Raw genomic sequence first — 56,263 nt, forward strand, 5'->3', positions numbered from 1 at the left:
GCGGAGAGCATCACCGCGTCGGTGGCGTCGAGCACGGCGTTGGCCACGTCGAACACCTCGGCGCGGGTCGGCAAGGGCGAGTCGATCATCGACTCCATCATCTGGGTGGCGGTGATCACCGCGCGGTTGAGGCTGCGGGCGTGCTTGATGATGCGCTTCTGGGTACCGATCAGCGTCTCGTCGCCGATCTCCACGCCGAGATCGCCGCGAGCCACCATCACCGCCTCGCTGGCCTCGATGATGCCGTCGAGGGTGGTGTCGTCGGCCACCGCCTCGGCGCGCTCGAGCTTGGCCACCAGGCCGATGTCGCGGCCGGCCTCGCCCAGCAGGTCCCGCGCCTCCTGCATGTCCGCGGCGCTGCGCGGGAAGGACACGGCCAGGTAGTCGACGCCGATGGCCATGGCGGTCTCCAGGTCGGCCTTGTCCTTGTCGGTCAGCGCCGGGGCGGAGAGGCCGCCGCCCTGCTTGTTGATGCCCTTGTTGTTGGACAGCTCGCCGCCCACCGCCACGGTGGTGTGGATGGCGCTGCCGTCGACGCGTTCGACGTCGAGCACCACCCGGCCGTCGTCGAGCAGCAGGCGGTCGCCGGCGGTGACGTCGTCGGCCAGCTCGCGATAGTCGCAGCCGACGCGGCTGGCGTCACCGGCCTGGCCGTCGAGGGCCACGTCGATGACGAAGGGTGCGCCTTCCTCCAGCACGACCTTGCCCTCGCTGAAGCGGGCGATGCGGATCTTGGGCCCCTGCAGGTCGCCCAGGGCGGCGACGCTGCGACCCTGGCGGGCGGCGATCTCGCGCACCGCACTCAAGCGGCGGCGATGGTCGTCGGCGGCGCCGTGGGAGAAGTTGAGGCGCACCACGTCGACGCCGGCGGCGATCATCTGCTCCAGCACGCCCTCACGGTCGCTGGCGGGGCCGAGGGTGGCGACGATCTTGGTGCGGCGGATCGGCTCGTGGATCGGGGCATGGGGCGGCAGTGTCGTCATGAATTCCTCGGCAGTACCAGGATGGCACGAAAGTCGTTGACGTTGGTGCGCGTGGGCCCGGTCACGATCAGGTCGTCCAGCGCCTCGAAGAACGAGTAGGCATCGTTGCGTGACAGATAGGCGTCGGCGTCGAGACCGAGCTCGCCCATGCGCGCCCAGCAGCCCGGCCCGACGATCGCCCCGGCGTTGTCCTCGGAGCCGTCGATGCCGTCGGTGTCGATGGCCAGGGCATGAATGCCGGCGGCGCCCTCGAGGGCCGTGAACAGCCCCAGCAGGTACTCGACGTTGCGCCCGCCGCGGCCGTCGCCGGCCACCGTCACGCTGGTCTCGCCGCCGGACAGGATCAGCAGCGGCCGCTCGAGCCCGGTCTGGGCCTCGAGGGCCATGCGGGCGTGCTCGCGGCCGAGCTCGCGGGCCTCGCCCTCGAGGTCGTCGCCGAGCAGGCGCACCTCGACCGCGTCGGCCTCGGCGGCGGCTCGGCCGGCCGCCAGAGCGTCCCGGGCGCGGGCCAGGATCTCGCTCTCATCGCGGGCGAAGCCCGGATCGTCCGGCCGCGGCGCCTCGTGGTTGGCCTCCAGCTGCCGGCGCACCGCGGCGGAGACCTCGATGCCGCGCCGTTCCAGGATCGCCAGCGCCTCGTCGGGGGTGGAGGCGTCGGGCAGCGTCGGCCCGGAGGCGATCAGCGAGGCCTCGTCGCCGGGCACGTCGGAGATCAGCCAGGTCAGCACCCGGGCCGGATGGGCGGCGGCGGCCAGGCGGCCGCCCTTGATCGCCGACAGGTGGCGACGCACGGTGTTGATCTCGCCGATCGGGGCGCCGCTTCGCAGCAGCGCCTTGTTGATGGCCTGCTTCTCGGCCAGGCTCACGCCGGGCGCCGGCAGGGTCATCAGCGCCGAGCCGCCGCCGGAGATCAGCGCGATGACCAGATCGTCCTCGCCGAGGCCGTCCACGGCCTCGAGCATGCGGCGGGCGGCCTTCTCGCTCAGGTCGTCGGGCATCGGGTGCGAGGCCTCGAGGATCTCGATGCGGCGCTCGGCGTCGCCCCCTCCCGGCGCGTCCTGTTCCTTGGAATCCGACGGCTGGGGGCCATGACCGTAGCGGGTCACCACCAGGCCGGAAAGCGGCGCCTCGGGCTGATGGGCGTCCCAGGCGCGCTCCAGGGCGGCAGCCATGGCCGCCGCCGCCTTGCCGGCGCCAACCACCAGGGTGCGGCCGGCCGGCGGCTCGGGCAGCCGGTCGGGCAGCAGGGTGTCGGGGTGCACGGCCGAGACGGCGATCTCACCGAGCCGCTCGAGCCAGGCGCGCGCCGCCTCGGGGCGCTCGCCGAAGGCTTCCGGGGAAACAGTCCGCGGGGAAGGGACATTCATTCAGGGGTCTCCTTGGCAAAAGGGCCCGGTGACGAGCCAGGGGTCCATAGGGGAAGACTCGCCACCGGGCAAGGAGCCGTCAAGCGACGGCCCCGGCAGACGACGACCCGACGCCTGCCTTCAGGGAGCAGTCACCTCCCCATCCTGCATCGTGGCTCGGCGCCGTGTGACGCCGGGCCGCGCTGGCATGGCATCACTGACTGCCGATCTCGTGGTCGGCCAGCGCCTCCAGGGCGCGGGCGATGCCGGCGTGGTCCCAGTCGGCGCCGCCGTGGGCGACGCAGGCCTGGAACAGCTGCTGGGCATTGGCGGTGCCGGGCAGCGCGAGGTCGAGGCTGCGCGCGCCTTCCAGCGCCAGGTTGAGGTCCTTCTGGTGCAGCTTGATCTTGAAGCCGGGATCGAAGGTGCGGTCGATCATGCGCTGGCCGTGCACATCGAGGATCTTCGACTGGGCCAGGCCGCCGAGCAGCGATTCGCGGACCTTGGCCACGTCGGCCCCGGCCCTGGAGGCGAACAGCAGGCCCTCGGAGACCGCCTCGATGGTCAGCGCGACGACGATCTGGTTGGCCACCTTGCAGGTCTGGCCGGCGCCGTGGCCGCCGATATGGGTGATGGTCTTGCCCATCACCTCGAGCAGCGGCTCGGCGCGGGTGAAGCCTTCCGGGGTGGCGCCGACCATGATGGTCAGGGCGGCGTTGATGGCGCCGCCCTCACCGCCGGAGACCGGGGCGTCGACGTACTCGCCGCCGGCCTCATGGATGCGCCTGGCGAATTCCTGGGTGGCCAGCGGGGCGATCGAGCTCATGTCGATCACCAGGGTGCCGGGCTTCAGCCCCTCGATGACGCCGCCCTCGCCGAACAGCACCTCCTCGACGTCCGGGGTGTCCGGGACGATGGTGATGATCACCTCGGAGGCCTCGGCGACCGCTTTGGGATTCTCGAGCTCCTGCATGCCCTGGCCGGCCAGGGTCTCGTCCAGGGGGCCGCGCTTGACGGTGGTCAGCTCATGGCCGGCGTCCAGCAGGTGGCCCGCCATGGGACGGCCCATGATGCCCAGTCCGATAAAACCGATCTTGCTCATGATGCGTCTCCCGTTTGTCTCTGTTGTCGTCGTGATCTCGAAGGCAGCACCGCTGCCGGGTTTTCATTGGGCAGGCCTCGGCCACGCCACCAGATGATGAGCGCCGGGGGCAAGACAAAGCGAGGGTCCTACGCCAGGGGTGAGGAGGCTTCCTCCGAACGGGCTGGCCATGGATGGCCAGCACCGGCCCTGCAAGCGGCGCAGGATCCATGAGCCCCGCAGGGCGTCGATAGCGCCCAGGGAAGGGTTCACAGCGCCCTCGCGGCGTCTTGGCACCGGGAAAGCTCATCCCGGCATCGGCACGACGCCCTCAACCTCTAGCCGCATCCAGCCAGCCCAGCCCCTCCTGGGTCGACCCGGCCGGCTTGTACTCGGCGCCGATCCACCCCTGGTAGCCCAGTCGGTCGAGATAGGCGAACAGGAAGGGATAGTGGATCTCGCCGGTGCCCGGCTCGTGGCGGCCCGGATTGTCGGCCAGCTGCACGTGGGCGATGCGGTCGATGTTCGCCTCGATAGTCGGCGCCAGGTCCCCTTCCATGATCTGCATGTGATAGATGTCGTACTGCAGCTTCAGGTTGCCGCTGCCGACCTCGTCGAAGATCGCCAGGGCCTGCTCGGTGCGGTTGAGGAAGAAGCCCGGAATGTCGCGGGTGTTGATCGGCTCGGCGACCAGCAGGATGCCGGCGGCCTCGAGCTTCCCGGCGGCGAAGCGCAGGTTGTCGACCAGCGTCCGACGCGCCTGCTCCAGGCTCACGCCCTGCGGCTGGATGCCGGCCAGGCAGTTGACCTGGGTGTTGCCGAGCACCTTGGCATACTCGATGGCGCGGTCGACGCCTTCGCGGAACTCCTCGACGCGATCCGGGTGACAGGCGATGCCGCGCTCGCCGGCGCCCCAGTCGCCGGCTGGCAGGTTGAACAGCACCTGGGTCAGGCCGTTGTCGTCGAGGCGCTTCTTGATCTCGGCGGCCTCGAAGTCGTAGGGGAAGAGGTACTCGACGCCCTTGAAGCCCGCGTCCGCGGCGGCCTTGAAGCGGTCGAGGAAGTCAACTTCGGTGAACAGCATGCTGAGATTGGCGGCGAACTTGGCCATGTGAATCTCCCTGTGTCTTGTGGTGTGGGTCAGCGTACTTGTCCCGCCATCCGGCCACCGGTCCCCACCGATGGCCGGGCGACGACCGTGCTCAGCGAAGCGCAGCGATCGAGCTCGGGGCGTCGGCGACGTTCTCGGCCAGCGCCTCGAACTCGTTGATGCCGGTCAGGTCGGTGCCCATGGCGATGTTGGTCACCCGCTCGAGGATCACCTCGACCACCACCGGCACCCGGTACTGCTTCATCAGATCGCGGGCCTCGGCGAAGGCCTCGCCGATCCGGCCGGGCTCGGTGACGCGGATCGCCTTGCAGCCCAGGCCCTCGACCACGGAGACGTGGTCCACCCCATAGCCGTTGATCTCGGGGCAGTTGATGTTCTCGAACGACAGCTGCACCTGGTAGTCCATCTCGAAGCCGCGCTGGGCCTGGCGGATCAGCCCCAGGTAGGAGTTGTTCACCAGCACGTGGATGTAGGGCAGGTTGAACTGCGCGCCCACGGCCAGCTCCTCGACCATGAACTGGAAATCATAGTCGCCCGACAGCGCGACGATCTCGGCCTCGGGATCCGCCCGACGCACCCCGAGCGCGGCCGGAATGGTCCAGCCCAGCGGGCCCGCCTGGCCGCAGTTGATCCAGTGACGCGGCCGGTAGACGTGCAGGAACTGGGCGCCGGCGATCTGCGACAGGCCGATGGTGCTGACGTAGCGGGTGTTCTTGCCGAAGGCCTTGTTCATCTCCTCGTAGACCCGCTGCGGCTTGACCGGCACCTCGTCGAAGTGGGTCTTGCGCAGCAGGGTGCGCTTGCGTTCCTGGCAGGACTCGGCCCAGGCGCTGCGGTCCTTCAGCCGGCCCTCGGCCTGCCACTCCCGGGCCACCTCGATGAGGCGTTCGAGCGCCGATCTGGCGTCGGAGACGATGCCGTAGTCGGGGCCGAAGATACGCCCGATCTGGGTCGGCTCGATGTCCACGTGAACGAAGGTGCGGCCCTCGGTGTAGGTCTCGAGATTACCGGTGTGACGGTTGGCCCAGCGGTTGCCGATGCCCATCACGAAGTCGGACTCGAGCAGGGTCGCGTTGCCGTAGCGGTGCGAGGTCTGCAGGCCGGCCATTCCCGCCATCAGCGGATGGTCGTCGGGGATGGTGCCCCAGCCCATCAGGGTCGGGATGACCGGCACCCCGGTCAGCTCGGCGAATTCGGTCAGCAGCTCGCTGGCGTCGGCGTTGATGATCCCGCCCCCGGCGACCAGCAGCGGCCGCTCGGCCTCGTTGAGCATGGCCAGCGCCTTCTCGATCTGGGCGCGGCTGGCGGTCGGCTTGTAGGCCGGCAGCGGCTCGTAGGTGTCGGGATCGAACTCGATCTCGGTCATCTGCACGTCGATCGGCAGGTCGAGCAGCACCGGGCCGGGCCGCCCGCTGCGCATCAGCTGGAACGCCTGCTGGAAGGCGCGCGGCACCTGGGCCGCCTCGCGCACGGTGGTGGCCCACTTGGTCACCGGGCCGGCGATGGCCTGGATGTCGACGGCCTGGAAGTCTTCCTTGTGCAGCTTGCTCACCGGCGCCTGGCCGGTGATGCACAGGATCGGGATGGAATCGGCGGAAGCCGAGTAGAGGCCGGTGATCATGTCGGTGCCGGCCGGGCCGGACGTGCCGATGCACACGCCGACGTTGCCGGGCCGGGCACGGGTGTAGCCCTCGGCCATGTGCGAGGCGCCCTCGACGTGGCGGGCCAGCACGTGGTCCACGCCGCCGACCGTGCGCATGGCGGCATAGAAGGGGTTGATGGCGGCGCCAGGCAGGCCGAAGGCAACATCGATGCCTTCCTTCCTGAGCACGTGAACGGCGGCTTCCGCGGCGGTCATGCGAGCCATGACGAGATCCTCCAGTGGCGTTGTTATGTTTTCTGGAAAATATTTCTGTATACAGAGACTAGGCTCGCCGCCGGCACCCCGTCAACGACTTATGGAAATTTTTTCCAGAATTTTATATAGGCAAAAAAATACCTTTAATTTCATACATATAAAAACAAACAAGACAGAAGGATTGTTGACAACAATCGCGCCGGGTCACCGATTCGCGATAACGGTCGAAGGCCGATGAAGATGATGCCTCGTATACCGGACCGCGCCCGGCCCCAGACGACGACACCCGCCAGAAGGCGGGTGTCGTCATACCGTGGCGTGCCGGGCCGATCGTGGGGATCAGCGGCGCTTGCTGTACGGCAGCGCCATATGCCGGTTCACGTCCTTGTACAGCAGGTAGCGGAAGGGCCCCGGGCCGCCCGCGTAGCAGGCCTGCGGGCAGAAGGCGCGCAGCCACATGTAGTCGCCGGCCTCGACCTCGACCCACTGCTGATTCAGGTGATAGACCGCCTTGCCCTCGAGCACGTAGAGACCGTGCTCCATGACGTGGGTCTCGTCGAAGGGGATCACACCGCCGGGCTGGAAGCTGACGATGTTGACGTGCATGTCGTGGCGCAGGTCGTCCTGGTCGACGAAGCGGGTGGTGGCCCACACCTCGTTGCAGTCCGGCATCACCGACGGCTCGATGTCGTTCTCGTTGGTGACGAAGGGCTCCGGCACCTCGACGCCGTCGACGAATTCGTAGGCCTTGCGGATCCAGTGGAAGCGCACCGGGGCATCGGACTCGTTGCGCAGCTGCCAGTCGGCGCCCGGCGGGATGAAGGCATAGCCGCCCGGCTCCATGCGGTGCTGCTCGCCGGCCAGGGTCAGGGTCATCTCGCCTTCCACCACGAACAGCACGCCCTCGGCGCCCGGGTCGGTCTCGGGGCGCTCGCTGCCGCCGCCGGGCGAGACCTCCATGATGTACTGGGAGAAGGTCTCGGCGAAGCCGGACAGCGGACGCGACAGCACCCACAGCCGAGTGTTCTCCCAGTGCGGCAGCTTGCTGGCGACGATGTCGCGGTAGACGCCCTTGGGAATCACCGCGAAGGCCTCGGTGAACATGGCGCGGTCGGTGGTCATCACCTTCTGGCCCGGATGGCCGCCCTGGGGAGCATAGTACTGACGAGAGTGCTGGCGCTGGCTCATGAGATGTCCTCTTCTGATCTGGTGTCTTGTTCCGGGATCGGCGCGGCGGCCTTACGGCAGGGTCACGCGGATGTCGATGGGGTGCTCGTCGCAGTTGTTGCCCTCGCCGCCCCGGTCGACGACCAGGAACTCGCCCTCGCGCTCCAGCACCGACTGGATGGCGTGCCAGGTGCCGGCCGCGTAGTTGACGCCCTGGCGGCCGTCGGTGACGAAGGCGCGCACCTCGGCGGGGTCGATGGCATCGCCGGGCGGGGCGACGACCACGATAAAGCGCTCCTCATGCAGCGGCATGAAGGCCTGGCTGCCCTGGGGATGACGCTCCAGGAAGGCGAGCTCCAGCGGCACCGTGACGGGCTGGCTGACGAAGATGCTGATCAGCGTGCGCGCCTGCTCGCCCAGCGTCTCGACCTTCGCGAGGTCGTGATAGCGGCGGGTGCGGCCGGCGTTGATGGGGAAGTAGTCGGACGTCCGGGTGTCGATCACCTCGCCGAACGGGGCGAAGGCCTCGGGCGTCAGGGGACGGGCTTCGAGTTCGAGCATGCGGTTCTCTCCTGCGGGAACGCGAACCAGGGCGGGCGAGATGTCGCCGGCCCCGGCACGCCTCGGATGGCTCAGCTGGCCGGATGATGCTCGGCCCAGTGGCGGGCGATGTCCACCCGACGGGTGACCCAGACACGATCGTGGGCCTCGATGTGGTCGAGGAAGCGCTGCAGGGCGCGGAAGCGACCGGGGCGGCCGAGCAGCCGGCAGTGCATGCCCACCGACAGCATCTTCGGCGTGTCCTCGCCTTCCGCGTAGAGCACGTCGAAGGCGTCGCGCAGATAGGTGAAGAAGTGATCCGCGGTGTTGAAGCCCTGCGGCGCGGCGAAGCGCATGTCGTTGGTGTCCAGGGTGTAGGGCACCACCAGATGGCTGTGCTCGCGGCCCTGGCTGTCGGCCTCGCGGGTCCAGAACGGCAGGTCGTCGCCGTAGTAGTCGCTGTCGTAGAGGAAGCTGCCCTCGTCGAGCACCAGGCGCCGGGTGTTGGGGCTGTCGCGGCCGGTGTACCAGCCCAGCGGCTTCTCGCCGTAGAGCGACTGGAAGATCTCGATGGCACGGCGCATGTGCTCGCGCTCGACGCTTTCCGGCACGTTCTGGTAGTGGATCCAGCGATAGCCGTGGCAGGCGATCTCGTGGCCCAGCTCCTTGAACGCCTGCGCCACCTCGGGGTTGCGCTCCAGCGCCATGGCCACGCCGAACACGGTCAGCGGCAGGCCACGGCGCTCGAACTCGCGCAGGATGCGCCATACGCCGGCCCGGGAGCCGTATTCATAGATCGACTCCATGCTCAGGTGGCGGTCCGGATAGGCATCGGCGCCGATGATCTCGGAGAGGAACTGCTCGGAGCCTTCGTCGCCGTGAAGCACGCAGTTCTCGCCGCCCTCCTCGTAGTTGAGGACGAACTGCACGGCGATGCGCGCCTTGCCGGGCCATTTGGCCTCGGGCGGAGTGCGGCCGTAGCCGATCAGGTCACGGGGATAGTCGCGTGTCGCGGTCATGGCGACGCCTCCTTGTTGTTGTAGGTGGTTGTTGTAAATCGCCTTTGTCGCCGTCGTTGCCGACGGCCCTTGCGCCTCGGAGCGCCATGATGAACAACAAGTGTATACAATTAAATTCTAGGGTGTGCTCACCTTGCTTGCAAGCAGCCTGCGCCGTCCTCGGTGCGCCCCGGCGTTCTCCGGGATCCGAGGCAATACTTCCGGCCGCCATGGCGACGGCACGCGATCAGCCCTCACGGCTCGCCCTCTATTTTGTATACAAAAACATCCGGATTGCCAATCCCCACCCGACGCCGCCCTTCCAACCGATGACCGGAGCAGCTATCTCGCCCTGGTGGCACATGAAGCGATATCCGACGGGTGATGACCTCGATGGACATCCGATCACCTCAAATTCTGAAGACCAAAGAATGTATACAATAAATGACGACACAATGGTGTTCTTGGAATATTCCCAAGACACTGTTTATCAAGGGGTAATAAAGCATTCCACCGGTTCCGGAGGCACCTTGATTTCCGACGGGGATTGGGCCTATTTTGTGTACAAAGAAAATCTCCCTTGTTCACAAAGATAATCAAAGCCGGAGATCCCATGCAGATTCGCGTCATCAACCCCAATACCACCCGCGGCATGACCGACACCATCGGCCACGCCGCCCAGGCCATCGCCTCCCCCGGCACCCTCATCAGCGCCACCCAGCCGGCCCATGGCCCGGTTTCCATCGAGAGCCACTTCGACGAGGCGATCAGCGCCACGGGCGTGCTCGAGGAAGTCGCGGCGGGCGAACGCGATGGCGTGGACGCCTACATCATCGCCTGCTTCGGCGACCCCGGCCTGCTGGCCGCCCGCGAGCTGACCCGGGCCCCTGTGATCGGCATCGCCGAGGCGGCCTTCCACATGGCCACCCTGATCAGCACCCGCTTCTCGGTGGTCACCACCCTGGGCCGCACCGGCATCATCGCCGAGCACCTGCTCGAGCAGTATGGATTCCGCCACCACTGCCGTCGGGTCCGCGCCGCCGAGATCCCGGTGCTCGACCTGGAAGACGACGGCGATGCGGCACTGACACGGATCATCGAGGAAGGCCGCCGCGCCCGCGACGAGGACGGCATCGGCGCCCTGGTGCTGGGCTGCGGCGGCATGGCCGATCTCACTGACGAGATCGCCGAGGCCGTGGGCCTGCCGGTGGTCGAGGGCGTGACCGCGGCGGTCAAGCTGACCGAGGCGCTGGTCGGCCTGGGACTGGGCACCAGCAAGGTCGGCGACCTGGCCTTCCCGCGGCCCAAGCCCTTCATCGGCCGCTACGCCCACTTCTCGGACCATGAAGCATCGGGCAACGACGAGACACGCTGAGCCCCGGCGCCGACTGCCGGCGCCCACCACCGCCCCGAGCGGACAATAACCACAATCACGGCACCCTTAGCGAGGATCCCACCATGAGCCTCTCGACTTCACGCTCCAACACGGACGATTCCGCCCATCACACCAAGGGGGCCGGCCACGAGTCACTGGCCCCGCAGCAGACCCGCATCATGGGACGCACCTCCTACCTGCTGGCCTGGTTCGGCGGCTGCGTCTCGATCGGTACCTTCACCATGGGCTCCAGCGTGGTCGGCACGCTGAACCTGCTCCAGGCCACCCTGGCGATCGCCATCGGCTGTTTCGTGATCGGCATCGCCCTGGCGCTGAACGGCGCCGCCGGCTACAAGTACGGCATTCCGTTCATGGTCCAGGCGCGCAGCGCCTTCGGCTTCTCCGGCACCCGCCTGCCGGGGCTGGTGCGGGCCGTGCCGGCCATCGTCTGGTACGGCTTCCAGAGCTGGATCGGCGCCGGCGCCCTGAACATGGTCTCGGCGACCCTGTTCGGCTTCGACAACCTGATCTTCTTCTTCATCACCTTCCAGTTCCTGCAGATCGGCCTCTCGGTGCTGGGCTTCCAGGGCATCAAGTGGCTGGAGAACATCGGCAGCGCCTTCATCCTGGCCTCGCTGGTCTACATGTTCTACAGCACCGTGCAACGCTACGGCGACGAGCTCTCGGCCAGCATGCTGACCATGGAAGGCTCCTGGGGCATGCCCTTCTGGGGCGCCACCATGCTGTTCCTGGGCATCTACAGCACCATGATGCTCAACGTCAGCGACTATTCCCGCGAGCACAAGGAAGGCAGCGGCCCGGGGCTGCTGACCACCCTCTACGCCATGTCGATCCTGCCCTGCACCCTGTTCATGGGCCTGATCGGCTACATGGTCTCCGAGGCCACCGGCGTCGCCGACCCCATCAAGGTGTTCGCCAACGCCGTGGACAACACCCCGCTGCTGATGACCACGCTGCTGTTCATCGCCTTCGCCCAGGTCACCACCAACGTGCTCAACAACGTGGTGCCGCCGACCTACGTGCTGATGGACGCCTTCAAGCTGAAGTATCGCACCGCCACCGTGATCGTCGGCCTGCTGGCCTTCGCCACCTTCCCCTGGGAACTGGTCAAGGACGAATCCGCGACCGGCCTGCAGATCTTCGTGCAGACCTACTCCGCCTTCCTCGGCCCGATCTTCGCGGTGCTGGTGGTGGACTACTACCTGATCCGTCGCCGCACCCTGGACCTCGGCAAGCTCTACGACGCCGAGGGCCCCTATCGTGGCGTCAACCATGCGGCGCTGATCGCCACCGCGGTGGGCGTGATCGCGGCCTTCAGCGTCTCCACCGTGTCCTGGTACGCCAGCCTGATTCCCGCCGGACTGACCTACTTCCTGCTGATGAAGCACTGGGGCCCCTGCCAGCGCTTCCGCGACTGATCCTCGCGCCCGGGCGGCACGCCCGGGCACGCAGCCCTCTCCTTCGGGGCGGGCCGTTTTTCATCGTCGTCATTCAAAACAAGAGACCAAGGCCATCCCATGACGGACCTGACCGACAAAGAGCTGGAAATCCGGCGCATTGATCCGCGCCTCTATAACGACGACCTGGCCCCGATCAAGAAGCGCGATCGAAACTGGGGCTGGTTCGAGATCTTCAACGTCTGGTCGAACGACATCCAGAGCCTGTTCGGCTACACCCTGGCGGCCTCGCTGTTCATCTCCTACGGCCTCAATGGCTGGGCGGTGATGGCGGCGATCATCCTCGCCGGCGTGGTGGTGATGGGGCTGGTCAACCTGACCGGCAAGCCCAGCGTCAAGTACGGCGTGCCCTTTCCGGTGATGATCCGTGCCAGCATGGGCGTGCACGGCGCCAACCTGCCGGCCATGCTGCGCGCCGTGATCGGCATCTTCTGGTACGGCGTGCAGACCTACTTCGCCTCCACCGCCATGAAACTGCTGCTGACGTCGCTGTTCGGCGATCCGGGTGGCCAGTTCCTCGGCATGTCGGCGCTGGGCTGGCTGTCGTTCGTGATCGTGTGGGCCTTCCAGATGGCGATGTTCTGGGCCGGCATCGAGCGCATCAAGCACTTCCTGAACTGGGCCGGGCCGCTGGTCTACGTGGTGATGGTGGCGCTGATGATCGTCGTCTGGGTCAAGGCCGGCGACGAGCTGCTGCCCGCGGTCGGCAGCATCTTCGAGGGCCAGAGCGACTATCACGGCAGTTCGATCGGCGCCTTCCTGGCCATCACCGGCACCATGATCGCCTACTTCGCCGCGGTGGTGATCAACTTCGGTGACTTCACCCGCTTCGTGAAGAGCGAGCGCGAGATGAAGCTCGGCAACCTGGTGGGCCTGCCGCTCAACGTGGCCTTCTTCTCCTTCATCGCCCTGATCATCACCGCCGGCACCCTGGTGCTGTTCGGCGAGACGCTGACCAATCCCTCGGACATCATCGAGCGGGTCGACTCGCTGCCGCTGACCATCGTCGCCGCCCTGACCTTCTTCGCCGCCACCGTGGGCATCAACCTGGTCGCCAACTTCATTCCGCCGGCCTATGACCTGGCCAACCTCTTCCCGAGCAAGGTCAGCTTCCGCCTCGGCGGCCTGATCACCGCCATCATCGCCTTCTTCGTCGGCGCGCTGTGGGTGTCCTTGATCAGCGATATCGGCGTCGCCGGATTCGTCAACGCCCTGGGAGCCGTCGTCGCGCCCTTCTACGGCATCATCGTGGTCGACTACTACGTGGTGAAGCGCCAACGCCTGGACCTGCAGGACATGTTCTCCAGCGCTCCGGACGGCGCCTATCACTACGTGAAGGGCTGGAACAAGCGCGCCATCGCCGCCTTCGCCCTGGCCGCGCTGTTCTCGATTGCCTCGGTGTGGGTGCCGGCGCTGGAGGCCTTGGGCGGCTATGCCTGGCTGCTCGGCGCCGGGCTCGGCGGGCTCCTCTACTTCCTGCTGATGCGCGGCCAGCGCCTGCCGGCCGCTCAACCCGCCTGATCAGCGGCGACCCGGTCGCCGCCGCAACGCACGCGCCCCGGCCCCTGTGACAGACAGTGGCCGGGGCGCAGGCATTTCAGGGCGTCGGATTCGGGACGTCGAAAGGACGGTGACTCAGCCGGAGAAGATCTCGTAGAGATCCGGGGCCTCGTCCGCGGGCTCGTGGATCGACAGCGAGGCCTCGATGGCCTTGAGGTGGCGGCTCATGAAGGCACGGGCACGCTCGCCATCGCCCTGCTCCAGGTAGCGCAGCAGGGCATCGTGGTCGTGGGACTCGCAGCCCAGGTGGCCGGCGTTGCCGTAGACGGCGAGGATCAGCGAGGAGCGCGAACAAAGCTGCTCGACGAAGGTCGCCAGGGTGTCGTTGCCGGAGAGCCGCGCCAGCTCGCCATGGAAGGCCGCGGAAAGCTTGATCGCGCTGCTCTGTTCGCCGGCCTTCAGGGCCTGGCGCTCCTCGCGCTCCATGTCGCGCAGCCGCTCCAGATCGGCGGCGGTGATGCGCCGGGCGACCTCGGGCATCAGCCCGCACTCGACCATTTGCCGCGCATCGAAGACGTCCTTGGCCTCCTCGGCGGTGGGCCGGGTCACGCTGGCCCCGCGCCGCGGGGTGAGGGTGACCAGCTGCTCCAGGGCCAGGCGCTGCAGGATCTTGCGGATGCCGGTACGGCTGATGCCGAAGACCTCCGACAGGGCGTCCTCGCGCAGCCGCGCCCCCGGCTTGAGACGGTGCTCGATGATCGCATCGCTGATCGAGCGATGGATCGCCTCGTGGCGCTCGGCCCCGTCGCCGTTCTTGCCGGGACGCCCGCTCCCCGAGGCCGGCTTGCGCTCGGCATCGACCTGGCGCTGACTCATGAATGGCTCACCTCCTGACGACTCATGACGCACATTGTATACGCTTTTTCCCCAACGAGACGACCGCCGCCCGTCGGCGACGGGCGGCGGTCGATCCCGCGAGCCGGCCCGGGCTCAGGGCGTCCAGGCGGCGATGCTGGCGCGTTCCTCGTCGGTCATCTGGGTCAGGTTGCCCAGCGGCATGTAGCCGCTCGCCACCACCTGCTTGACCTGGTCGGCCTGACGCAGCAGCTGCTCCCGGGTCTCCAGGGCCACGCCGGCGGGCGGTGCCGTGAAGGCCTCATGGGTAGGATGCTGGGCGTGGCAGGACGCACAGCGCCGCTCCATGATGCCGTGGATCTCGTCCACGGGGCCGCCGGAAGCGACGGTCGCTTCCTCGGCGGCAACGGCCCGGCCATCGGTCTCGCCATTTGTCTCACCAGCGGCCATCGGCGCGGCATTGCCGGCACCGCTCGGCGCGCCGATCCACACCGCCACCAGGATCAGCGCCACCCCGGCCGCGGGATAGGCGGGCCTGGTCTGGCCGGCGTGCATCAGCACGAAGAACTGGCGGATCAGGGCGCCGGCGAAGATGAACAGCGACATGATCACCCAGGACAGCTCATGGGTGTAGGTGAAGGAGTAGTGGTTGCTGAGCATCAGCAGCACTACCGGCAGCGTGAAGTAGGTGTTGTGCACCGAGCGCTGCTTGCCGCGCTTGCCGTCGAGCGGGTTGGGCGTCTCGCCGGCCTTCATCGCCTTCACCATGCGACGCTGGCCGGGGATGATCCAGAAGAAGACGTTGGCCGACATGGCGGTGGCCATCACCGCGCCGGTGAGCAGGAAGGCCGCGCGGCCGGCGAAGATCTGGCTGCTCAGGTAGGCGACCACGACCATCAGCACCGCCACGCCGAGGCTCAAGAGGCCGTCGCGCTCCATGTTGGGGCTGATGCGCTTGCACATCTCGTTGTACACCACCCAGCCGCCGAGCAGGAACGCCAGGGCCACGATGTTGGCCTGCCAGCCGGTGAGGTTGGCGGCCCATTCCCAGCTGCTGCCCGGGTTGACCAGATAGAAGCCGGGGTTGGCCATATAGAGCAGCACGAACAGCCCGAAGCCCGACAGCCAGGTGGTGTAGGCCTTCCAGAACGACCAGTGCAGGTCCGCCGGCAGCTTGGCCGGTGCGCTGGCGTACTTCTGGTTGTGATAGAAGCCGCCGCCGTGCACGGCCCACATCTCGCCGAACACGCCCTTCTGCTTGTCTTCCGCCGCCTTGGGCGGACGCAGGCTGTTGTCGAGCATCACGAAGTAGATCGACTCGCCGATCCAGGCCACGGCGGCGATCACGTGCAGCCACCTCAGCAGGAGGTTGGCGAAGTCCAGAAAGTAGGCTTCCATCGGTCAGGCCTCGTTGGAATGGTGCGATTGTTGTTGAGGTCGGAGAGGGTGCGAGGCGGGTTTCCTAGCTACCCCTATACGTGGAGTAGCTGTACGGCGAGAGCAGCAGCGGCACGTGATAGTGCTGCGAGGCATCGGCGACGCCGAAGCGCAACGGGATCACGTCGAGGAAGCGCGGCCCGTCCGCGGCCACGCCGCGGCGGTCCAGGTACTCGCCGGCATGGAAGACCAGCTCGTACTCGCCGGCGACGAAGACCTCGCCCTCCAGCAGCGGCGCGTCGCAGCGGCCGTCGTCGTTGGTCACGACCTCGCCGAGCCGCTGGCGCTCGCCGCCCGTCAGGCGGTAGATCTCGATGCGGATGCCCTCGCCCGGCAGGCCCAGGGAGGTATCCAGCACGTGGGTGGTGAGATAGCCCATCGTCGTCTCCTCGCGTGTTGTGGTGTGCCGCCGTCGTCCTTCGGGGCCCGAATCCGGGCGCCGATCCGGCCGGCGTACATCCTGTGATGACGCCCCATGGCGCGGGCATCACGTCTATCAACAGTTCTAGCCTTGGATAGCGTACATTTCAAACACTTTATTGTATACACTTTTATCGTTACCCTGAGACGGACCACATCGACGTCCATCACGGAGACCCGAGCATGAACCACAAGACGCTTTCCCCGCGCCCCAGCCAGCTGGACCGCGCCGCCTTCGTCGAGCAGTTCGGCGACATCTACGAGCATTCGCCCTGGGTGGCCGAGCTGGCCTGGCAGCGCGGCCTGAGCACCGAGCAGGACAGCCCCGAGGGCCTCGCCGCGGCCATGGGCCGGGTGCTGAACGAGGCCGACCCTGAGCGCCAGCTCGAGGTGATCCGCGCCCACCCGGACCTGGCCGGCAAGGCCGCCATCGCCGGCGATCTCACCGATGATTCCACCCGCGAGCAGGCCGGCGCCGGCCTCGACCAGTGCACGCCGGAGGAGATGGCCCGCTTCGAGCGCCTGAACGCCGCCTACAAGCAGCGCTTCGGCTTTCCCTTCGTGATGGCGGTCAAGGGCAGCGATCGCCACGCCATCCTGGCCGCCTTCGAGACGCGCCTCGAGCACGGCCTCGACAAGGAGCGCCGCACCGCCATCGAGCAGATCAACCGCATCGCCGCCTTCCGGCTGGAGGCACGGGTCGGCTGAGCGCCCCGCCGCTGCCAACCGCCTCACCAGAAAGGCGCCGCCGGAATCCCGGCGGCGCCTTTTACGTGCCCGCGGATGAGTGAAAACGTCAGTCGCCGGCGCCGGAGGCGACTCGGCCGCCGTCCGCCCGAGGCTCGCCACGGGCGGCCTGTTCGGCGGCGGCATCCGCCTCGGCGATGGCCTCGCGCTCCCGGGCCTCGTCGGCCAGGGTGGTACGCGGCAGCACCAGGTTGAGCACGAAGGCGGTGATCGCCGCGACCACGATCGGCGCCCCGCCGATCACGTTCTGCAGGGTCTGCGGGAACTCGGAGATGGCCGAGGGCACCGCGGCGATGCCCAGGCTGAGCGCCAGGGCCAGTCCGACGATGGTCATGTTGCGCGCCGACATCTCGTCCTTGGTCAGCAGTTGGATGCCGGTCATGGTGATCATCCCGAACACCGTGATGGTGGCGCCGCCCAGCACCGGATAGGGAATGGTGGTCATCAGGGCGCCGAACTTGGGGCTGAAGCCGGCCAGCAGCATGAAGACGCCGGCGATGGCCAGCACGGCGCGGCTGATCACCTTGGTCATGGCCACGATGCCCACGTTCTGGCTGAAGGTGGAGGTCGGCAGGGCGCCGAAGAAGGCGCTGACGGCGGTGGTCAGGCCGTTGCCGAGCAGGCCGCCGGTCAGCTCTCGGGTCCGCAGTTCGCGGTTCATGCCGGCCACGCTGGTCGCCGACAGGTCGCCGATGGTCTGCACCGAGTTGATCACGCAGATCACCACCAGCGAGACGATGGCGGCGGAGTGGAACTCCATCTCGAACGGCATCGGCGTCGGCACGGCGACCCAGGCGGCACTGGCCACCGGGCCGAAGTCGACCATGCCCAGCGGCAGCGCGACCAGGTAGCCGACCAGGATGCCGACGATGATCGCCGACAGCTTGACCACCCCGCGGCCGAACTGGGAGGCCAGCAGCACCGTCACCAGGGTCAGAGCGCCCACGCCCCAGTTCTTCAGCTCGCCGAACTGCGGCGCGTCGACGTTGCCGCTGCCGGCGATGTAGCGGATGGCGATGTCGTACAGCGACAGCCCGATCACCAGCACCACGGTGCCCGCCACCACCGGCGGAAAGAGGTGGCGGATGTACTGGATGAAGTAGCCCACCACCATCATGGTGATGCCGCCGATCAGCTGGGCGCCGAGGATGCCCTCGATGCCGAACTGGCCGCCCACGGCGATCAGCGTCGGCACGTAGGCGAAGCCCACGCCGAAGATCGCCGGCAGCCGGGCGCCGAACTTCCACACCCCGTAGAGATGGAACAGCGTGCAGACCCCGGAGGCCAGCACCGCGATCTGGATCAGCTGCAGCTTCTCCGCCGGCGTGGCGCCGACCACGCCGGCGATGATGATCGGTGGGGTGATGACGCCGGCGATCATCGCCAGCACGTGCTGCAGGGAGATCGGCAGCGCCTTGAGCAGGCGCGGCCTGCCGTGGAAGTCGAATAGCGAGGTGTTGTTGGTATTGCTCTGCATGGTCTCGGCCTTCGGTGTGGTGTTGTTGTGCGTTCAGCCGTCAGCGTCGCACCGGCAGGTTGATGCCGGCACTTGGATACACAATTATCGGTATCAAGAGATACCATAGCTACTAAAACTGTATACAATCAACCAGACCTTGGCCGCGAATGCCCGTCGACTGAACTAGACTCGAAGCCATGCAGGCGATAGCGGAGGCCGCCATGTTTCGTGACCGTCGGGATGCCGCCGAACAGCTGGCCCATCGGCTGGCGCCCTTGAAGGAACAACGCCCCCTGATCCTCGCGATCCCCCGGGGCGGCGTGCCCATGGGGCGGCTGATCGCCGATGCGCTGGAGGGCGAGCTGGACGTGGTGCTGGTGCGCAAGCTCGGCGCGCCGGGCAATCCGGAGTACGCCATCGGCGCGGTGGGTGAAGAGGAACGCGTGCAGCTCGAGCCTGCGGCCGCCCACTATGACGAGCGGCAGATCGCCAGCGAGATCGAGACCCAGCAGGCGCTGCTGGCCGAACGCCGGCGCCGCTACACGCCGGTACGCGCGCCCATCGATCCGGCGGGGCGCGTGGTGGTGGTGGTGGACGACGGCAGCGCCACCGGCGCCACCATGGCCATGGCGCTGGAGACCCTGAAGCACCGCCACCCGGCGTGGCTGATCGCTGCCCTGGGCGCCGCCCCGCCCGAGACCGTGGTCCGCCTGGAGGCCCTCGCCGACGAGGTGGTCTGCCTGGAGGCCCCGGCCAGCTTCGGCGCCGTCGGCCAGTTCTTCGCCGATTTCGGCCAGGTCAGCGACGACGAGGTCGTGCGCCTGCTCGGCACCGAACACGGCTGATCGTCTCGGCCACAAAAAAGGGCCATCGCATGGCGATGGCCCCAAAGGCCCGGCAGGGCCCCCTTGCTCGGTCGGCGTCCGGCAGCCCCAAGGCCAGCCGGACGCCGAGGATGGTCGGTTAGTTCGCGCCGAGTGCCTTGAACTGCTGCTCGGCCAGGGTCTGGCATTTCTGGGCGTAGTCCTGGCCGAGGCTCAGCAGGGTCTCGGCGTCGGACTTGAGCCGGTCGCCGAGCGACTGCATGGCCTGCTGCTGCCCGTCCAAGGCCTTCTGGACGTCCTCGGCGCTCCTCACCGACAGCCAGCCGCGGGCCTGGGCCAGGGTCGCCTCGGACACCGATTCGGCGGCGCCGAACTGGGTCGCCATCAGTTTCTCGGCGGTCTCGAGATTGAGGGCGCCATAGGCGCGCATCGGGGTCACGAAGAGGGATTCGAACTGCTCACCGGTCTTGGCGTTCGCTGCCTGGGTCATGCTCCACCTCCGATTAGGGACGCACAGCGGGCGACGGCCCGTGTTGCATTGCAACATAGCAGGCGATTTTGTGCGCCGCAACATGGCTTTTTTCATCCCGCTGATGCTCTCCCTCCCTCGGCGTGTCACCGCGTGTAGCCAGGCCTGCCCTAGCGATAGGCGCCCTCGATATCGGTCACCCGCGTCGCCTCGCGACCCAGCCCGTCGTGCAGGTCGAGCATGCGCTCGCGCCAGGCGTAGACCGGATCGGCATTGGAGATCAGGTCGGCGCTGGACACGCAGTGCGCCCACATGAAGAAGCCGAACACCAGGTAGTCGGCGCCGCCCGGGGCGTCGCCGTCGAGGAAATCCGCCTCCTCGAGACGGCCGCGCAGCGGCGCCAGAGCGGCGTCGAGCTGCGACAGCCCCTTCGCCGGCGAGTGGAATTCCTCGAGGCTGCGCCCTAGGCGCGCCTCCCGGCTTTCGCGGAAGTAGTCACGATCGTCGGGATGGATGACGTTGAACAGGTCCATGACGATGGTGCGAAGGATGGCCGGCGCCAGGGCGCGCTCGGCGTAGTGCTTGAAGAAGCGCGCACGGGCCTCGGCCGGCCCCTCGCCGAGCAGCGGCGAATCGGGATAGGCGCGATCCAGATACTGCAGGATGGCGTAGCTGTCGGTCACCGTCTCGTCGCCGTCGACCAGCACCGGCACCTTGTCGGTGTCGGCGAAGGCGAGCACGTCCTTGTCGGTGAAGCGCCAGGGCCGGGCCTCGACGTCCAGCCCCTTGTGGGCCAGGGCGTAGCGAACGCGCCAGCAGTAGGGCGAGAACCGCAGCCGTTCATCGATGCCGCACAGGTCGTAGAGCACGCGTGTCATACCGACTCCTCATCGCTTGGGTAAACCCCGATGGTGACAGGCCGGCGCCTTTCCCGCACGCCGCGGACGGCGCGCCCGATCTTGTCTATTGGTCGAAGCACCGTGCCGGCCAAAAGGTCGCTCGTTTTCATTCCAGTGGCGTTAACTCTTTGATCCAGCATGGCTTTCGTAAATGTAAGACAAACTTTTCGAGCCAGAAATAGTGGTCATACCAATTTACCCTGGATGGTCAATCCACGCGGCCGGCCGTAAGGTTCCCGCGGATCGTCGCCCGCACGCGACCCACAACAACACCACCATCGATGAGGGACCTCATCCATGCACGACTCTCTACTGGCGCTACTGGCGTTCACTCCTCTGCTGCTGGCGGGGATCCTGCTGATCGGCCTGCGCATGGCGGCGCGGGTCGCCATGCCGATCGTCTTCGCCGTGACCGCCGTCATCGCCCTGTTCGCCTGGGACATGACCACCACCCGGGTGCTGGCCTCGACCCTGCAGGGCCTGATGCTGACGGTGGCGATCCTGTGGATCATCTTCGGCGCCATCCTGCTGCTCAACACGCTCAAGCATTCCGGCGGCATCACCGCCATCCGCAACGGCTTTTCCGGCATCAGTCCGGACCGCCGCGTCCAGGCCATCATCGTCGCCTGGCTGTTCGGCTGCTTCATCGAGGGCGCCTCGGGCTTCGGCACCCCGGCCGCGGTGGCCGCCCCGCTGATGGTCGCGCTCGGTTTCCCGGCACTGGCCGCCGTGGTCGTCGGCATGATGATCCAGTCCACCCCGGTATCCTTCGGCGCCGTGGGCACCCCGATCGTGGTCGGCGTCTCGGGCGGTCTCGACAGGAACGGGATCACCGCCGCCCTGGAGGCCGGTGGCAGCAGCTGGCTCGACTACTTCCACCTGGTGGCCGGTGAGGTCGCGGTCGTCCACGCCCTGGTCGGCGTGTTCATGCCGCTGCTGATGGTTACCGTGATGGTGCGCTTCTTCGGCGCCAACCGCTCCTGGAAGGAAGGCCTGGCCATCGCGCCGTTCGCGCTGTTCGCCGGCGTGTGCTTCGTGGTGCCCTATGCGCTGGCCGGCGTGCTGCTGGGGCCGGAGTTCCCGTCGATGATCGGCGCCATGGTCGGCCTGGCCATCGTCGTGCCGGCCGCCCGCCGCGGCTTCCTGATCCCCAAGGAAAGCTGGGACTTCCCGGCATCGACCTCCTGGCCGGACCACTGGATCGGCAAGCTGGTCATCAAGACCGACGAGGTGGTCGGCAAGACACCCATCTCCACCGCCATGGGCTGGCTGCCCTACGTGCTGCTGGCCGTGCTGCTGGTCGCCTCGCGCACCATCGACCCGCTGAAGCAGGCGCTGACCTCGGTGAGCCTGAGCTGGAGCAACATCCTCGGCGAGGCCGGCATCTCCGGCAGCATCCAGCCGCTCTACCTGCCCGGCGGCATCCTGGTGGCGGTGGTGCTGCTCACCGCGCTGCTGCATCGCATGCGCCTCGGCGAGCTGCGTGCCGCCTTCGGCGAATCCACCCGCACCCTGGCCGGTGCCGGCTTCGTGCTGGTCTTCACCATCCCCATGGTGCGTATCCTGATCAACTCCGGCGTCAATACCGCCGACCTGGTGTCGATGCCGGTGGCCATGGCGAGCCTGGTGGCCGACGGCGTCGGTGACATCTACCCGCTGTTCGCGCCCGCCGTGGGTGCCCTCGGCGCCTTCATCGCCGGCTCCAACACCGTGTCCAACCTGATGCTGTCGGACTTCCAGTTCAACGTGGCCCAGCAGCTCGGCGTCTCCACGGCCCTGATGGTGGCCCTGCAGGCCGTCGGCGCCGCCGCGGGCAACATGATCGCCATCCACAACGTGGTCGCGGCCTCGGCCACCGTGGGCCTGCTCGGCCGCGAGGGGATCACCATCCGCAAGACGATCCTGCCGACGCTCTACTACGTGCTGGCGGCGGGGCTGATCGGCCTGGTGGCCATTCAGGTCTTCGGCATCGGCGACCCGCTGCTGGCCCTCGGCTGAGCCGGCGCCCGCCCACGGTCAAGGCCGCGGGCGGGCTCGGGCCGACTCGTTCATTAGTCTAACGAGCGCCGGGCGATGGCTCGGTCATCCTCGGCGCTCCGATGCCTAACCCCTTGATTGTCCATGAAGATCATCGCCCGTCGACGCAAGAAGCGCGGCATACAATTGGTCTTACCATTGACCCAGCGTAGCCATCGGCGCCCTGCGGGTCGTATCGTTTCCTTATCGGACCTTCCCTGGCAACGCGGCGACGATTCGCTCTCGCGGCACACGATCGTGGACAGGGAGGCAACTGGAAAATATTTCTGCAAACGCAAGAGGCGTGTTCTGATCGCGGTCATGCCATCGCCGCCTCACCAGCCGGAGCCGTCATGAACATTCACTTCGACGCACGACTCGACGGCGAGCTGCCCCGCCGTGACAAGGCGGAGGTGCTCGCCAGCCTGCAGCAGGCCGCCCCCGGCCTGACGCTGCTCCATCGCGAGGAGGACCTGCATCCCTTCGAATGCGACGGCCTGGCCGCCTATCGCGTCATGCCCATGCTGGTGGCTCTGCCGGAGACCCTCGACCAGGTCGAGGCGCTGCTCAAGGGCTGCCGGGCACTGGGCGTGCCGGTGGTCACCCGCGGCGCCGGCACCGGCCTCTCCGGCGGCGCCCTCCCGCTGGAGCAGGGCGTGCTGCTGGTGATGTCGCGCTTCAGCAGGATCCTCGAGGTCGACCCCGATGCCCGCATCGCCCGCGTCCAGCCCGGCGTGCGCAACCTCGCCATCTCCGAGGCCGCCGCGCCCTTTGGTCTCTACTACGCGCCGGACCCCTCCTCCCAGATCGCCTGCTCCATCGGCGGCAACGTGGCGGAAAACGCCGGCGGCGTGCACTGCCTCAAGTACGGCCTGACCGTGCACAACGTGATGAAGGTCGAGATCCTCACCATCGAGGGCGAGCGCATGACCCTCGGCAGCGAGGCGCTGGACGCCCCGGGCTTCGACCTGCTGGCGCTGTTCAACGGCTCGGAGGGCATGCTCGGCGTGGTCACCGAGATCACCGTCAAGCTGCTGCCCAAGCCCGAGACCACCAAGGTGCTGATGGCCAGCTTCGACGACGTGGGCAAGGCCGGTCGCGCCGTGGGCGACATCATCGCCGCCGGCATCATTCCCGGCGGGCTCGAGATGATGGACAACCTGGCGATCCGCGCCGCCGAGGACTTCATCCACGCCGGCTATCCGGTCGAGGCCGAGGCCATCCTGCTGTGCGAGCTGGACGGCGTGGAAGCCGACGTCGACGACGACGCCGACCGGGTCCGCGAGGTGCTCGAGAGGGCCGGCGCCATCGACATCCAGCAGGCCCGCGACGAGGCCGAGCGCGCCCGCTTCTGGGCCGGACGCAAGAACGCCTTCCCCGCGGTGGGCCGCATGTCGCCGGACTACTACTGCATGGACGGCACCATCCCCCGCCGCGAGCTGCCCCGCGTGCTGCAGGGCATCGCCGACCTGTCCGAGGCCTACGGGCTGAAGGTAGCCAACGTCTTCCACGCCGGCGACGGCAACATGCATCCGCTGATCCTGTTCGATGCCAACCGCGAGGGCGAGCTCGAGCAGGCCGAGGCACTGGGCGGCAAGATCCTTGAGCTATGCGTGGAGGCCGGTGGCTCGATCACCGGCGAGCACGGCGTGGGCCGCGAGAAGATCAACCAGATGTGCGCCCAGTTCGGCAGCGACGAGCTGACCACCTTCCACGCGGTGAAGGCGGCCTTCGACCCCGAGGGCCTGCTCAACCCGGGCAAGAACATCCCGACCCTGGCGCGCTGCGCCGAGTTCGGCGCCATGCACGTGCACGGCGGCGAGCTGCCGCACCCCGAGCTGCCCCGTTTTTGAGGAATGATCATGGCCACATCCACATCCCCGCAGGACCGGGACATCAGCGCCGAGCTGGGCGAGCGCGTCCGCCAGGCCAACGCCGCGGGCACGGCGCTGCGCATCGTCGGCGGTGACACCAAGGCCTTCTATGGTCGCCCCGTGGAGGGCGAGACACTCGCCACCCGCGAGCATCGCGGCATCACCGGCTACGACCCGGTGGAGCTGATCGTCTCGGTGCGCGCCGGCACGCCGCTGGCCGAGCTGGAAGCGGCGCTGGCCGAGAACGACCAGATGCTGCCCTTCGAGCCGCCGCACTTCGGCGACGCCGCCACCGTCGGCGGCACGGTCGCCGCCGGACTCTCCGGCCCGCGCCGCCCCTGGGCCGGCGCCGTGCGCGACTTCGTGCTCGGCGCCCGAGTGATCACCCACACCGGCGACGAGCAGCGCTTCGGCGGCGAGGTGATGAAGAACGTCGCCGGCTACGACCTGTCGCGGCTGATGGTCGGCGCCCAGGGCGGCCTGGGGCTGCTCACCGAGGTCACCCTCAAGGTGCTGCCGCGCCCCTCGGCCTGCCACGGCCTGCGCCTCGAGATGCCGCTGGACGAGGCCCGCGAGCGCCTCGCCGAATGGGGCCGTCATCCACTGCCGCTGACCGCCGCCGCCTGGCAGGACGGCGCCCTCCACCTGCGCCTCGAGGGCGGCCCCGGCTCGGTGGCCACCACCCGCGAGCGCCTCGGCGGCGAGGACCTCGATCCCGGCTTCTGGGACGACCTGCGCGAGCAGCGCCTGCCCTTCTTCGGCGGCGATGACGACCGCCCGCTGTGGCGCATCTCGCTGCCCCAGCGCGCCCGCCTCGAGGCCGACGGCCTCGACGAGCAGGCCATGCTCCACGACTGGGCCGGCGCCCAGCGCTGGCTGAGAAGCGACCTGCCCGCCGAGACCCTGCGCGAGGCCTGCGCCGCCGCCGGCGGACACGCCACCTGCCTCACGCCCGGCGCCGCCGAGCCCTTCACCCCGCTGCCCGAGGTGATGCTCAGGTACCACCGCCGGCTCAAGGCCGAGCTGGACCCGAAGGGCATCTTCAATCCGGGCCGACTCTACGCGGAGCTCTGACATGCAGACGCACTTCACCGAACAGGATCTCGAACAGCCGCACATCCGCGAGGCGGAGCGGGTGCTGCGCACCTGCGTGCACTGTGGCTTCTGCAACGCCACCTGCCCCACCTACCAGCTGCTGGGCGACGAGCGCGACGGCCCCCGCGGGCGCATCTACCTGATGAAGCAGATGCTGGAGAACCCCGAGGACGACGTCGTCACCGAGGAGACCCGGCTGCACCTGGACCGCTGCCTGACCTGCCGCAACTGCGAGACCACCTGCCCGTCCGGGGTGGAATACCACAAGCTGCTCGACATCGGCCGCGCCGAGATCGAGCGCCGGGCACCGCGGCCCGCCGCCGAGCGCGCGCTGCGCTTCGGCCTGCGCAAGGCGCTGGTCGAGCCGGCCCGCTTCCAGGCGCTGCTCAAGCTCGGCCAGACCTTCCGCCCGCTGGTCCCCGGCACGCTGCGCGACAAGATGCCGCCGGCACCGGTGGACGCCGGCAGCCGCCCCGAGGGTGCCCGCCATGAGCGCCAGATGCTGATTCTCGAGGGCTGCGTGCAGCCGGGGCTCTCGCCCAACACCAACGCCGCCACCGCCCGGGTGCTCGACCGCCTCGGCATCGGCCTGACCCCGGCGCCGGAGGCCGGCTGCTGCGGCGCCATCGACTATCACCTCAACGCCCAGGACGCCGGCCGCGCGCGGATGCGCGCCAACATCGACGCCTGGTGGCCCCACGTCGAAGCCGGCTGCGAGGCCATCGTGCAGACCGCCAGCGGCTGCGGCGCCATGGTCAAGGAATACGGCGAGGTGCTGGCCGACGACCCGGACTACGCCGACAAGGCCGCGCGCATCAGCGCCCTGGCCAAGGACCTGGTGGAGATCCTGCGCGCCGAGGACCTGGAGCCGCTGACGCTGCGCGAGCACAAGCGCCTGGCCTTCCACTGCCCCTGCACCCTGCAGCACGCCCAGAAGCTCGGCGGCAGCGTCGATGCCGTGCTGGCCAAGCTCGGTTTCTCGCTGACCCCGGTGCAGGACGCGCACCTGTGCTGCGGCTCGGCCGGCACCTACTCGGTGACCCAGCCCGAACTCGCCACCGAACTGCGCGACAACAAGCTCGACGCCCTGGAGGCCGGCGAGCCGGAAGTGATCGTGACCGCCAACATCGGTTGCCAGACCCACCTGAACGGCGCCGGCCGCACTCCGGTCAGGCACTGGATCGAGATCGTGGACGAGGCACTGATGTGATCGTGACGCGCGCTCATTCCTTCAGCTGCCAGACGCACCCGAACGGCGCCGGCCGCACTCCAGTCAGGCACTGGATCGAGATCGTGGACGAGGCGCTGGCATGATCGTCCACGGCGCTTTTCAATGACAGACTGATACCCCCAGACATCCCAAGAAGGAGCTAACCAGATGCAGACCAAAGCTGTACTGACCCTGGACGACGTCAACGTCCTGCTCGACGCGGCACAGAAGGAAGCCGAGGCCAACGGCTGGTCCGTGACCATCGCCGTGGCCGACGATGGCGGTCACCTGCTCGGCCTGCGCCGGCTGGACGGCGCCGCGCCCTTCAGCGCCGGCGTCGCCACCGAGAAGGCGCGCAACGCCGCCATCGGCCGCAAGGAGACCCAGGTGTTCGAGGAGATGATCAACAACGGCCGCACCGCCTTCGCCACCGCACCGCTGCAGGCCCTGCTGTCCGGCGGCGTACCGGTGATCGTCGACGGCCAGGTGGCCGGCAGCATCGGCATCTCCGGCGTCAAGCCCGACCAGGACGTGCAGATCGCCAAGGCCGCCGTGGCCAGCCTGACCTGACGCTTGCAGCACCTCTCTCGTCCCGACGACAGGAGCCCGGCCATGGCCGGGCTCCTGTCGTTTCGGGCATCCCCCTTGCGTATCCGGGAATTTTTGCATAGGTTTTGTATAGCATTCGACGAAATGCACGGATGCCTATCACACCCAAACGGATGAGAGGTGCACCATGAAACGTATTGCGACCGCTGCCGTCACCCTCAGCGCTCTGATGATGCTGTCCGGCGCCGCTCTGGCGTCACATCACGAGGAAGACGAACTGGCCCCCAACCAGGGCGTCGACAGTGCCAACGAGGTCGAGCAGGGCACCATGGAAGGTCATGACGGTGCGATGGGCGACGATCCGATCGTCGAGGAAGGCGGTACGGACAGCGCCAACGATCCCGCCGAAGATGCCGCTACCCACGCCGAGGGCAGCGTCGACGACGAGGTGGCCCCCGCAAGCGGTGTGGATTCCGCCAACGACCCCGAGGACTGAGGGACAGGCCCTCAGGCAGTCAACGGCAACGCAAGCCCCGGCCCAGACCGGGGCTTTTTCGTGCCGGGAACGCTCAGCCGGCCAGTATCCAGGCCATGAAGGCCCGCTTGGCGTCGCGCCGATCCTCGGGGTGGACGTCGATCACCCCGTAGCCGTTGGAGGTGCTCAGCGAGAGGCCGTCCAGCCCCGTCAGCATGCCGCGCTCGATCAGGTCATCGACCAGCCCCCGCCAGCCCAGCGCCACCCCCTGCCCGGCGATCGCCGCCTGCACCAGCAGCGGGTAGTTGTTGAAGATCAGTTCCGACGGCGCCGGCTGCGCCCGGCCGCCCAGGCGCACGAAGTAGCCGGGCCAGTCCAGCCACTGCTGCCCCTGGTCGGCGCTCAGCGTCAGCAGCGGCACCTCGCCGAGGCGCGCCAGCCCGTCGATCGGGCCGTGCTGGCCAAGGAAACCGGGGCTGCAGACCGGAAACACCTCCTCGTCCAGCAGCCGCGTCGCGCCTTCCAGGCCGCGGCGGTCGCCGAACACGATGGCGATGTCGACCTCCTGGCCCTGCCAGTCGAACACGCCCTGGTTGGTCTGGATGCGCACGTCGATGTCGGGATGCCGGCGGCGGAAGTCGGGCAGCCGCGGCAGCAGCCAGTAGGAGGCCAGCGAGAAGTCGGTGAGGATGTTCAGGCGGGGGTTGCGATGGCGCCGCTGTAGCCGGTCGATGGTGTTCTCGATGGTCGCGAAGCCTTCCTGCACGGCCTCGAACAGCGCCTGGCCCGGCTCGGTGAGGCGTACGCCGCGGTGCACGCGATCGAACAGCTTAAGGCCGAGTTGCTCCTCCAGGGCACGGACCTGCTGGCTGACCGCCGACTGGGTGGAGCGCAGCTCCCTGGCGGCGGCGGTGAAGCTCAGGTGGCGAGCCGCCGCCTCGAACACCCGCAGGCCGTTGGGCGATACCCGTTTATCCATCAAAGACATTAGTTAATCTAATTCCAGACATAAAAAATCAGCGAGTTTACAGGGTTTGAGATTAGCAGGGAGACTGTCGCCTCGACACACACCGACGCGGCGACCACGACGATGCGCGTGGCCACAATGAACAAGAGGAGCTCCCATGGCGCGCAAGCAACCCCATATCCTGTTTCTGATGGCGGACCAGATGGCGGCGCCGTCGCTGCCGTTCTACGGCCACAGGGTGGTCAAGACGCCGAACCTGTCGCGCCTGGCGGAAGAAGGCGTGGTGTTCGACTCGGCCTACTGCAACAGCCCGCTGTGCGCGCCGTCGCGCTTCACCCTGATGGCCGGCCAGCTGCCCTCGCGCATCGGCGGCTTCGACAACGCCGCCGAGCTGGCCGCCGACACCCCGACCTACGCCCACTACCTGCGCGACGCCGGCTACCTGACGGCGCTGACCGGCAAGATGCACTTCTGCGGCCCGGACCAGCTGCACGGCTTCGAGGAGCGCCTGACCTCCGACATCTATCCGGCCGACTTCGGCTGGTACGTCGACTGGGAGGACGTCGAGTCGCGCCCCAGCTACTACCACAACATGTCCTCGGTCACCCAGGCCGGGCCTTGCGTGCGCTCCAACCAGCTCGACTTCGACGACGAGGTGACCTTCCGCGCCCAGCGCTTCCTCTATGACTACGCACGCAGCGACCAGGACCGTCCCTTCTGCCTGACGGTCTCGCTGACCCACCCGCACGATCCCTACACCATTCCGCAGGAATACTGGGACCGCTACGCGCACGACGAGATCGACATGCCGCGGGTGCCCTACTGCCGCGAGCTGATGGATCCGCACTCCAAGCGCCTGCGCCACGTCTACCAGTGCGACGAGGACACCGTCACCGACGAGCAGATCCGCAACGCGCGCCGGGCCTACTACGGCGCCATCAGCTACGTCGACGACCAGCTGGGCAAGGTGCTGAAGGCCCTCGAGGAGAGCGGACTCGCCGAGGACACCATCATCGTGTTCTCCGGCGACCACGGCGACATGCTCGGCGAGCGCGGCCTGTGGTACAAGATGAGCTGGTTCGAGGGCTCCGCCCGGGTGCCGATGATCGTCCACGCGCCGGGCCGCTACGCCGCCGGCCGGGTCAAGCAGTCCGTCTCCACCATGGATCTGCTGCCGACCTTCGCCGAATGGGGCAACGACGGCCAGGCGCCGGAATACGCCGTGCCCGTCGACGGCCGCAGCCTGATTCCCCACCTCACCGGCCAGGGCGGCCACGACGAGGTGATCGGCGAGTACTGCGGCGAGGGCGCCATCGCGCCGCTGCTGATGATCCGACGCGGCCGCTACAAGTTCGTCCACTCCACCCCGGATCCGGACCAGCTGTTCGACCTCGAGGCCGACCCGCTGGAGCTGACCAATCTGGCCGAGGATCCCGCCCACCGGGAAGTGTGCCGGCAGTTCCGCGACGAGGTGGCCGGCCGCTGGGACATCGAGCGGCTGCACCAGCAGGTGCTCGACAGCCAGCGCCGTCGCAAGCTGGTGGCCCGGGCTAACATGAAGGGCAGGGTCACGCCCTGGGATCATCAGCCGCACTTCGACGCCAGCGTCCAGTACATGCGCAACACCATCGACCTGGACGATCTCGAGGCACGCTCGCGCTTTCCGAGAGTCGACGCCGAGCAGGCCTGACCCTGCGCCGCCGCCGGGCTTCCGGCGGCAGCGCCCGATCCGGCCAGGCGCCGGGTCCGCTTCACTTCCCCGCAGGAGGCCGTGCCGAAGTCGGCTTTGATACGCGGCCGGGCCGCTACCGAACATACGGTCCGGCCGACGTATGAGAGACTCCGTCGGCCATTTCGCCTCCCCCATGCAGGAGCAGTCTTTCATGAATCATCCAAGCGAGCCGACACCCGCCGCGGTGTCGAGCGACATGCAGACGGACTACACCGTCGGCCAGGACAACATCGAGGGCAGCCTGGGCCCCATCGGTTTCGATATCCATAACCGGGTCTTCGCCATCTCGGCGCTGGCCTCGATCGCCTTCATCGTCCTCACCCTGCTGTTCCCCGAACGGGCCGGCAGCCTCTTCCAGTCCATCGTCAGCTTCTCCACCGGCACCCTCGACAGCTACTTCATGATCGTGGTGGATGGCTTCATCCTGTTCTGCCTGGCACTGGTCGTGCTGCCCTACGGCAAGGTCCGCCTGGGCGGGCCCGAAGCCACGCCGGAGTACGGCTATCTCTCCTGGTTTGCGATGCTGTTCGCCGCCGGCATCGGCATCGGCCTGCTGTTCTTCGGCGTGCTGGAACCGGTCTACCACGCCAACGTCTCCTCGCCACTGGGCACGCCCTCGCCCTTCGACGCCGACGGGGGGCTGAACCCGGAGGCCGTCACCAACGCCACCGCCATGGGCCTGGCCGGCACCTATCTGCACTGGGGCATCCACGGCTGGGCCGTCTACGTGGTCATGGCACTGGCGCTGTCCATCTTCACCTACAACAAGGGCCTGCCCTTCTCCATCCGCTCGGCCTTCTTCCCGCTGCTGGGCGACCGTGTCTGGGGCTGGTGGGGCCATGCCATCGACATCCTGGCGGTGTTCTCGACCCTGTTCGGCCTGGCCACCTCGCTGGGCCTCGGCGCCCAGCAGGCCAACGCCGGCATGAACTTCGTCTTCGGCCTGGACGTCAGCATCACCACCCAGGTGATCGTGATCGTGGCCGTCACCGCGGTGGCGCTGGTCTCGGTGTGGCGCGGCCTGGACGGCGGCGTGAAGCGGCTCTCCGAGATCAACATGGGCATGGCCGTGCTGTTCTTCTTCTTCGTGCTGTTCGCCGGCCCGACCCTGGCCGCGCTCACCGGCTTCTGGAGCGGCCTCGAGACCTACGTGACGGAGTTCATCCCGCTGTCGGCGCCCTTCGGCCGCGAGGACGACGCCTATCGCCAGTCCTGGACCATCTTCTACTGGGCCTGGTGGGTCAGCTGGGCGCCCTTCGTCGGCATGTTCATCGCCCGCGTCTCCCGGGGCCGCACGGTGCGCGAATTCGTGATCTGCGTGCTGCTGATCCCGAGCCTGTTCATCTTCATCTGGATGGGAGTGTTCGGCGCCACCGCCCTCGACCAGCTCTATGCCAATCCGGCAAGTAGCCTGGTCAAGGAATACGTGATCGACAACTACAGCCCCGAGCTGTCGCTGTTCGGCATGCTCAACGAACTGCCGCTGTCGGGCCTGATGTCGACCCTGGGCATCATCCTGGCGCTGATCTTCTTCGTCACCTCGTCGGACTCCGGTTCGCTGGTGATCGACACCATCACGGCCGGCGGCAAGATCGACGCGCCGCGCCCCCAGCGCATGTTCTGGGCCACGGTGGAAGGCCTGATCGCCATCGTGCTGCTGATCGGCGGCGGGCTCTCGGCGCTCCAGGCCGGCGTCACGGCCACCGCGATCCCCTTCTCGGTGGTGATGATTCTGATGTGCTACACCATCATCAAGGCGCTGAACGGCGAGCTGCGCGCCCTGCGCTGAGGCCGCGAACTCACTGACGCCGCCCCCTGGGCCCATGCCGCATCGCGGTGGCCGACCCAGGGGGCGGCTCGCGTCTGGTCCCCTGCCGTCGACGGCCTTATTATCGAAGGCTCATCTTCAGGCCGCTCACGACCGCCCTTTCATCGACGCGAGGATGCCATGTCACCGTTCGTCTTCCTGCTGCCGCTCGGCGCCGTGCTGATCTGGTCGGGCAACATGACCATCAACCAGCTGACCGTCGGCGCCATCGCCCCCAGCAGCATCGCCTTCCTGCGCTGGCTGCTGGCGCTGGCGGTGATGACGCCCTTCGTCGCCTCCGCCGCCTGGCGCCATCGCGCCATCATCCGCCGCGAATGGCCGAAACTGGCGACGCTGGGCCTGCTGGGCATGGGGCTGTGGCAGGGCCTGGCCTACGTGGCCGCCGAGACCACCTCGGCCACCAACATGGGCATCCTGGCCGCCATGGTGCCGCTGATCACGGTGCTGCTCAGTGCGCTGATCCTGCGCGAGCCGCCCAGCCTCGGCGGCGTGGCCGGCGGGGTGCTGGCGCTGGTCGGCGTCAGCGTGCTGCTGGGCCAGGGCGACCCGCTGTCGCTGCTCGACCTCGAGGTCGCCGTGGGCGACGCCCTGATGGTGGTGGCCGCGACCTGCTATGCGCTCTACGGCGTGATGCTCAAACGCTGGACGATCGACCTGCCGCCCTGGGTGCTGCTCTACGCCCAGGTGGTCTTCGCCGTGCTCCTGCTGCTGCCACCCTACCTGGCGGGACCGATGACGCCGGTCAGCGCCGACAACCTCGGCCTGATCGTCTACGCCGGGATCCCCGCCTCCATCGTCACCACCTACCTGTGGATGCACGCCATCCGCCGCATCGGCGCCAACCGTTCGAGCATCTTCATCAACCTGATGCCGCTGTTCAGCGCCATCATCGCCATGCTCGCACTGGGCGAGACCGTCTCCAGCTTCCACTTCCTGGGCGGCGCCCTGATACTGGCCGGCGTGGTGATGGCCCAGACCCTGACCCGGCCGCTGGCGCGCCGCGAGCTGCCCACGGCGAGCCGCGAGACGCACTAGGAGGCCGCACGACAACACGCACTGCGAACGAGGAACACGAGATGGCCGGAGGCTGGTCGAAGGACGGCGACGTCCAGCAGCAGATCGACGACAGCGTGCAGGACGAGCTGGAGCGCGCCCGGCGCGCGATCCCCCGCGGCGAGAGCGCCCATGAATGCGACGAGTGCGGCGAGCCGATCCCCGAGGCACGGCGCCAGGCCGTGCCCGGCGTGCGGCTGTGCCTCGCCTGCCAGGCCGAGCGCGACAGGCGTCAGGGCCCGGGCGGCGGCTTCAATCGCAGAGGCAGCAAGGACAGCCAGCTGCGCTAGGACACCGGAGCGCGAGCCCTGAAGCCGTGGACGCCGCCTCGTCACAACGCCTGTCGGCCCGAGGGCAAGAGGCTGCTAAACTGCGGCTTTCGTTCCCCGACCGGAGAGTCCGCGGCATGTCCCTCGATGATCTGCATCTCAATCTGCGCAACCTGACGCAGGACGACTACCCGCAGCTCAAGACGCTGATGGACGCCGTCTACCACGACATCGGCGGCGCCTGGCCCGAGCACACCATCGACAAGCTGATCGAGGAATTCCCGGACGGCCAGATCGCCATCGAGGACGACGGCCGGCTGGTCGGCGTGGCCCTGACCGTGCAGGTCGACTACGACGAGTTCTCCAACCCTCACCAGTACGACGACCTGATCGGCCAGCGCGAGATCATCCTCAACGACGCCGAGGGCGACGCCATGTACGGCCTCGACGTGCTGATCCATCCGGACTATCGCGGCTATCGCCTGGGCCGGCGGCTCTACGAGGCGCGCAAGGACCTGTGTCGCTCGATGAACATGCGGGCGATCCTCGCCGGCGGCCGCATCCCCCAGTACCACCAGTACGCCGACGAGCTCTCGCCGGCGGAGTACATCGACAAGGTGGCGCGCAAGGAGATCCACGACCCCATCCTGTCGTTCCAGCTGGCCAACGACTTCCAGGTCAAGCGCCTGCTGCGCAAGTACCTGCCCGAGGACGAGAAGTCCCAGGGCTACGCGACTCTGCTCGAGTGGAACAACATCCTGTTCGAACCCGCCGAGCGGGTGCTCGAGAGCCGCCGCACCCAGGTGCGGGTCGGCGCCGTGCAGTGGCAGATGCGCGAGTTCGACTCGGTGGAGGCGGTGCTGCAGCAGGTCGAGTACTTCGTCGACGCCCTGGCCGACTACCAGAGCGACTTCGCGGTCTTCCCGGAGCTGTTCAACGCCCCGCTGATGGGCCTGCAGGACCGCGCCGCCCAGCAGGACCAGATCGCCGCCATCCGCTTCCTGGCCGGCTTCACCGAGCGCTTCAAGACCGAGCTGTCGCGCATGGCCGTGGCCTACAACATCAACATCGTGGCCGGCTCGATGATCGAGTTCGGCGAGGAGGACCGACTCTACAACGTCGCCTACCTCTGCCACCGCGACGGCTCCGTCGAGCGCCAGGCCAAGCTGCACATCACCCCCCAGGAGCGCCGCGACTGGGTGATCGAGGGCGGCGACGAACTGCAGGTGTTCGAGACCGACGCCGGTCGGGTCGGTATCCAGATCTGCTACGACGTCGAATTCCCCGAGCTCTCGCGGCTGCTGGCCGAACAGGACATGGACATCCTGTTCGTTCCCTTCTGGACCGACACCAAGAACGGTTACCTGCGGGTGCGCCACTGCGCCCAGGCCCGGGCCATCGAGAACGAATGCTACGTGGTGCTGTGCGGCAGCGTCGGCAACGTGCCCTCGATCGAGAACCTCGACATCCAGTACGCCCAGTCCTCGGTGTTCTCGCCCTCGGACTTCTCCTTCCCCCACGACGCCGTGCTGGCCGAGACCACGCCCAACACCGAGATGATCATGTTCTCGGACCTGGACCTGACCCGGCTCACCGTGGTGCGCAACGAGGGCTCGGTGACCAACCTCAAGGATCGCCGCCAGGACCTGTTCGACCTGCGCCTGCGCGACTGGTCGTGGAAGTCCGGGGGCCGGCCATCCGCGGGCCGCGACGTGGACGAGAGCTGAGGCCGTGCTGGAGCGCCTGAGGCGCTGGCGGGCGGCCCGCTTCGAGGCCCGCCACCCCTTCCCCGAGGCCGAGTGGCAAGAGGCCCGGGCACGGCTGCCGCTGCTCGCCGCCCTGCCCGACGCCGCCGCCGAGCGCCTCGGCCATCGCGCCTGGCGCTTCGCCCATGCCAAGCGGCTGAGCCGCCATCCCGAGCTCGACCCGGCGATCGACTTCGACGTGCCGGCGCGGCTGGCCATCGCCGCCCAGGGCTGCCTGCTGACCCTGGGCTGGGACGACGCCACCCACCGCGAGGCCTTCGCCGGCCTGCACGAGATCCTGATCGTGCCCGACGCCTTTCATCGCCGGGTGGAGGAGATGGACGAATTCGGGGTGATGCACGAATACGACGACGAGCGCGCCGGCGAGACCTCCCACCAGGGGCCGGTGGTGGTCGCCTACCCGGACCTGATGGAAAGCGGCCGGCTCGACGGCTTCAACGTGGTGATCCACGAGCTGGCCCACAAGCTCGACATGGCCAACTCGCTGGACGCCGACGGCTTCCCGCCGCTGCCTGCCGACATGGCCGCGCAGGACTGGCATCGCGTGTTCACCACCGTGTGGGACGACCTCCAGGCGCATCTCGCCCGCGGCGAGGCCACGCCCATCGACGACTACGCCGCCAGCCACCCGGGCGAGTGCTTCGCGGTGAGCTGCGAGACCTTCTTCGCCGCCCCCGCGGCGCTGGACGCCGCCTATCCCGAGCTCTACGGCCTGCTCGGCCGCTACTTCCGCCTCGATCCGCTGTCCTGGCACTCGCCGTCCTCCGACTGACCTCTACGCTCTGCCGCGTCCGTTCTCACCGCCCCCGGGCGGGCAAGCGCCGGCGGCCGGGCCGGCCAGCGCAGCGCGGCCTCGAGGCCGTGCGGATGGCAGTTGCGCAGCGTCAGTCCGGCCTGCTGGCGCTCGGCCAGCTGCTGCACGATCGCGAGCCCCAGGCCGCTGCCGGTGGTGCGCTGGTCCGCGGCGCGCCGGAAGCGTTCGGTGATGGTGGCCAGCGCCTCCTCGGGAATGCCCGGGCCGCTGTCGCGCACCGCCAGCACGGCGCTGTCGGCGGTCTCGGAGAGCGTGATCGCCACCTCGCCGTGCTCCGGCGTGTAGCGCAGGGCGTTGTCCAGCAGGTTGCGGATCAGGATGCCCGCCTCCACCGGATCGGCACGCACCCACAGCGCCTGAACGCCGTGCAGGGTCATCTCCTGATGCCGGGCCTGGGCCCAGGGCCACAGCTCGGCGACCAGCTCGAGCACCAGCGGATAGAGATCGATGTCGCGGGTCTCGCGGGCCTCGCGGCGGTCCAGCCGCGCCAGCACCAGCAGCTGCTCGACCACCCGCTGCAGCCGTTCCACGCCGCGACAGGCCTTGTCCAGCGAGTCCCGCTCGCCGGCCCGGGCGTTGTCGAGGTGGATCTTCAGCCCGGCCAGGGGCGTGCGCAGCTCATGGGCGGCATCGGCGGTGAAGCGCCGTTCGCGCTCGAGGGTCTCGCGCAAGCGAGCGATGAAGTCGTTGAGGGCCTCGCGCAGCCCCGACAGCTCGCGGGGCACGCCGACGTCGATGAAGGCCAGGTCGCGGTCGTCGCGGCCGGCCACTTCCCGCGACAGGGTGCCGATCGGGATCAGCCCCCGGCGCACGATCCAGCCCGTGGCGACCAGCAGCAGCGGCAGTGCCAGCAGCATCGGCACCAGGTTGCCGAGCGCCACCTTGCGCTCGAGCTCGTGCATGAACTCGATGCTGACCCCGGAGCGGATCCACAGCCCGCTGTCCTCGTCGAACATCGAGAACACCCGCCAGCGGCCGCCGTCGTACTCGGCCCAGGCGTAACCCTGCTCCTCGGGCGGCGGGAAGGGCCCGGCCCCGCTCCAGGGCGCGCCCGTCAGGTACGGGCGGCCGTCGCGGTGCCAGAAGCCCAGCGACAGCTCGCGTTCCTCGTGATGATAGAGCGCCGCCCCCCGGCCGGCGGCCTCGAGCGGCGCCTCGCCATCCGGATAGAAGCTCGCGAGGCGCTTCGGATGGCTCATGCGCTCGGCGATCCGACGATAGGTCGCCTCGGAGGCATCCGGACCGATCAGGCTGGCCACCACCCGGTTCTGCAGGCTGAGCTGGGCGTCGAGGATCTCCTCGGTCTCGTGGGCGGTGATCAGGTAGGCGGCGGTGACGACCAGCAGCGTCACCCCGGCGAGGACCAGCGCCAGGGTGCGGCTCAGGTAGCGGCGAATCGACCTCATGCATCACCGGCGTTCAGCCGATAGCCGACGCCCCGGATGGTGGTGATCAGGCCCTTGTGGAACTTCTTGCGCAGATGATGAACATGCACTTCCACGGCGTTGGAGGCCACTTCCTCCTCCCAGCCGTAGAGCAGGTTCTCCAGCCGCGGCCGGGTCATCACCCGGTCGGCGTGGCGCGCCAGCTCCAGCAGCAGCGCGTACTCGCGGCGCGTCAGGGGCATCTCCTCGCCCTGCCAGACCACCCGATGGCGGGCCTCGTCGATGCGCAGCTCGCCCACGTCGAGGAACTGCGAGGCCCGGCCCTCGGCGCGTCGCATCACCACCCGCAGGCGGGCCAGCAGCTCGGCGAGGTCGAAGGGCTTGAGCACGTAGTCGTCGGCGCCGCCGTCGAGCCCGGCCAGGCGCGAGTCGATGTCGTCACGGGCGGTGAGGATCAGCACCGGCAGCGAGCCGCGGCCACGCACCGCCTCGAGCACCTTCATGCCGTCGACGTCGGGCAGGCCCAGGTCGAGCACCACCACCGAGAAATCGTCGTAGCGGGCCGCCGCCATCGCCTCGCGGCCGTTCTCCAGCCAGTCGACGGCGTAGCCCTCGCGCTGCAGCGCGGTCTTGATGCCATCGCCCAGCAGCGGGTCGTCCTCCACCAGCAGCACGCGCATGCGCCTCTCCTTTGCCTGTCCCGGTCGCGACTCGTACGGCCATTGTCCGGGCGATGTCTTAAGCCTTGCTTAAGCTCCCCGTTCAAGACTAGCGTACCTCTCGGCCTGCCGAGTCAGTCGGCAATACGGTGCTTAATCGTCCAGCCCCTGCGCCAGCCAGCCCCACAGTCGCTCGGCCTCCGGGCGCGGCTGGCGTCGGGCCGGGCGCACCAGCCAGAAGCCCTCATCGCTCTCCACCGGGAGCTCGAGGGCCACCACCAGGTCGTCGCGCTCCTCGATCAGCCGCCGATGGGTCAGCGCGATGCCCGCGCCGCGGGCCGCCAGCGCCAGGGTCATCATCTGGTTGTCGCAGGACAGCGCGGCACAGCGCGATCCCAGCCCCGCGGCGCCCACCGCCTCCAGCCAGGCCGGCCAGCCCACCGCGAAGCCCACCGCATGCAGCAGGGTATGGCCGGCCAGGTCCGCCGGCGTGGCGAAACGCTCGGCCAGCGCCGGCGCGCATACCGGCACCATCACCGCCTGACCCAGCGACAGCGCCTCCACACCCGGCCAGTCGCCGCGGCCGTAGCGGATCTCCAGATCGGCACCCTCGGGGCCGAAGTCGTCCGGCCAGATGGCGCTGACCAGGCGCAGCGCGATCTCGGAATGCGCCTCGCGAAAGGCCGCCACCCGCGGGGCCAGCCAGTTCTGCTGCACCACCGGCGTGGTGCGCAGGGTCACCGGCGACTCGCCGGGCTCGCCGAACACCTCCCGGGTGCCCTCGGCCAGCCGCGTGAAGGCGTCCTGCAGGCTTGGCAGCCAGGCCTGGCCCGCCGGGGTCAGGCTCAGGCTGCGCGGATGACGCACGAACAGTCGCTGGCCCAGGCGATCCTCGAGCAGGCGAATGCGCTGGCTGATCGCGGCCTGGGTGACACCGAGCTCGTGGCCGGCAGCGGTGAAGCTCAGGGTGCGGGCGGCGGCCTCGAAGGCCTGCAGCCACAGCAGGGGAGGAAGGGGCTTCATGGAAAAGTCTGACATAAATTTTTTGGGGTCATAGGCGCCAGATTAATCGTTTGTCGCGCCTCCGCCCAGCCGTCACCATTAGCGCATTAACGATGAAGGAGCCGATCATGACCGATACGCCGACCGCCGAGGCGCGCCCCAGCGTGCCCATGGCCGAACTCGACGACCACGCCGGCGGCCCCGGCCTGGTCGAGGCCAGTGCCGCCGGCGCCCGCCTGACCCTGTCCTGGGAAGACGGCGAACGCGCCGCCTTCCCGCTGACCTGGCTGCGCGACCACTGCGCCTGCGCCGAGTGCCGCCATCCGATGACCCGCGAGCGCCTCTACATGGGCCTCGAGGTGCCGGACACGCCCGAGGTGCGCCTCGAGGACGGCAACCTGACGCTGACCTGGGCCGACGGCCACGTCAGCCGCTTCGACGCCGGCTGGCTGCAACAGCGCCGCCCCGGCCAGACACGCCCGGATGCCGTGCCGACCCGCCGGCCCTGGCGCGAGGACTTCCGCCCCGTGCGCGTCGCCCACGCCGACTTCGTGGCCGGCGCCGAGGGCGAGCGCGCCTGGCTGACCGCCCTGCTGCGCGACGGCCTGGTGCTGCTCGAGGACGGCCCGCTGGCCGACGAGGAGGTCAGCCGCCTGGCCGGTCGCATCGGCCCGCTGCGCGCCACCAACTTCGGCGCCCGCTTCGACGTGCGTTCCAAGCCCAACCCCAACAACGCTGCCTACACCGCCATCGGCCTGGCGCTGCACACCGACCTGCCGAACTGGCGCCATCCGCCGGACATCCAGCTGCTCTACTGCCTGGAGAACGACGCCGAGGGCGGCGAGTCGACCTTCGTCGACGGCTTCGCCGCGGCCGAGAAGCTGCGCCGCCAGGATCCCGAGGCGTTTCGCCGCCTCGCCGAGACGCCGATCGACTTCCGCTTCCAGGACGAGGAGCACGACATCGTGCTGACCGCCCCGCTGCTGTCGCTCGATACGGCCGGGAACGTCACCGAGGTGCGCCTCAACAACTGGATCCGCGACACCCTGCGCCTGCCGCTGGAGCAGATCGACGCCTGGTACGACGCCTACCGCGCCTTCTGGCAGCTGACCCAGGACCCGGACAACCGGCTCGAATTCGCCCTGGCCCCGGGCCAGATGGTCGCCTTCGACAACCGCCGGGTGCTGCACGGGCGCCTCGCCTTCAATCCGGAGAGCGGCCGTCGCCATCTCCAGGGCACCTACCTGGACCTCGACCTGTGCGAGTCCCGCCTGCGGGTGCTGGCGCGCCAGGGCTGAGGCGTCGATGCGCCGCCCCGCCGACGCTCACGAGCCGCGGCGGGGCGGCACGAGGCTTTGGGCCATGGCGTCACTGCCGTATGCTGTGGCCTGAGCTGACCAGGAACCCCTGCCCCATGTCCCGATCCCTCGGCGTCGTCGCCCTGACCCTTACCCTTCTCGTCGTCCTGGGCCTGCTGTGGCAGTGGCTGGCCATGCAGGACCTGCTCACCGTCGACAGCCTGATGGCGCTGGCCAAGGGCTCGGTGGCCTGGCGCGACGCGCCCTGGGCGGTGCTGGTGGTGATGGCGGTCTACGCCGGTGCCTCGCTGGTGATGTTCCCGCTGAGCCTGCTGGTGGCGCTGACCGGGCTGCTGTTCGGCCCCTGGTGGGGCTTCGGCTACGCGCTGGCCGGCACCCTCGCCGCCTCGGTGCTGACCTGGTGGGTGGGTCGCAAGCTCGGCCGCGACGCCCTGCTGCGCCACGGCGGCCAGCGCCTCAAGGGCCTGTCGCGCTACCTCTCGGGGCGCGGCATCCGCACCATGACGCTGGTGAACCTGCTGCCGCTGGCGCCCTTCACCCTGACCAACATGATGGCCGGGGCCTTCCACCTGCGCTTTCGCGACTACATGATCGGCTCGACCCTGGGCATCCTGCCGGGGCTCGCCGGCGTGACGCTGCTCGGCAGCCAGCTCGGCGAGCTGGCCGCCGCCGACAGCCGCAAGGACGTGGTCATGGCCCTCGGCGGGCTGGTGCTGGGCGTGGCGCTGCTCTACGGGCTCAAGCGCTGGGCCGAACGCCGCCGGCGGCGCTGAGGCCTGGGCCGGGCGGCCCGAGTCGAGGCCGCCAGTCTGGAAGGCAATTCACTTGGAGGGCAGCTCATTTCGAGGGCAGTTCGGGCTCGTCGGAGCGGTTGCCGGGCCACCAGGAGGGCCGTTCCTGCTCCCACTCCTCCTGCACCAGGTGGCGCAGGATCCGCCCGCGATAGCGCAGCATCTGCCATTCCGCGCCCAGCCGGCCGCGCACGCGATCCCAGCCGCCGTCGTCGGCGTGGGTGAAGGGCCCGCCGCTGGCGATCGCCCGCCGGTAGACGGCCAGGCAGCGCTCGGCGCACAGGCGCTCGTCGTAGTCCGCGGCGGTGGCCAGGGCACCGTGATGCAGCGGCAGGCGCCGCGCCGGGTCACCGAGCTCGTCGAGGGCCGCCGCCATGGCCTCGGCGTCGTCCTCGGCCAGCAGCCGCCCGTTCTCTTCGTCCGCCACCACCTCCACCACGCCCGGCGCTTCGACCGCCACCACCGGCAGGCCCGCGGCCATGGCCTCGGCCACCACCATGCCCTGGGTCTCGCTGTGGGAGGCGAAAGCGAAGACGTCCATGGCGTGATAGGCGTCGATCAGCGCCTGGCCCTGCAGGCGGCCGGTGAAGTGGACGCGCTCGTCCACGCCCCATTCCTCGGCGACCATGGCCATACCCTCGGCCGCATCGCCGTCCCCGACCACCAGGAAGTGGGCCTCCGGCCGGGCGCCCAGCGCCCGGCACACGGCCTCGGCCAGGAACGTGAGATTCTTCTCGTGGGCCAGCCGTCCCAGATGGCCGATCACGTAGGCGCCCTCGGGAATGCCCTGCGCTTCCCGGCAGCCGGCTCCATTGCCGTCTGTGAAACGCGCCGTGTCCACGCCGCTCGGCACCACGCGGATCTCGGGATTGCCGTCGCGCGCCAGCAGCAGGTCGCGGATGCTCTCGCTGGGCGCGATCACGGCGTCGCACAGCCAGGTGTACTGGGTCGCCAGCGCCACGGCGAAGCGCTGCATGCGCGGCGAGTCGCCCGGCACGTAGTGGGTGTAGTGCTCGTAGAGGGTGTGGTGGGTGAACACCAGCGGCAGGCCGTAGGTCTCGGCGGCCCGGGCGGCGGTGTCGCCGAGCAGGAAGGGGTGATGGGTGTGCACCAGATCCGGCTCGAAGGCCTCGATGGCGTCATACAGCTGACCGGGAATCGGCACCGGCAGGGAGAAGTCGCTGCCGTTGAAGTGCTGGACCGCCGCCACCCGTACCACGTCGGCCTCGAAGTCCGGCTGTCCCTCCAGGCGCGGGGCCACCACCAGCACCTTGTGGCCGGTGGCCTGGAGCTGGCGCTTGAGCCGCTGCACGGACTCGCTGACGCCGCCGACGATGGGCAGATAGGTGTTGGTGAACATCAACACATTCACGGTGGCGACACTCCTTGCCGGGTTTCCAAAAGCCCCTCCCGAGCCGGGACGCGTCCCGGCATCTCCTGCTCAAGATAGGCGATGAAGGCGCGAATCCGCAGCGGGACGTGGCGGCGCCGATCATACACGGCATGAAAGTCGGCGCGCACGCCCTGCCAGTCGGGCAGCAGTTCCACCAGTCGCCCCGCCACCAGATCCTCGTGCACGTCCCACCAGGAGCGCAGGGCGATGCCATGGCCGTCCCGGGCCAGGCCGCGGATCACCTCGCCGTCGTTGCTGGCCATGGGGCCGGTGACCTTCACCGCACGCTCCTCGTTCGGCGCGTCGCGGCGCTCGAAGCGCCACACCGCGTAGTCGCTGGCGATCTCTCGCAGCACCAGGCAGGAGTGGCATACCAGGTCGGCCGGCTCGTTGAGCGGCGGCATCGTCGCCACGTAGCGCGGCGCCGCACACAGCACGCGCCGGCTGGCCAGGATGCGCCGGGCCACCAGCCGCGAGTCCGGCGGCTCGCCGACCCGGATGCCGATGTCGATGCCCTGGTCGGCCAGGCCGAGCGGAAAATTGGTCAGCTCCAGGCTCGCCTCGAGGCGCGGATGCCGGGCGCGGAAGGCCGACAGCAGCGGCGCCACGTGGCGGCGCCCGAAGCCGAAGGTGGCGTTGATGCGCAGCGGCCCGGAGAGCTCGGCGCGATGATCGCCGAGAGTCTCCTCGAGCTCGGTCAGATCGTCGAGGATGGCCCCGCCGCGGGCCAGATAGCGCTCGCCCTCGGCGGTCAGCGTCAGGCGCCGGGTGGTGCGTGCCGCCAGCGACACGCCCAGGCGCGCCTCGAGCCGCTGCAGGCGCTTGCTCACCGCCGACAGCGACAGCCCGAGCTCGCGGGCGGTGGCGGTCAGGCTGCCGGCCCGGGCGAGGCATTGGAAGAAGGCCAGATCGTCGAGGGGCGTCACCGCATTCTCCACCTGAACTCAATAATGGCTTGAATATTACCCCGATTATCTCCGCCCTGTCCGCCGCTAGACTGGGTGAACGCTCATTCCCCGACAGGAGTTCCCATGACCCAGCGTATCGCCGTGCTCGCCGGTGACGGCATCGGCAAGGAAGTCATGCCGGAGGGCCTGCGCGCCCTCGAGGCCGCCGCCCGCCGCTTCGACCTCGACCTGACCTTCGAGGCCTTCGACTTCGCCAGCTGCGACTACTACCTCGAGCACGGCCAGATGCTGCCCGACGACTGGCACTCGACCCTGGTCGGCTTCGACGCCCTCTACTACGGCGCCATCGGCTGGCCCGAGACGGTGCCGGACCACGTCTCGCTGTGGGGCTCGCTGCTCAAGTTCCGCCGCGAGTTCGACCAGTACGTCAACCTGCGCCCCTGCCGCTTGCTGCCGGGCATCGAGAGTCCGCTGGCCGGTCGCAAACCGGGCGACATCGACTTCTACGTGGTGCGCGAGAACACCGAGGGCGAGTACTCCAGCGTCGGCGGCACCATGTTCGAGGGCACCGAGCGCGAGGTGGTGATCCAGGAGACGGTGATGACCCGCACCGGCGTCGACCGGGTGCTGAAGTACGCCTTCGACCTGGCCCAGACCCGCCCACGGAAGAAGCTGACCTCGGCCACCAAGTCCAACGGCATCGCCATCACCATGCCCTGGTGGGACACACGCGTGGCCGCCATGGGCGAGCGTTACCCGGAGGTCGAGGTCGACCAGTTCCACATCGACATCCTCACCGCCAACTTCGTGCTGCACCCGGACTGGTTCGACGTGGTGGTGGCCAGCAACCTGTTCGGCGACATCCTCTCCGACCTGGGCCCGGCCTGCACCGGTACCATCGGCGTCGCCCCCTCGGCCAATATCAACCCCGAGGGCACCTTCCCGAGCCTGTTCGAGCCGGTCCACGGCAGCGCCCCGGACATCGCCGGACGTGGCATCGCCAACCCCATCGGCCAGATCTGGTCCGGCGCCATGATGCTCGAGCACCTGGGCCAACCGGAGGCCGGTGCGGCCATCCTTGCCGCCATCGAGGCGGTGCTCGCCGCGGGCGACGCCGGGACCCTGACGCCGGATCTCAAGGGCCACGGCACCACCGAGGGCCTGGGCCGCGCCATCGCCGAGCGCATCGCCGCCGACGCCTGAATCGGGCCAGAACCGGGGCTGAATCAGCGCTGAACAGGCCGGCGCGACGGCTGACACGCCGCCGCGCCGGCCCTATGCTGGCAGGGAATCGGACACCCCCAAGGAGGCCAGGATGCCCACCGCCACCCGACGTTTCCCGCGCTATTCACTGCCCGACCGCGGCCGGGCGCTGCTCGGCGCCGCCCTGCTGCCGCTCGGGCTCGCCGCCTGCACCGGCATCCCCCAGGGCACCCAGCCGGTCGACGGCTTCGACGCCGAGCGCTATCTGGGCCGCTGGTACGAGATCGCCCGCTTCGATCACTCCTTCGAGGAGGGCCTGGACTGCGTCACCGCCGACTACGCCCGCCGCGACGACGGCGGCATCCGGGTGATCAACCGCGGCGTCGACCTGGACGCCGGCGAGGTCGACGTCGCCGAGGGCAAGGCCTATCCGATCGGCGAACCCGGCCAGGGTCGGCTCAAGGTCAGCTTCTTCGGCCCCTTCTATGCCGGCTACAACGTGCTGGCGCTGGCCGACGACTACGACTGGGCGCTGGTCGCCGGCCCCGACCGCGACTACCTGTGGATTCTCTCGCGCACCCCAGAGCTGGCCCCGGACACCTACCGCGCCCTGGTCGAGCGCGCCGAGGCGCTGGACTTCCCGGTGGACGAGCTGATCGAGGTGGAACAGGGCGAGACCGCCTGCGCACCGTGGCGCCGCGAGAGCTGATCGTGCGCCCCGCAAAAATGTACAACATACGTTCGTCGTAGTTACACATACATAGGCTTCAGGCCATCCTCATGGACGCACTCCGAACAACAAACGTGCTTCACATGAGGTGACATATGACGATAGGACGCCGTCAGTTCCTGGCCGGGACCGCCGCCCTGACCGCCGCGGCGGGCTCGCCCTCGCTGTTCGCCCGCGCCGAGCCACCCGCGCGCTATCCTAACGACTGCTGGCAGGTGCTCGACGAGCGCTTCGAGCGCTACATGCTGTTCAACTCGCCGCTGGAGCGGATCTGGAGCGGCGGGCTGTGGCTCGAGGGGCCGGCCTGGAACGCCGTGGGCCGCTACGCGGTGTTCAGCGATATTCCCCGCGCTCGCCAGATGCGCTGGGACGAGGCCAGCGACACGGTCAGCGTGCTGCGCCACGAGGTCGGCCACTCCAACGGCAACGCCTTCGACGACCGCGGCCGGCTGATCGCCTGCGAGCACTCCCCGGCCCGGGTGGTGCGCTATGAATGGGACGGCGGCATGACCGTGCTGGCCGACGGCTGGCAGGGCAAGCGCCTCAACGCCCCCAACGACCTGGTCACCCTGCCCGGCGGCGGCGTCATCTTCACCGATCCCGGCTATGGCGCCCACGTGGACTATGAGGGCCACAAGCGCGAGCTGGAGATCGAGCCGGCGGTCTACTACGTCGATGACACCCTGGACGAGCCTCTGCGCCTGACCACCGCGCCCTACAAGCCCAACGGCATCGGCCTGAGCCCGGACCGGCGCACGCTCTACGTCACCGACACCGCGCCCTCGCACTACCCCGACCAGCCCGCCGCCATCTTCCGCTTCACGCTCGCGGAGGACGGCAAGGGCGTATCGGACGGCAAGCGCCTGGTGGAAGGCCAGGGCGAAGGCTACGACGGCATGGCCGTGGACGAGGACGGCAACCTCTGGGTCGGCACCTCCGGCGGCGAGGGCAAGGACGGCGTCAGCATCTTCACCGCCGAGGGCGAACGCCTCGGCCGCATCCTGCTGCCCGAGGTCTGCGCCAACGTCTGCTTCGCCGGCGAGGACCGCAACCGGCTGATGATGACCGCCAGCCGCTCCGTCTACACCCTCTACACCGGTGCCCGCGGCGCCTGACCCCGCCACGACAGGCTTCTCGACGCGCGCTCGCGGCGCACCGTTCATCCGGCGCCCGGCCCCGATGGCCGGGCGCCGGCTTTTCACTCAGGCACCGGGCTTTTTCATCAAATCGACAGCCGGCCTTGCGGCGGCCGTCGTGGCACCGGAAGGTAAGGCCAGACTCCGTCTTCACAACGATATAACAAGGATTCTGCCCCATGCCCCGCATCACGGTGCCATCGGCCCGACAGGCCGCCGCCCATCCGCCGATTCCGCGAGGTCGACATGCTGGCTGAGTGGCTCTCCACCACCCTGGACGGCGCCCCCCCCGCCAACGGGGGCGCGCTGCCCGGCGGCCGCTACCGCATCCTCGGCCCCGGCCTGCTCGAGCTCCTGCCCGCGGCGCCGTCGCCCACGGCCCCGGCGCTGGTCATCTCGGCGGGCATCCACGGCAACGAGACCGCCCCTATCGAGCTGCTCGGCGACCTGCTGGCGCGGCTGGAGGCCGGCCGACTGACGCTCGGCGCCCCGACGCTGGTGATCCTGGGCAACCTCGAGGCAATCCGGGCCGGCACGCGCTTCGTCGAGACCAATCTCAACCGGCTGTTCCGCCGCGGCCTCGACGCCGAGGGCCATGAAGCGGACCGCGCCCGCGAGCTGATGACCGCGGTCGACGCCTTCTTCACGCACCACAGCGGGCGCCGCCGGATCCACCACGACCTGCACACCGCGATCCGCGACAGCCAGTATCCGCGCTTCGCCGTGGAACCCTTCGCCGAGGCCGCCACGCCCGACGAGCAGTGGCGCTGGCTGGCCGGTGCCGACATCCAGGCGGTGCTCCACCAGCACACCCACAGCTGGACCTTCTCCCACTATTCGAAGCACTACCACGGCGCGGCGGCCTTCACCCTGGAGCTCGGCCGCGCCCTGCCCTTCGGCGAGAACGACCTGGCGCCCCTGGCGCCCATGGGTACGCTGCTCGCGGCGCTGGTCGAGAACCGCCCCCCGGCGGAACGCCCGACGGCCGACATGGCCTTCTTCCGCGTCGAACACGAGCTCAAGCGCCATGCCGAGGACTTCCGGCTGTGCTTCGCCGACGATACGCCCAACTTCACCGAGTTCGCCCCCGGCACCCGGCTGGCCGAGGATGCGGTCGACGGCGCCTTCACGGTCGGCGAGACGCCGCTGCGGGTGGTGTTCCCCAACGCCGCCGTCGAGATCGGCGCCCGCGCCGCCCTGCTGGTCAGCGCGGTCGCGCCGCCGGACGAGACCGACTGAGCGGCACTACCGGGCTGGCAGGATGCCAGCTGACTATCGGACCAAGGTTGAACGAACGGAGAGGCAAGAAGGCCTGCCGTTCACGGTCGAGACTGGTAGAATCGCCCCCTTTTTCACGCCGGACCGTCTCGAACGGTCTCTGGGGCCCTGCCCGAAGTCGCGTCGCCGGTGCGATTTCCGGCAGCGCCCAGGTGATCCCTTCGAACTGGAGCCTTTTCCATGGCCGACACCCCGATTCCGCTGGAAGTGCGCAACATCAAGAAGCGCTTCGGCGACAACGACGTCCTCAAGGGGCTCTCCCTGCAGGCCCACAAGGGCGACGTCATCACCCTGATCGGAGCCTCCGGCTCCGGCAAGAGCACCTTCCTGCGCTGCATGAACCTGCTCGAGCAGCCCGACGAGGGCGAGCTGATCGTCCACGGCGAGCCGATCCGCTTCAAGGAGACCAAGCACGGCCGCGAGCCGGCGGACTGGAAGCAGGTCGTGGCCATGCGCGCCCGGCTCTCCATGGTCTTCCAGAGCTTCAACCTGTGGGCCCACATGACGCTGCTGGAGAACGTCATCGAGGCCCCGGTGCACGTGCTCGGCAAGTCGAAGCAGGACGCCATCAAGCACGCCCGCGAGCTGCTCAAGCGGGTCGGCCTGGGCGAGCGCGCCGACTACTACCCCGCCCAGCTCTCCGGCGGCCAGCAGCAGCGCGGCGCCATCGCCCGGGCGCTGGCCATGGACCCGGAGGTGATGCTGTTCGACGAGCCGACCTCGGCGCTCGACCCGGAGCTGGTCGGCGATGTGCTCAAGGTCATGCGCGACCTGGCCGAGGAAGGCCGCACCATGATCGTGGTCACCCACGAGATGGCCTTCGCCCGCGACGTCTCGACCCAGGTCGTCTACCTGCACCAGGGCCAGGTCGAGGAAGCCGGGCCGCCCGAGCAGGTGCTGGGCAATCCGCGCTCCGAGCGTCTCAAGCAGTTCCTGGCACCCAAGCACTAAGGCGCCCGCACGAGGAGATCACCCATGATCGATCTGCACGGCTACGGCCCGCGCCTGTTCGAAGGCGCCCTGATCACCGTCGAGCTGGCGGTGCTGTCGCTGCTCCTGGCCATCGTGCTGGGGCTCGCCACCGCCAGCGCCAAGATGTCCCGCCACTGGGGCCTGCGCCAGCTCGGCACCCTCTATACCACCGTCATCCGAGGCGTGCCGGACCTGGTGCTGATGATGCTGCTGTTCTTCGGCGGCCAGATCGGCATCAACATGGTCACCGACTGGCTCTACTACCAGTTCGACGTCGACATCTTCATCAACGTCAACGAGTTCGTCGCCGGCGTGGTCACCATCGGCCTGATCTTCGGCGCCTACATGGGCGAGACCTTCCGTGGCGCCTTCATGGCCGTGGACAGCGGCCAGATCGAGGCCGGCCGCGCCTACGGCATGCGCCCCTGGCTGGTGTTCCGCCGCATCCGCTTCCCGCAGATGATGCGCCACGCCCTGCCCGGCCTGTCCAACAACTGGATGGTGCTGCTCAAGACCACCGCCCTGGTGTCGGTGATCGGGCTTTCCGACATGGTCCGCGTGGCCTCCGAGGCCTCCAAGGCGACCCGCGAGCCTTTCACCTTCATGATCATCGTCGCCGTCATCTACCTGCTGATCGCCAGCGTCTCCGAATGGGGCTTCGCTCGCCTGCAGAAGCGCTATGACATCGGCTACGGGGAGGCGAACTGATGGACGCCCTGATGAACTGGCTCGAGACGCAGCTGGCCGACAACAGCATCTTCACCCTGCAGACGCTCTCCTACTATGGCGACGGCCTGGTCACCACGGTCCAGCTGGTCTTCCTGTCGCTGATCATCGGCCTGGTGCTGGCGGTGCCGCTGGCCATCGGCCGCGGCTCGAAGCACGCCTGGGTGCGGCTGCCGATCTTCTTCTACTGCTATGTGTTCCGCGGCACGCCGCTGCTGGTGCAGCTCTACCTGATCTACTACGGCGTGGTGTTCGTCGAGGGCATCCAGGAGACCTGGCTGTGGGTGATCCTCGAGAAGCCCTTCGTGCCGGCGCTGATCGCCTTCACCCTGAACACCGGGGCCTACACCACCGAGATCTTCCGCGGCGCGATCAAGTCCACGCCCAGGGGCGAGATCGAGGCGGCCCGGGCCTACGGCATGTCCTGGGCGCTGATGATGCGGCGCATCGTGCTGCCCAGCGCCTTCCGGCGCGCGCTGCCGGCCTACGGCAACGAGGTGATCTTCATGCTCCACGCCAGCGCCATCGCCAGCGTGGTGACGCTGATGGACCTCACCGGCGCGGCCCGCTTCGTCTATGCTCGCTTCTACGCGCCCTTCGATGCCTTCCTGTTCGTGGCGGCGATCTACCTGTGCCTGACCTTCACGATCATCTATGTCTTCCGCCGCCTGGAGAATCGGCTGCTCGCCCACCTCAAGCCGGCGGGCGGCTGAGGCAAGCGTCAAACGAACGTTGGGAACCAACGTTCGTTCCTGCGCTTTCGACCCGCCCGGCCTTCCGCTAAGGTGGGCGGGTCATCATCCCAGAGTCGCCGCCCACAAGGTGTGACCATCAACAACAAGGGGAGTCCCTCCATGAAGTTTCAGAAGATCCTGAGCCTCGGCGTGCTGAGCGCCGCCATGATCGCCGGCACCGCCAGTGCCGACGTCCGCGACATCCGCATCGGCGTCGACGTGCCCTACGAGCCGATGGAATACCGCACCCCGGACGGCGAGCTGACCGGCTTCGACATCGACCTGGGCAATGCCCTGTGCGCCGAGATCGGCATCCAGTGCGAATGGGTCGTCCAGGGCTGGGATGGCATCATCCCCGGGCTGCAGGCGCGCAAGTACGACGCCATCATGTCCTCGATGACCATCAACGAGCAGCGTCGCGAACAGGTGCTGTTCTCCGACCCCTACATCACCCCGCCCTCCGCCTGGTTCGCCCCGGCCGACAGCGAGATCGTCACGCCGGACGCCGAGTCCCTGGACGGCAAGTCCATCGGCGTGCAGCGCGGTACCCTGCAGGACAACTACGTCACCGACATGTACGGCGACGTGGCCGACGTGAACCGCTACGCCACCGCCGACGACATGGTGCTGGACATGGATGCCGGCCGCCTGGACATCGCCTTCCTCGACTTCCCGATCGGCAAGTCCACCCTGATCGACAGCGAGGCCGGCGACTACAAGACCGTCGGCGAGAAGATCAGCGAGCCGGTGGAATACTTCGGCGAAGGCTTCGGCATCGCCTTCCGCCAGCGTGACGGCGAGCTGGCCGAGGCCTTCAACGAAGCGCTCTCCACGCTCAAGGCCAACGGCACCTACGACGAGATCGAGGCCAAGTACTTCAGCGAGTAAGTACTTCAGCGAGTCAGGCATCCAGAGAGCCGGCGCCGGGACACACCGGGCGCCAGGCCAAGAAACGCCAGCGGCCCCGACAGAGTCGGGGCCGCTGGCGTTTCAGGGGAACGTGCTGCCGCGCCGACCCCATTCACAGCCGCGGATGCACCCCCGGCACATGCTCGTCGTCGGCCGGCGCGTTGGTTGCGGCGTCTTCCGGCGGGTGCGCCAGGGCGTCGAGGATGCCGCACTCGGCGGCCAGGCGTTGCCCTTGGCAGCGGCTCCGCAGCGTCCTGAGCGAGCGCTCCAGGGCCTGCAGCTGGGCAATGCGGGCGGCCACATGATCGAGGTGGGCATCGATCAGTGCATCGGCGTCACGGCAAGGCTGGTCTGGGTGATCATGACACTCCAGCAGCGCGCGGATCTCGTCGTGGGTCATGTCCAGCGCCCGGCAGCGGCGGATGAAGGCCAGTCGCTCGACGTGGGCCTCGCCGTAGAGGCGGTAGTTGGCCTCGCTGCGAGCGGGCTCGGGCAGCAGCCCCTCGCGCTCGTAGTAGCGGATGGTGACGACGCGGCAGTCGGTGCGCCGCGCCAGTTCGCCGATCTTCATGAGCAGGCTCCGATATGGACGTTGTCGGCAGAAATGCTCCCTATAGTGACTATAGGCAATACGTGAGACAAGCCGGCGTGGCCGGCGTTTGCCTCGATGCCGGTCGGCGACACCTTGTGCAGGAAATCGACAAGCCAGCGCCACGTGCCGAACCCGCTCGCCACACGCCGGTCATCGGAAGGGTCACCCATGACAAGGAGATCGCGATGTCCCTCGCTGCCAACGCCGATGCCGGCGTCGCTCGCCCTTCCTCGGCCTGGACGGGCTGGGGCCAGTGGCTGGCGCTGATCACCATGACCCTCGACCATCTGTCGCGCTACGCGGTGCCCGAGGCCTGGGGACTGGACTGGATCGACTCCTCACTGGGGCGCATCGCCTTCCCGCTGTTCGCCGCCATGGTCGCCTGGCACGGGCTGTTCAACACCCGCGATCCGCTGCGCTACGCCCGCCGCGTGCTGGTGATCGGCCTGGTCGCCCAGCTGCCCTATGCGCTGATGCCCCGGGATATCGACGGCCTGATCCTCAATATCTGCTTCACGCTGTCGCTGGGCCTGATCGGCGGCGCCTGGCTGCTGAACCTGCCGGCACGGCGGGCGCGCGGTCTCGCCGCCTGGCAGATGACCGCCGAGGCGATCGCCGCCCTGGCGGTGTGGGCGCTGGCGGGCCCGGTCGTCGAGTATGGGCATCTGGGCCTGCTGATGATCCCGCTCTACATGCTGGCGATGCAGCGCCTGCACGCGCCCGCGGCGACGCCGGACGCGCGCCTGTTGGGGCTGATGTCGGCGCTGCCGGTGCTGGTCACCGCCGGACTGATGAACAGCTCCCCGATGGCCAAGGCCTTCACCGTCGCCACCTGCCTGGTGGCGCTGCTGCTGGCCGCCGGCGCCCACCGGCTCTCGCCGCGGGTGCCCTTCACCATGCCGCGCCGCCTTTGGCTGGCCTGGTATCCCGCGCACTTCGCGGCCATCGCGCTATGGCTGGCGCTCGTCTGACGCCCTTTCGCCCCGCCACCGGCCTAGCTTGCTTCTCGCAGTACCCGTCGTACCAGCATGGGCCCGACGGTCTCGAACACCAGGGTCGAGGCCACCACCGTCGAGAGCAGCAGCGTGCCATGCTCGGGAAAGCGCTCCGCCGCGAGCAGCGCCATGCCCATGGCCACCCCGGCCTGGGGCGTGAGGGCCAGGCCGATGTCCCGGGGCAGGTCGGCCTGGCGGACCCGGGCCAGCCGCACGCCCAGCATCCCGCCGAGCAGGCGCCCCGCCAGCCGCAGCGCCAGATAGGCCAGGATCAGGCCCTGGGCCTCGTGAAGGTGCAAGAGATCGACGCTGGCGCCGGACAGCACGAAGAAGAACACCAGGAAGGGCCATTCGATGTGCTCGATCTCGCTGAACGAGCGGGTATGGTGGCGAGACAGGTTGGCGATCAGCATGCCGGTGACCATGGCCGCCAGCAGCGAGGAAACGCCGAGCCAGGTCGACAGGCCGGCGAGCAGCAGGATCAGGGCGATGGCCTCGACCTGGGTCGGCTGTCCCGGCGCCAGGCGCCCGGTCAGCCAGGCCGCGGGCAGACCGATGACGGCACCCAGCAGCAGCGCCCCGCCCAGCTCCCAGACCGCCTCCAGCAGCAGGTGCTCGCCACCGGCCGCCCCCTGAAGGCCCCAGCCCAGCACCGACATGGCCAGCCCGAAGACCAGGATGCCCCAGGCATCGTCGATGGCCACGATGCCCAGCAGCAGGCGGGCCCGCAGCCGAGTGTCGCCGCTGGCATGAATGCTCTCCTGGACGGCGGCGGGATCGGTGGCCACCGAGATCGCCGCCAGCGAGACGGCCACCGCCAACGGGAATCCCAGCGCCCATAGCCCCAGTCCCACCGCCAGGGCGCCGACCCCGACCACCGACAGCGAGACGATCAGGATCAGCGGGCCGGTGGTTCGCAGGCGCGCCAGGGTCAGCTCGCCTCCCAGCAGGAAGGCCACCATGACCAGGGCCACCTGGACCAGCGGCTCGCCGAGACCGTCGAGGAGGCGACCGGCAGGCAGCCCCAGCACCAGCTGCTGAACGATCGCCACGCTCAGCCCGACCAGCACCAGCAGCGAGATGCGCGGTAGCCGGGTACGGCTCGCCACGGCATCGGCAAAGATGCTGGAGGCCAGCAGCCCGCCCAGCACGATCAGCGCCGCCGCCGCGGGCGGCAGATCGTTCACGACCGGGAGCATGTCCCTCTCCTTCGTCCTGGCATCGCGTCCTGTCCTTCTCCGTCCCTGTTCGCGTGCCGTTGGCCCGCTGGAAGGCACACCGGGCCGCTGCCCTCGCCCGGCCTTCAGTGTATGCCAGCCTCGCGATGGCGCTGCGGGGTCAGATCAAGAAAGCGGTTCTCGGCTTCAGCCATCGCCCCGAGACTCGACGAGGAACACCTTGAAGGCCTGCCACAGCGGGCTGCGGTAGCGTTCGGGATGCCACACCAGCGAGAAGGTGCGGCACAGCACCAGCCGGCTGTCGAGCGCCACCAGCTCGCCGCGCTCGCGCTCGCCGGCCACGCTCAGCGCCGACAGGCAGCCGAGCCCGAGCCCCGCCAGCACCGCCTGCTTGATCGCCTCGTGCTGACCCAGCGATATGCGCACCCGGGGCGTCAGGCCCAGATCGCGCATGGCCTGCTCGAACACCTCGCGGGTGCCGGAGCCCGGCTCGCGCAGGATCCAGGGTGCCTCGGCAAGATCGCCGTCCTCGAGGTCGCCGCGACTCGCCAGCGGGTGGCCGGGCGCGGCCACTACCACCAGACGATCCTCGCACCAGGGCTCGCTGACCAGCGCCGGCTCGCGGCACTCGCCCTCGATCAGCCCCAGGTCAGCCTCCAGGCGCAGCACATCGCCCACGACCTCGTGGGTGTTGCGCAGCCGCAGGCGTAGATCGGCGCGAGGATGCGCCTCGCTGAAACGCCCCACCAGGCCGGGCAGCAGGTAGGTGCCCACGGTGGCGCTGGCCGAGACGTCCAGCGTGCCGCGCAGCTCGCCTTCCGGCTCACGGGCCGCGGCGACGAAGCCCGCCATGTCGTCGAGCAGCGCCTCGGCCCGGGGCAGCAGGCCGCGCCCCAGTTCGTTGAGCACCAGCCGCCGCCCGGGGCGCTCGAACAGCGCCACGCCGAGCTGACGCTCCAGGTCGGCCAGCGCCTGGCTGGTCGACGACGGGGAGAGCGACAGCGCCTCGGCGGCGGCGCTGACCGTGCCGAGACGCGCGACGCTGGCGAAGACCTGGAGCTGGCGGAAGCTGACCTGGGGCGACATATCGGTTTTTCCGAAAAGCAGTTTCGTTATCAGCTGATAACCATTAGCGCTATTAGGGCATAGCATGGGCGCCATGAACAACGTCTCCTTCCCCACCGCCCCGATGCGCGAAGCCCTGTGGCCGGGCCTCGCCCTCTGCGCCCTGCTGACTCTCGGCGGCACCGCGCTCTCGCGGCTGCCGATGCTCGCCGAGGCCGGCGTAAGCCCGCTGGTGCCGGCGCTGCTGCTGGGCATCGTGGCCGGCAATCTGCCCCTCGCCCGCCACTTGAGCCAGACCGGCCCCGGGCTCGCCTTCGCCACCCGCCGTCTGCTGCGTGGCGGCATCGTGCTGTTCGGCCTCTCGCTGACGCTGCAGCAGGTGGCCGGCCTGGGGCCGAAGGTGCTGGTGCTGGACACGCTGGTGATCGCCGGCGTGCTGGCCGGCGGCTACGGGATCGGCACCCGACTGCTGGGGCTCGACCGCGACACCGCGCTGCTGACCAGCGCCGGCAGCGCGATCTGCGGCGCCGCCGCGGTACTGGCCACCGAGTCGACCATCCGTGCGCGCCCGGCCGCTACCTCGATGGCCGTGGCCACGGTGGTGCTGTTCGGCTCGCTGGCGATGCTGGTCTACCCGCTGCTCTATTCGCTGCTGGACCTGCCGCAGGGCCTGTTCGGCATCTACATCGGCGCCACCGTCCACGAGGTCGCCCAGGTGGTGGCCGCCGGCGAGGCGGTGGGTCCGGAGGCGCTGGCCAACGCGGTGATCGTCAAGCTGGTGCGGGTGATGCTGCTGGTGCCCTTCCTGCTGATCGTCGGCCAGTGGTGGCAACAGCGCCAGGACGGCGACGCCGAAGACGGCGATCGCGGCGGCCTGGTGATCCCCTGGTTCGCCTTCGGCTTCCTGGCCATGGTGGCGTTCAACAGCCTGGTCGCCCTGCCCGCCCCGCTGCACGCGGCCCTGGTGCAGCTCGGCCAGCTGGCACTGACCATGGCCATGGCGGCGCTGGGGTTCGAGACGCGCCTTTCCCGGCTGCGCGCCCTGGGGCCGAAGCCCTTCCTGCTGGCGCTGATCCTGTTCGCGCTGTTGGTG

52 protein-coding genes (1 of these 52 cut by a window edge) are annotated in these 56,263 nt (G+C 68.8%); 29 read left to right on the forward strand and 23 right to left on the reverse strand.

Translation table 11 applies throughout. From position 1 onward, the window contains the following. The 8 genes from pyk to puuE all read right to left on the reverse strand — a co-directional run. Positions 1-983, reverse strand: a 983-nt coding sequence (gene pyk / locus C9J49_RS08610) for a pyruvate kinase (protein ID WP_111382303.1), incomplete at its 3' end; no start/stop codon positions are given. Then, complete coding sequence (locus C9J49_RS08615; RefSeq protein ID WP_107181244.1) at positions 980-2,350, reverse strand: glycerate kinase; 1,371 nt, start codon at positions 2,348-2,350, stop codon at positions 980-982. The genes C9J49_RS08615 and pyk, both read right to left, overlap by 4 nt. 193 nt (positions 2,351-2,543) lie before the next feature. After that, entirely contained in the window at positions 2,544-3,431 is an 888-nt protein-coding gene (locus C9J49_RS08620; protein WP_107181245.1) for a 2-hydroxy-3-oxopropionate reductase, read from the reverse strand. Positions 3,432-3,741: 310 nt separating this feature from the next. Continuing rightward, a complete protein-coding gene (gene hyi, locus C9J49_RS08625; protein WP_107181246.1) occupies positions 3,742-4,521 on the reverse strand; it encodes a hydroxypyruvate isomerase in 780 nt (259 codons plus the stop codon). Between the two features lie 91 nt (positions 4,522-4,612). Then, positions 4,613-6,388 (reverse strand): glyoxylate carboligase, encoded by a 1,776-nt coding sequence (gene gcl / locus C9J49_RS08630; protein WP_107181247.1) that lies wholly within the window; start codon positions 6,386-6,388, stop codon positions 4,613-4,615. A 330-nt stretch (positions 6,389-6,718) separates the two neighbouring features. After that, positions 6,719-7,567 (reverse strand): bifunctional allantoicase/(S)-ureidoglycine aminohydrolase, encoded by an 849-nt coding sequence (locus C9J49_RS08635; RefSeq protein ID WP_046079387.1) that lies wholly within the window; start codon positions 7,565-7,567, stop codon positions 6,719-6,721. Positions 7,568-7,618: 51 nt separating this feature from the next. Next, positions 7,619-8,107, reverse strand: coding sequence for an ureidoglycolate lyase (locus C9J49_RS08640; protein WP_046079388.1), 489 nt, complete (start codon positions 8,105-8,107; stop codon positions 7,619-7,621). Between the two features lie 71 nt (positions 8,108-8,178). After that, positions 8,179-9,105, reverse strand: a complete 927-nt coding sequence (gene puuE / locus C9J49_RS08645) for an allantoinase PuuE (protein WP_046079389.1) — start codon at positions 9,103-9,105, stop codon at positions 8,179-8,181. Between the two features lie 592 nt (positions 9,106-9,697). On the opposite strand from puuE, the gene C9J49_RS08650 reads away from it, so the two are divergent. The 3 genes from C9J49_RS08650 to C9J49_RS08660 all read left to right on the forward strand — a co-directional run bounded on the left by C9J49_RS08650 (position 9,698) and on the right by C9J49_RS08660 (position 13,458). After that, complete coding sequence (locus C9J49_RS08650) at positions 9,698-10,459, forward strand: aspartate/glutamate racemase family protein (protein WP_046079390.1); 762 nt, start codon at positions 9,698-9,700, stop codon at positions 10,457-10,459. 83 nt (positions 10,460-10,542) lie between these two features. Then, complete coding sequence (locus C9J49_RS08655) at positions 10,543-11,898, forward strand: NCS1 family transporter (protein WP_107181248.1); 1,356 nt, start codon at positions 10,543-10,545, stop codon at positions 11,896-11,898. A gap of 99 nt (positions 11,899-11,997) precedes the next feature. Continuing rightward, on the forward strand, positions 11,998-13,458 hold the full coding sequence (locus C9J49_RS08660; RefSeq protein WP_107181249.1) for an NCS1 family nucleobase:cation symporter-1: 1,461 nt from the start codon (positions 11,998-12,000) through the stop codon (positions 13,456-13,458). Between the two features lie 114 nt (positions 13,459-13,572). Here the strand turns inward: C9J49_RS08660 and C9J49_RS08665 are convergent, their stop codons facing one another. The 3 genes from C9J49_RS08665 to uraH form a co-directional block, all read right to left on the reverse strand. Next, on the reverse strand, positions 13,573-14,313 hold the full coding sequence (locus C9J49_RS08665) for a GntR family transcriptional regulator (RefSeq protein WP_046079393.1): 741 nt from the start codon (positions 14,311-14,313) through the stop codon (positions 13,573-13,575). A 114-nt stretch (positions 14,314-14,427) separates the two neighbouring features. Continuing rightward, entirely contained in the window at positions 14,428-15,690 is a 1,263-nt protein-coding gene (locus C9J49_RS08670; protein ID WP_107181250.1) for a urate hydroxylase PuuD, read from the reverse strand. Between the two features lie 64 nt (positions 15,691-15,754). After that, positions 15,755-16,108, reverse strand: coding sequence for a hydroxyisourate hydrolase (gene uraH / locus C9J49_RS08675; protein WP_046079394.1), 354 nt, complete (start codon positions 16,106-16,108; stop codon positions 15,755-15,757). 224 nt (positions 16,109-16,332) lie between these two features. Here uraH and uraD point away from each other — a divergent pair, with 224 nt between their 5' ends. Continuing rightward, positions 16,333-16,857 (forward strand): 2-oxo-4-hydroxy-4-carboxy-5-ureidoimidazoline decarboxylase, encoded by a 525-nt coding sequence (gene uraD / locus C9J49_RS08680; RefSeq protein ID WP_107181251.1) that lies wholly within the window; start codon positions 16,333-16,335, stop codon positions 16,855-16,857. 88 nt (positions 16,858-16,945) lie between these two features. Here uraD and C9J49_RS08685 read toward each other — a convergent pair whose 3' ends face one another. Continuing rightward, the gene (locus C9J49_RS08685) at positions 16,946-18,373 is read right to left on the reverse strand and encodes a uracil-xanthine permease family protein (RefSeq protein WP_107181252.1); all 1,428 of its coding nucleotides are present in this window, start codon (positions 18,371-18,373) and stop codon (positions 16,946-16,948) included. 203 nt (positions 18,374-18,576) lie between these two features. On the opposite strand from C9J49_RS08685, the gene C9J49_RS08690 reads away from it, so the two are divergent. After that, a complete protein-coding gene (locus C9J49_RS08690; RefSeq protein WP_046079397.1) occupies positions 18,577-19,200 on the forward strand; it encodes a phosphoribosyltransferase in 624 nt (207 codons plus the stop codon). 118 nt (positions 19,201-19,318) lie between these two features. Here the strand turns inward: C9J49_RS08690 and C9J49_RS08695 are convergent, their stop codons facing one another. Continuing rightward, a complete protein-coding gene (locus C9J49_RS08695) occupies positions 19,319-19,669 on the reverse strand; it encodes a phasin family protein (RefSeq protein WP_181454269.1) in 351 nt (116 codons plus the stop codon). Between the two features lie 149 nt (positions 19,670-19,818). Beyond that, the gene (locus C9J49_RS08700) at positions 19,819-20,526 is read right to left on the reverse strand and encodes a glutathione S-transferase N-terminal domain-containing protein (RefSeq protein WP_107181254.1); all 708 of its coding nucleotides are present in this window, start codon (positions 20,524-20,526) and stop codon (positions 19,819-19,821) included. Positions 20,527-20,844: 318 nt separating this feature from the next. On the opposite strand from C9J49_RS08700, the gene C9J49_RS08705 reads away from it, so the two are divergent. The 6 genes from C9J49_RS08705 (at position 20,845) to C9J49_RS08730 (ending at position 27,787) form a co-directional block, all read left to right on the forward strand. Then, a complete protein-coding gene (locus tag C9J49_RS08705; protein WP_107181255.1) occupies positions 20,845-22,545 on the forward strand; it encodes an L-lactate permease in 1,701 nt (566 codons plus the stop codon). A 371-nt stretch (positions 22,546-22,916) separates the two neighbouring features. Continuing rightward, positions 22,917-24,416 carry a glycolate oxidase subunit GlcD gene (glcD, locus tag C9J49_RS08710; RefSeq protein ID WP_107181256.1) on the forward strand — a complete coding sequence of 500 codons (1,500 nt, stop codon included), beginning with the start codon at positions 22,917-22,919 and terminating at the stop codon, positions 24,414-24,416. A 9-nt stretch (positions 24,417-24,425) separates the two neighbouring features. After that, entirely contained in the window at positions 24,426-25,511 is a 1,086-nt protein-coding gene (glcE, locus tag C9J49_RS08715; RefSeq protein WP_107181257.1) for a glycolate oxidase subunit GlcE, read from the forward strand. A 1-nt stretch (position 25,512) separates the two neighbouring features. Beyond that, positions 25,513-26,742 (forward strand): glycolate oxidase subunit GlcF, encoded by a 1,230-nt coding sequence (glcF, locus tag C9J49_RS08720; RefSeq protein ID WP_111382304.1) that lies wholly within the window; start codon positions 25,513-25,515, stop codon positions 26,740-26,742. Between the two features lie 168 nt (positions 26,743-26,910). Then, entirely contained in the window at positions 26,911-27,312 is a 402-nt protein-coding gene (locus tag C9J49_RS08725) for a heme-binding protein (protein WP_046079404.1), read from the forward strand. 166 nt (positions 27,313-27,478) lie between these two features. Beyond that, a complete protein-coding gene (locus C9J49_RS08730) occupies positions 27,479-27,787 on the forward strand; it encodes a hypothetical protein (RefSeq protein WP_046079405.1) in 309 nt (102 codons plus the stop codon). A 73-nt stretch (positions 27,788-27,860) separates the two neighbouring features. Here C9J49_RS08730 and C9J49_RS08735 read toward each other — a convergent pair whose 3' ends face one another. Beyond that, entirely contained in the window at positions 27,861-28,745 is an 885-nt protein-coding gene (locus C9J49_RS08735; RefSeq protein ID WP_258393856.1) for a choline sulfate utilization transcriptional regulator, read from the reverse strand. Between the two features lie 145 nt (positions 28,746-28,890). Here C9J49_RS08735 and betC point away from each other — a divergent pair, with 145 nt between their 5' ends. From betC to C9J49_RS08765, 6 genes are all read left to right on the forward strand, one after another. Continuing rightward, the gene (gene betC, locus C9J49_RS08740; RefSeq protein WP_046079407.1) at positions 28,891-30,423 is read left to right on the forward strand and encodes a choline-sulfatase; all 1,533 of its coding nucleotides are present in this window, start codon (positions 28,891-28,893) and stop codon (positions 30,421-30,423) included. A gap of 193 nt (positions 30,424-30,616) precedes the next feature. Next, positions 30,617-32,254, forward strand: coding sequence for a BCCT family transporter (locus tag C9J49_RS08745; RefSeq protein WP_107181259.1), 1,638 nt, complete (start codon positions 30,617-30,619; stop codon positions 32,252-32,254). 159 nt (positions 32,255-32,413) lie between these two features. Next, entirely contained in the window at positions 32,414-33,328 is a 915-nt protein-coding gene (locus C9J49_RS08750) for a DMT family transporter (protein WP_107181260.1), read from the forward strand. 41 nt (positions 33,329-33,369) lie between these two features. Next, on the forward strand, positions 33,370-33,636 hold the full coding sequence (locus tag C9J49_RS08755) for a DksA/TraR family C4-type zinc finger protein (protein ID WP_046079410.1): 267 nt from the start codon (positions 33,370-33,372) through the stop codon (positions 33,634-33,636). 116 nt (positions 33,637-33,752) lie between these two features. Then, positions 33,753-35,342, forward strand: a complete 1,590-nt coding sequence (locus C9J49_RS08760; protein ID WP_035593681.1) for a bifunctional GNAT family N-acetyltransferase/carbon-nitrogen hydrolase family protein — start codon at positions 33,753-33,755, stop codon at positions 35,340-35,342. A gap of 4 nt (positions 35,343-35,346) precedes the next feature. Beyond that, positions 35,347-36,153 carry a zinc-dependent peptidase gene (locus C9J49_RS08765; RefSeq protein ID WP_107181261.1) on the forward strand — a complete coding sequence of 269 codons (807 nt, stop codon included), beginning with the start codon at positions 35,347-35,349 and terminating at the stop codon, positions 36,151-36,153. Here C9J49_RS08765 and C9J49_RS08770 read toward each other — a convergent pair. From C9J49_RS08770 to C9J49_RS08780, 3 genes are all read right to left on the reverse strand, one after another. Continuing rightward, on the reverse strand, positions 36,105-37,601 hold the full coding sequence (locus tag C9J49_RS08770; RefSeq protein ID WP_107181262.1) for an ATP-binding protein: 1,497 nt from the start codon (positions 37,599-37,601) through the stop codon (positions 36,105-36,107). The two genes, C9J49_RS08765 and C9J49_RS08770, sit on opposite strands and share 49 nt — an antisense overlap. Next, positions 37,598-38,260: a response regulator transcription factor gene (locus tag C9J49_RS08775; RefSeq protein ID WP_107181263.1), complete on the reverse strand. Its 663-nt coding sequence runs from the start codon at positions 38,258-38,260 to the stop codon at positions 37,598-37,600. Before C9J49_RS08775 ends, C9J49_RS08770 begins: the two co-directional genes overlap by 4 nt. Before the next feature lie 132 nt (positions 38,261-38,392). Next, a complete protein-coding gene (locus C9J49_RS08780) occupies positions 38,393-39,262 on the reverse strand; it encodes a LysR substrate-binding domain-containing protein (RefSeq protein ID WP_107181419.1) in 870 nt (289 codons plus the stop codon). Between the two features lie 107 nt (positions 39,263-39,369). Here C9J49_RS08780 and C9J49_RS08785 point away from each other — a divergent pair, with 107 nt between their 5' ends. Both C9J49_RS08785 and C9J49_RS08790 read left to right on the forward strand, forming a co-directional pair. Beyond that, positions 39,370-40,539 (forward strand): TauD/TfdA family dioxygenase, encoded by a 1,170-nt coding sequence (locus C9J49_RS08785; RefSeq protein ID WP_046079413.1) that lies wholly within the window; start codon positions 39,370-39,372, stop codon positions 40,537-40,539. A 116-nt stretch (positions 40,540-40,655) separates the two neighbouring features. Then, positions 40,656-41,333 carry a TVP38/TMEM64 family protein gene (locus C9J49_RS08790; RefSeq protein ID WP_035593688.1) on the forward strand — a complete coding sequence of 226 codons (678 nt, stop codon included), beginning with the start codon at positions 40,656-40,658 and terminating at the stop codon, positions 41,331-41,333. Positions 41,334-41,397: 64 nt separating this feature from the next. Here the strand turns inward: C9J49_RS08790 and C9J49_RS08795 are convergent, their stop codons facing one another. Further along, on the reverse strand, positions 41,398-42,723 hold the full coding sequence (locus tag C9J49_RS08795) for a glycosyltransferase (RefSeq protein WP_107181264.1): 1,326 nt from the start codon (positions 42,721-42,723) through the stop codon (positions 41,398-41,400). Continuing rightward, entirely contained in the window at positions 42,720-43,670 is a 951-nt protein-coding gene (locus tag C9J49_RS08800) for a LysR family transcriptional regulator (protein WP_107181420.1), read from the reverse strand. The genes C9J49_RS08795 and C9J49_RS08800 overlap by 4 nt, the downstream gene beginning before the upstream one ends. Positions 43,671-43,775: 105 nt before the next feature. Here C9J49_RS08800 and C9J49_RS08805 point away from each other — a divergent pair, with 105 nt between their 5' ends. The 8 genes from C9J49_RS08805 to C9J49_RS08840 all read left to right on the forward strand — a co-directional run bounded on the left by C9J49_RS08805 (position 43,776) and on the right by C9J49_RS08840 (position 51,319). Then, positions 43,776-44,855, forward strand: a complete 1,080-nt coding sequence (locus C9J49_RS08805; RefSeq protein ID WP_107181265.1) for a tartrate dehydrogenase — start codon at positions 43,776-43,778, stop codon at positions 44,853-44,855. A 112-nt stretch (positions 44,856-44,967) separates the two neighbouring features. Then, positions 44,968-45,564, forward strand: coding sequence for a lipocalin family protein (locus C9J49_RS08810; protein WP_046079416.1), 597 nt, complete (start codon positions 44,968-44,970; stop codon positions 45,562-45,564). A gap of 116 nt (positions 45,565-45,680) precedes the next feature. Beyond that, positions 45,681-46,700: an SMP-30/gluconolactonase/LRE family protein gene (locus C9J49_RS08815; protein WP_046079417.1), complete on the forward strand. Its 1,020-nt coding sequence runs from the start codon at positions 45,681-45,683 to the stop codon at positions 46,698-46,700. Positions 46,701-46,967: 267 nt separating this feature from the next. Further along, positions 46,968-47,960, forward strand: a complete 993-nt coding sequence (locus C9J49_RS08820) for a succinylglutamate desuccinylase (protein WP_107181266.1) — start codon at positions 46,968-46,970, stop codon at positions 47,958-47,960. A gap of 219 nt (positions 47,961-48,179) precedes the next feature. Then, positions 48,180-48,950: an ABC transporter ATP-binding protein gene (locus C9J49_RS08825; protein WP_107181267.1), complete on the forward strand. Its 771-nt coding sequence runs from the start codon at positions 48,180-48,182 to the stop codon at positions 48,948-48,950. A 24-nt stretch (positions 48,951-48,974) separates the two neighbouring features. Continuing rightward, on the forward strand, positions 48,975-49,679 hold the full coding sequence (locus tag C9J49_RS08830; protein WP_107181268.1) for an ABC transporter permease: 705 nt from the start codon (positions 48,975-48,977) through the stop codon (positions 49,677-49,679). Continuing rightward, complete coding sequence (locus tag C9J49_RS08835; RefSeq protein WP_107181269.1) at positions 49,679-50,410, forward strand: ABC transporter permease; 732 nt, start codon at positions 49,679-49,681, stop codon at positions 50,408-50,410. The genes C9J49_RS08830 and C9J49_RS08835 overlap by 1 nt, the downstream gene beginning before the upstream one ends. A 141-nt stretch (positions 50,411-50,551) precedes the next feature. Continuing rightward, the gene (locus tag C9J49_RS08840) at positions 50,552-51,319 is read left to right on the forward strand and encodes a transporter substrate-binding domain-containing protein (RefSeq protein ID WP_046079420.1); all 768 of its coding nucleotides are present in this window, start codon (positions 50,552-50,554) and stop codon (positions 51,317-51,319) included. 133 nt (positions 51,320-51,452) lie between these two features. Here the strand turns inward: C9J49_RS08840 and cadR are convergent, their stop codons facing one another. Then, the gene (gene cadR / locus C9J49_RS08845) at positions 51,453-51,911 is read right to left on the reverse strand and encodes a Cd(II)/Pb(II)-responsive transcriptional regulator (RefSeq protein WP_107181270.1); all 459 of its coding nucleotides are present in this window, start codon (positions 51,909-51,911) and stop codon (positions 51,453-51,455) included. A 206-nt stretch (positions 51,912-52,117) separates the two neighbouring features. On the opposite strand from cadR, the gene C9J49_RS08850 reads away from it, so the two are divergent. After that, positions 52,118-52,903 carry a TraX family protein gene (locus C9J49_RS08850; protein ID WP_046079426.1) on the forward strand — a complete coding sequence of 262 codons (786 nt, stop codon included), beginning with the start codon at positions 52,118-52,120 and terminating at the stop codon, positions 52,901-52,903. 23 nt (positions 52,904-52,926) lie between these two features. Here the strand turns inward: C9J49_RS08850 and C9J49_RS08855 are convergent, their stop codons facing one another. Together C9J49_RS08855 and C9J49_RS08860 are read right to left on the reverse strand one after the other, a co-directional pair. After that, positions 52,927-54,126 (reverse strand): cation:proton antiporter, encoded by a 1,200-nt coding sequence (locus tag C9J49_RS08855; RefSeq protein WP_046079427.1) that lies wholly within the window; start codon positions 54,124-54,126, stop codon positions 52,927-52,929. Positions 54,127-54,291: 165 nt separating this feature from the next. Next, complete coding sequence (locus C9J49_RS08860; RefSeq protein WP_046079428.1) at positions 54,292-55,191, reverse strand: LysR substrate-binding domain-containing protein; 900 nt, start codon at positions 55,189-55,191, stop codon at positions 54,292-54,294. Between the two features lie 73 nt (positions 55,192-55,264). Here C9J49_RS08860 and C9J49_RS08865 point away from each other — a divergent pair, with 73 nt between their 5' ends. Further along, positions 55,265-56,263: the 5' portion of a YeiH family protein gene (locus C9J49_RS08865; RefSeq protein WP_258393857.1), read on the forward strand. It continues 39 nt past the right edge of the window; 999 of the gene's 1,038 nt are visible here — the first part of the coding sequence; the start codon lies at positions 55,265-55,267; its stop codon lies off the right edge, out of view.

The sequence above is a fragment of the Halomonas sp. SL1 genome, assembly GCF_003030865.2.
Classification (GTDB): Bacteria; Pseudomonadota; Gammaproteobacteria; order Pseudomonadales; family Halomonadaceae; genus Halomonas; species Halomonas halophila.

Bases quoted from the DNA above. Each gene is read 5' to 3' on its own strand.
- C9J49_RS08825 (WP_107181267.1), top strand. From the start codon at position 48,180: ATGGCCGACACCCCGATTCCGCTGGAAGTGCGCAACATCAAGAAGCGC.
- C9J49_RS08770 (WP_107181262.1), bottom strand. From the start codon at position 37,601: ATGAGGTCGATTCGCCGCTACCTGAGCCGCACCCTGGCGCTGGTCCTC.
- glcD (WP_107181256.1), top strand. From the start codon at position 22,917: ATGAACATTCACTTCGACGCACGACTCGACGGCGAGCTGCCCCGCCGT.
- C9J49_RS08640 (WP_046079388.1), bottom strand. From the start codon at position 8,107: ATGCTCGAACTCGAAGCCCGTCCCCTGACGCCCGAGGCCTTCGCCCCG.
- uraH (WP_046079394.1), bottom strand. From the start codon at position 16,108: ATGGGCTATCTCACCACCCACGTGCTGGATACCTCCCTGGGCCTGCCG.
- C9J49_RS08655 (WP_107181248.1), top strand. From the start codon at position 10,543: ATGAGCCTCTCGACTTCACGCTCCAACACGGACGATTCCGCCCATCAC.
- puuE (WP_046079389.1), bottom strand. From the start codon at position 9,105: ATGACCGCGACACGCGACTATCCCCGTGACCTGATCGGCTACGGCCGC.
- C9J49_RS08690 (WP_046079397.1), top strand. From the start codon at position 18,577: ATGTTTCGTGACCGTCGGGATGCCGCCGAACAGCTGGCCCATCGGCTG.
- C9J49_RS08735 (WP_258393856.1), bottom strand. From the start codon at position 28,745: ATGGATAAACGGGTATCGCCCAACGGCCTGCGGGTGTTCGAGGCGGCG.
- C9J49_RS08780 (WP_107181419.1), bottom strand. From the start codon at position 39,262: ATGAAGCCCCTTCCTCCCCTGCTGTGGCTGCAGGCCTTCGAGGCCGCC.
- C9J49_RS08615 (WP_107181244.1), bottom strand. From the start codon at position 2,350: ATGAATGTCCCTTCCCCGCGGACTGTTTCCCCGGAAGCCTTCGGCGAG.
- C9J49_RS08650 (WP_046079390.1), top strand. From the start codon at position 9,698: ATGCAGATTCGCGTCATCAACCCCAATACCACCCGCGGCATGACCGAC.
- C9J49_RS08850 (WP_046079426.1), top strand. From the start codon at position 52,118: ATGTCCCTCGCTGCCAACGCCGATGCCGGCGTCGCTCGCCCTTCCTCG.
- C9J49_RS08785 (WP_046079413.1), top strand. From the start codon at position 39,370: ATGACCGATACGCCGACCGCCGAGGCGCGCCCCAGCGTGCCCATGGCC.
- C9J49_RS08820 (WP_107181266.1), top strand. From the start codon at position 46,968: ATGCTGGCTGAGTGGCTCTCCACCACCCTGGACGGCGCCCCCCCCGCC.
- C9J49_RS08830 (WP_107181268.1), top strand. From the start codon at position 48,975: ATGATCGATCTGCACGGCTACGGCCCGCGCCTGTTCGAAGGCGCCCTG.
- C9J49_RS08745 (WP_107181259.1), top strand. From the start codon at position 30,617: ATGAATCATCCAAGCGAGCCGACACCCGCCGCGGTGTCGAGCGACATG.
- C9J49_RS08685 (WP_107181252.1), bottom strand. From the start codon at position 18,373: ATGCAGAGCAATACCAACAACACCTCGCTATTCGACTTCCACGGCAGG.
- C9J49_RS08815 (WP_046079417.1), top strand. From the start codon at position 45,681: ATGACGATAGGACGCCGTCAGTTCCTGGCCGGGACCGCCGCCCTGACC.
- cadR (WP_107181270.1), bottom strand. From the start codon at position 51,911: ATGAAGATCGGCGAACTGGCGCGGCGCACCGACTGCCGCGTCGTCACC.
- C9J49_RS08665 (WP_046079393.1), bottom strand. From the start codon at position 14,313: ATGAGTCAGCGCCAGGTCGATGCCGAGCGCAAGCCGGCCTCGGGGAGC.
- C9J49_RS08620 (WP_107181245.1), bottom strand. From the start codon at position 3,431: ATGAGCAAGATCGGTTTTATCGGACTGGGCATCATGGGCCGTCCCATG.
- C9J49_RS08695 (WP_181454269.1), bottom strand. From the start codon at position 19,669: ATGACCCAGGCAGCGAACGCCAAGACCGGTGAGCAGTTCGAATCCCTC.
- C9J49_RS08840 (WP_046079420.1), top strand. From the start codon at position 50,552: ATGAAGTTTCAGAAGATCCTGAGCCTCGGCGTGCTGAGCGCCGCCATG.
- C9J49_RS08730 (WP_046079405.1), top strand. From the start codon at position 27,479: ATGAAACGTATTGCGACCGCTGCCGTCACCCTCAGCGCTCTGATGATG.
- C9J49_RS08635 (WP_046079387.1), bottom strand. From the start codon at position 7,567: ATGAGCCAGCGCCAGCACTCTCGTCAGTACTATGCTCCCCAGGGCGGC.
- C9J49_RS08775 (WP_107181263.1), bottom strand. From the start codon at position 38,260: ATGCGCGTGCTGCTGGTGGAGGACGACCCGCTGCTGGGCGATGGCATC.
- C9J49_RS08835 (WP_107181269.1), top strand. From the start codon at position 49,679: ATGGACGCCCTGATGAACTGGCTCGAGACGCAGCTGGCCGACAACAGC.
- C9J49_RS08660 (WP_107181249.1), top strand. From the start codon at position 11,998: ATGACGGACCTGACCGACAAAGAGCTGGAAATCCGGCGCATTGATCCG.
- glcF (WP_111382304.1), top strand. From the start codon at position 25,513: ATGCAGACGCACTTCACCGAACAGGATCTCGAACAGCCGCACATCCGC.
- C9J49_RS08670 (WP_107181250.1), bottom strand. From the start codon at position 15,690: ATGGAAGCCTACTTTCTGGACTTCGCCAACCTCCTGCTGAGGTGGCTG.
- C9J49_RS08810 (WP_046079416.1), top strand. From the start codon at position 44,968: ATGCCCACCGCCACCCGACGTTTCCCGCGCTATTCACTGCCCGACCGC.
- C9J49_RS08805 (WP_107181265.1), top strand. From the start codon at position 43,776: ATGACCCAGCGTATCGCCGTGCTCGCCGGTGACGGCATCGGCAAGGAA.
- C9J49_RS08750 (WP_107181260.1), top strand. From the start codon at position 32,414: ATGTCACCGTTCGTCTTCCTGCTGCCGCTCGGCGCCGTGCTGATCTGG.
- betC (WP_046079407.1), top strand. From the start codon at position 28,891: ATGGCGCGCAAGCAACCCCATATCCTGTTTCTGATGGCGGACCAGATG.
- glcE (WP_107181257.1), top strand. From the start codon at position 24,426: ATGGCCACATCCACATCCCCGCAGGACCGGGACATCAGCGCCGAGCTG.
- uraD (WP_107181251.1), top strand. From the start codon at position 16,333: ATGAACCACAAGACGCTTTCCCCGCGCCCCAGCCAGCTGGACCGCGCC.
- C9J49_RS08790 (WP_035593688.1), top strand. From the start codon at position 40,656: ATGTCCCGATCCCTCGGCGTCGTCGCCCTGACCCTTACCCTTCTCGTC.
- C9J49_RS08860 (WP_046079428.1), bottom strand. From the start codon at position 55,191: ATGTCGCCCCAGGTCAGCTTCCGCCAGCTCCAGGTCTTCGCCAGCGTC.
- C9J49_RS08700 (WP_107181254.1), bottom strand. From the start codon at position 20,526: ATGACACGCGTGCTCTACGACCTGTGCGGCATCGATGAACGGCTGCGG.
- C9J49_RS08855 (WP_046079427.1), bottom strand. From the start codon at position 54,126: ATGCTCCCGGTCGTGAACGATCTGCCGCCCGCGGCGGCGGCGCTGATC.
- C9J49_RS08705 (WP_107181255.1), top strand. From the start codon at position 20,845: ATGCACGACTCTCTACTGGCGCTACTGGCGTTCACTCCTCTGCTGCTG.
- gcl (WP_107181247.1), bottom strand. From the start codon at position 6,388: ATGGCTCGCATGACCGCCGCGGAAGCCGCCGTTCACGTGCTCAGGAAG.
- C9J49_RS08755 (WP_046079410.1), top strand. From the start codon at position 33,370: ATGGCCGGAGGCTGGTCGAAGGACGGCGACGTCCAGCAGCAGATCGAC.
- C9J49_RS08725 (WP_046079404.1), top strand. From the start codon at position 26,911: ATGCAGACCAAAGCTGTACTGACCCTGGACGACGTCAACGTCCTGCTC.
- C9J49_RS08760 (WP_035593681.1), top strand. From the start codon at position 33,753: ATGTCCCTCGATGATCTGCATCTCAATCTGCGCAACCTGACGCAGGAC.
- hyi (WP_107181246.1), bottom strand. From the start codon at position 4,521: ATGGCCAAGTTCGCCGCCAATCTCAGCATGCTGTTCACCGAAGTTGAC.